Raw genomic sequence first — 57,671 nt, forward strand, 5'->3', positions numbered from 1 at the left:
TTTTCGAGCAAATTGTGTCACTTCAGCTCTATTTGGATTTAGCTTGCTCGACATGAGGGGAGCAGCAATACGCCTCGAAATGACAATGTTTTTTTATATTATAATGTCCTATCAGTCAAGGTGAATTCCAAGTGTATTGCCCTCTAGTTGACTTGAGGTTACATGCAGCTGTGTGGCTCCAAGATGTAAGCCTGCAGTATCTCGAACGCGCTGCTTGGTGCTCTGCCGTAGAGGAAAAATATTTGTATGGATTCGATGGCACGAAAGCCAGACATTGAGAAACTGAGCTCTGGAATACGCTGGCTTCAAGACTGCTGGTTAACACGCAATCGCCATCTGATCTTTTCTACAGAACTTCGAGTGTGTCCGGTATTTTGTGTAAATGCAGTCATTGTCATTTCAATCTATGAAAGGCAGCTTTAACCGCTCTCAAGCCCCGCAAGGGACTAGCCTTACATCCGCACCTGTCAGCACTTTATTTGATGGTGATGATGGACTTGTCCTAAGGCAACGCAGTAAATCGGTCAATCAAGCTAACATGGCACCGTTAATTGCCATTAAATCCCTTAGCAAGGGTGCGGTTTCTGTCGCCCTCACGGCGAGGTGCGACAACAAGGAGATAATGTGACCGACCACATATCGGAGGCCGCCTTACGGTATGGACTGGCTGGAGATGAGTTCTGGCCGGCCTTCCAGCCCCAGTTGAATCTGGTCAGCGGGCACGTTTGCGGCTTCGAGGTGCTGGCTCGCTGGGACTCCCCACAACATGGTCGTATTTCGCCGGCAGCCTTCATTCCGCTGGCCGAACGCAGCGGCATGCTGCATACCTTGCTGTTGAAACTGATGGGCGAGGCCTGCCGCGTGGCCGCAGCCTGGCCGGGTCAGTTCTCGCTGGCATTCAACCTGGCACCCAGCCAGTTCCTCTTGCCGACGTTGGTTACTGACCTGCTCGACACCGTGTATAGCAGCGGTTTTCCCTTGTCACGAGTGGTCATTGAAATTACCGAAAGCGAGCTGTTCCACGATAATGCATCGGTGCAGCAAGTGCTGGGTGACCTCAAACAACACGGCATGGCGCTGTCTCTGGATGATTTCGGCACCGGCTATTCCAGTCTGACCCGGCTGTATTCACTGCCGTTTGATGAACTGAAGATCGATGCCAGTTTTGTGGCGGCGTTAAGTAGCGATACGCAATCGCTGCGGATCGTGACTGCCGTGCTGGGGCTTGGCCAAAGCCTGGGGCTGACCGTTGTGGCCGAAGGTGTGGAAAGCACGGAACAGGCCACTGTACTGCGTAAGCTTGGGTGCAATGCTGGGCAGGGCTTTCTGTGGTCACCTGCAGTGCCCGCTGCGCAAGCCTTGCAGCTCCTGCAGCAATGGGGCGGAGAGGCAACCCAGACCACGATGGACCTGTCACCGTTCCAGCGCCTGCACCAGTTGGAGGCACTGTACCAGGACTCACCAGTCGGCTTGTGCTTCATTGATTGCCAGATGCGGATTGTCAGTGCCAACCAACTGCTGGCTCGCTATCTGGGGGTGGAACTGGACTTCCTACTGAGCAAACCAGCCAGCCAGATATTTGGCCATGAAATGACCCCTAATCTAATGGCGGTACTGGTGCGGGTGATGGCTGGAGAAGCCTGCAAGACCACAGAATACTGCCATCAACCCAGCGGTACTACCTTCCTGATTGCCCATCAACGGATTGCCGATGCCCAGCAACTACCGCTGGGCGTGTCGTTGGTGTTAGTCGACATTACTAGCCGTATAGAGGCAGAGAGCCAGCTGCGGCAACGCGAAACCCACTTCCGGACTGTGCTGGAACTGGGCCCCAATGTCACCTGGCGTGCCGGTCCAGACGGGCTGGTTGACTATATGGGTGAGTTCGTCGATTGCCCGGCAGATGCCAGTTATCAGGAACGTCATGCTTGCTGGCTGGCCCGCATGAATCCCGATGACCGCGTACGTGTTCGCAATACCTGGTTGAGGCATCTGCCCAGCAAGCAGCCGTTTCTTGTCGAATTCCGCATTTTATGGCCGGATGGCAGCTGGCGCTGGATGCGCAGCCGTGCTTTTCCCGCCACGAACGAGCAAGGTGAGGTGCTGGCCTGGTACGGCATCATTTCTGACTTCACCACCGAGCACGAGTTGGTGCTGCGTGTGGTGGATCTAGAGCAGAAACTTTGCGAACGTGAGTCTAGCTCCTCGCGTTAGCGGGGGGAATTGCCCTTGCTTCTCTAGATACTTTAACGACCGAAATCAATACTGAGGCGGATGTCGAGAGTCTGGCCGTAACTGACTGCGTTGGCCGAACTCCTGCCTGTTACCTTTGTTTTAACCAAAAACAGAAACCCCTGACGAGTACAAGATAGCAGTTGAATAGCTTGTCCAGCCAGCCTTCCACCTGGCTGGAGATCACCGACCAGCCTTGTTGCAGGATGCTGGTGGCAGTCTTTTTGATGGTTTTCCATAGTCCTTTTCTTGCCGTCTGGTAGGCCTTACCCGACACGCATTCTGGCTTGGCTTCCCGTGCTATCGCCCACTTTTTGATTAGGCAGCAGGGTGACGATCTGCTTGACCAGGCCGGTGAGGTCATAGCCTTTTTCTGCGGCGGTGGCGCAGATGTGGTCGAGGGCGATGTCGAAGGTCTGGGACCGCTGGATCTGCTTGCGGCTTAGATTGCTTTGCTGGGTACTACCCGGTGATGCCGTTCGTGGCCCCACTCCCGATAAGGAGCTACTTTGTCCACTTTGCTGATTACAAACAACACCAGGATGTCCCGATCTGCCAGGTAGGGACGGATGACGCTGTTGAACACCTGCTGATCGATGGTTGGTTTGTGTTTGAACGGCTATCTGCACTGCTTGTACCTGTGAGGCAGTTTTCACTGTTTCATCGACTACTCTGTCAACGCAGCCAGACAAGAAGACGTTCAGACCGACGGGGTTGTGATTCTGCTTGGCAGGTAATGTATTTGTGGGCATTGGAATAATTAAGCACCACAGTCAGTTGCATAACTGATTGCTTAACAATAATAAGCAATATTACGGATGACAATTCAGTATTTGCTTTATAAAGTCTGAGAACCTTTACCCACAATTACAATACCAATGCCCGCCAATACAATCTTACGACCTGTAAGGCTGCTTGATGTGCCAAAAATATTCCTGCTGATACAACAGGGTAGCGTTGCCGGGGCGTTCTCGGAAAGTTACTTGAATGCACGTGGGCATGTGGCATTGCTGAAGCAACTTTTGTGGCTCAGCATGTCAACCTGGTCGGCATCCCCTCCTGTGCGGCCAAATACTTCAAGTCTACTGGTTTACGCAAACATGAACAGTCTGCTTGGCTTTGCCTGGTTATCTCGCTATGCCGGTGAGGAACCTGAAATCAGTCTGAGCATGTTTGGACTTTCTCCGGAATACATGGGCAAGGGATGGGGCAAACTGTTTCTGGAAAAAATTGAGTCAGTCATTCCCAGGGGGCAATCTCTCAGAGCAGAATGCACACCGTATGCCCAGAATATGAAAACCATGCTCAAGCGCAATGGATTTCGCCGTCTACGGCAGAGTATTGTGCCTGCCGGATGCAGAGGGCTGGATGTGTATATCAAGAAACTATGATGATTTCTTCATGGTGTGCTGCACGCGGCTGACCAGCCGCCAGCAAGCCGATGATCAGTATGGGGCAGTAGGCTGCAACTGAAGTCCGGTCTTGCACTTTTACGCGATCTTTCCCAGCCCGGATGGCCAGGAGCAAGCCTGCGGCCAGAAAAAAGCCCTCCCGCTTGGGGAGGGCTTTTTGCATTTGGCGGGCTGCCGTGTTTGTCAGTGCTGGTGCCCGTGCTCGCCATGTACATGCTGGTGGGCAATTTCTTCGGCAGTTGCCTCACGCACATCCACTACTTTGAGTGCGAAACGCAAGGTTTTGCCGCATAGCGGATGGTTGCCGTCCAGCAGGACGGTCGGGCCCTTGATCTTGGTGACAAAGTAGTAACGCGGCTCGCCATCCGGGCCGGTGCGGCGGATCTGGCCACCTACCTTGATACCGGGCGGGAATTCAGCCTTGGGCATGGTGGTGACCAAGGCTTCATCGCGTTCGCCAAAGGTGTCTTCGGTTGCCAGTTCCAACGTGGTTTGAAAGCCGGTTTCCTGGCCTTCCAGTGCAGCTTCCAGCTTGGCAAACAGGTTGTCGTAATCGCCGTGCAGGTAGGAGACCGGGTGCTTGCCGTCGTCGTAAACCTGGCCCTGGCTATCAGTCACTTTCATCAGCAGGGTAACGGCAGCATTTTGGGTGATTTTCATGGTGGGGAAGAGCAAATAAATTGGAGCCGGAAGGTTGGCAGTTCGGCGGGAGAGTGTCAACTGGAGTGCGGATGTTGTGTGCGGTTCGGCCTGGCTGGTGGTGTTGGCCTGCGATATGGATGACTACCGCCAGTTTGTGGAGCCGCTGTGCATGATTCCCGGCATCTGCACCCTGCACTTGAATCGGGCTCGCAAAGAAGTAATCCTCCGTGCACGTATACCACTGTTGTGCTGAGCCCTGCCGGAATGGCTTTTGGTTTGTCGGGTATTGTCATTGCCTGTGCCATCCGGCCGAAGCGGTGCGGCGTACCGAGAAGCACGCGCTGACCATTTGCGTATCGCATACTTTTTTGGCGCTGTGGCTGTCGCCACGGCTGGTAGCATTCCGCCGCCTGTACCCGGGCGGTTGCATGTGACGGTGAGCGACCAGTTCATGGAACTGGACGACCTGATGAAGCCGGATGTCATCATTACCAAAAATCCGTCGCACGAGCCGGAATACGAAGTGGAACCCTTGTTTCATGATGTGGTGTACCCGGTCCGCAGCCCGGCGTGTTTCGAGCCGCACTTTCATGGCAAAAAAATCAAGCCGCTGGATTTGCTGTCCCATCCCTCGCTGCATCCGTCGCTGCAGGAGCGTACCCAGGTATGCGAGCACGTGGACTGGCGCGTGTGGCGCAACTGCTTACGGAAAGGCGACGATTCGGATTGCGTCAGCGAAGATAATGATCTGGAAAGCAATGATTACCGCCTGCAGGTAGGGCTGGGGCAGCTATTGCGGCCGGTATCGGAATCCATCGTGTTCAATGACCGGCATCATTACCTGATTACCCATCGCAATGCCCATCATCGCCAGGAATACCAGCAGTTGCCTGAATGGCTGCTGGCCGAGGTAGGCCAGATGATGAATGTGCTTAACGGCCAGCCGGCCTGATATCCAGACCGGGCCGGCATGAAAAAGGGTTACAGCCATGTGGTCTGTAACCCGTTTGTTTTGCTGGCTGTGTTTGTCCGGTACAAGCCGGCAGCAGCGGCTCAGCCGATATCCAGGCGGCGGATCACGGTTTCCAGCAGCTGCGACTTGTCTGCCCACTGCGGATGTAGCAGTTTTTCGGCCCTTTCGATGGCCTGGCAGGCCGGGCAATCGAGCTGGCGGTCTTCCGAGCCGTTTTCCGGGCAGTTGGCACGGCGGATATGCGGGGTTTCGCCGGTGGCGACACGCAGCAGGCCTTCCATGGCGGCCTTGATCGTCTTGTCCATATGGTTATCTCCTGATGGGGGATGTCTTGCAAAGAAAGATGGAGTGACAGCATGCAGAACCAGATGCCCGGTGGGGCATCACAACTCAAAGCGCCAGATATCCGCTTGAGGCCATGTGCAGCATGGCCGGTTCAGTAGCTGCTGATGGATTGATCTTAGGTGATTTTCCTGGCCATTCATTTCGCCTAGGTCAATAAATCACCACTTGCCACCTGCGATGTATGAAAAAAGCCCGCACCAGGCGGGCTTGTTGGCAAGGAAGGCTGCTGTCAGACGGTATCCGGTGCAGCCGCAGCCGCTTTGTCCTGGCTGACGTGTTCCGAGGCCAGTGCCATGTACATGGCCGGTACCACGAACAGGGTAAACAGCGTGCCAATGGACAGACCGGTAAAAATCACCAGCCCCATGGCATGTCGCCCGGCGGCACCGGCACCGGAGGCAATTACCAGCGGAATCACGCCAAATACCATGGCAGCCGTGGTCATCAGGATGGGACGCAAGCGAATTTCTGCCGCACCGACGATGGCGTCAAGCTTGCTGGCGCCTTTGCTGCGCAGGTCGTTAGCCACTTCAACAATCAGGATACCGTGCTTGCTGATCAGCCCCATCAGCGTCACCAGGCCCACCTCGGTGTAGATGTTGATGGAGGAGAAGCCGAGGAAGATGAAGATCATCGCGCCAAACAGTGCCAGCGGTACCGATACCAGGATGACCACCGGGTCGCGGAAGCTTTCAAACAGCGCGGCCAGCGTCAGGAACACGATGATGACGGCAAACAGCATGGTCAGCGCAAAGCCACCGGATTCCTGACTGAATTGTCGCGAAGGGCCGGCGTAATCCACGGTATAACCGCTGGGGGCAATTTCCTTCAGGGTGTCTTCCAGGTATTTGAGCACTTCGCCTTGTGCCTGGCCTGATACACCGGACAGGGTGGCCGAGTTTTGTTGCTGGAAGCGGGTAATCGATTCCGGCACTACTTCGGTTTTCAGCTTGGCGATGGTGGACAGGGCAATCACACCGGAGTTGGGCGTGCGTACCTGGTAGTCCAGCAGCTGCGCGGGGTTCTGTCTGTCCTTTTGCAGCAATTGCGGGATGACCTTGTAGGAGCGGCCGTCAATGGAGAAGTAGTTGACATAACCGCCACCCATGGCTGCACTCATGGCATTGGCGACATCCTGCTGCGTCATGCCCATGGCAGTGGTTTTGTCACGGTCGATCACCACGGTAGTTTGCGGTGCGTCGATTTTCAGGTCCAAGTCGGCAAAGTAGAACTTGCCGGAGCTGCGCGCCTTGTCCAGCAGCTGCTGGGCGACCTCGTTCAGGTTTTCAAACGGTTCGGTGGTCTTGATGACAAACTGCACCGGCAGGCCAGACGAACCAGGTAGGGGCGGGAATTGGAAGGCAGCTACCCGTGCGCCAGCAATCTTGTTCCAGCGCTCCTGCAGATCCTGCTGGATTTGCTTGGCACTACGGCTGCGGTCTTCCCACGGCTTGAGCAATATGCCGCCAATACCGGCATTGACGGTAGGCGTACCGGTAATCTGGAACATCTGCTCGTATTCCGGTGTAGCCTTGCTGATGGCAAACATCTGCTGGGCATAGGTCAGCATCTGGTCTGCGGTGGCGGTGGGCGAACCGACGATCTGCCCCAGCACGATGCCCTGATCTTCTTCCGGAGCCAGTTCGGACTGGGACATCTTGGTCATCAGCCCCAGCAGGGCCAGCATGATGACGGCCATCACCACCAGTACCTGCCAGGTTTCCAGCAGGCTGTGGAGCAGGCGGCGATAGCCGTTTTGCACCTTGTCGAAGGTGTGATCGATGGCTTTCACCAGCCGACCTTCATCCTGCTCGGGGCGGAAAAAGCGTGAGCACATCATCGGCGACAGGGTGAGCGCCACCACGCCGGACACCGTTACTGCTGATGCCAGGGTAAAGGCAAACTCGGTAAACAGCGCGCCGGTCAGCCCGCCCTGGAAACCGATGGGCACATACACGGCAACCAGCACCACGGTCATGGCCAGGATGGGGCTGCCAAGTTCGCGTGCCGCGATGATGGCTGCGTCATAAGGCGTCTTGCCTTCCTTCATGTGGCGGTCAACGTTTTCCACCACGATGATGGCGTCGTCCACTACCAGGCCGATGGCCAGCACCAGCGCCAGCAGGGTAAGCAGGTTGATGGAGTAACCCAGCACCAGCATCATGAAGAAGGTGCCGATCAGCGACAGCGGCATGGCAATTACCGGCACCAGTACGGCGCGGAAGCTGCCCAGGAACATGAAAATCACCACGGTGACGATGACCAGCGCTTCCAGCAGGGTCTTCACCACTTCATGAATCGAGGTGTTGATGAAGTCTGTGGAGTCGTAGACGATCTGCCCGGTCAGGCCGGACGGCAGCTGTTTCTGGATGCCGGGGAAGGTTTCGCGAACGGTCTTGGCCACATCCAGGATATTGGCCTCCGGTGCCACCTTGATGCCGATGAATACCGAGCGCTCGCCGCTGAAGGCGACGTTGAAGTCATAGTTTTCCGAGCCCAGGGTGACGTTGGCAATGTCTTCCAGCCGTACAATGGCGTCGCCGCTTTGTTTGACTGCCAGTTTCTTGAACTCTTCCACACTGTGCAGATCGGTGGCGGCTGTCAGCGGAATGCTGACCATCTGCCCCTTGCTCTTGCCCACTGCGGCCAGCACGTTATTGCTGGCCAGTGCATTGCTGACATCGGCGGCGGTAACGCCGTGGGCTGCCATCTTGTCGGCATCCAGCCAGGCGCGCAGGGCAAACTGGCGCGCACCCAGCAATTCGGCGGTCTGTACGCCGGGAATGGCGTCCAGCTTGGGTTTGACCACCCGGTTGAGGAAGTCTGTCACCGAGTTGTTGGCCAGGGTCTTGCTGTAAAAGCCAAGATACATGGCGTCAGTGGTCTGGCCGGTCTGCACGGTCAGTACCGGCTGCTGCGCCTGGGCGGGCAGCTGGTTTTTCACCGAGTTCACCTGGGTGTTGATTTCGGTCAGCGCCCGGTTGGCATCGTAGTTCAGCCTCAGGTTGGCCGTGATGGTGGACACCCCGCTATTGCTGGAGGATGACATGTAGTCAATGCCCTGAGCCTGGGCAATGGCACCTTCCAGCGGCTGGGTGATGAAACCGGCAATGGTCTTGGCATCCGCCCCGTAATAGGTGGTGGAAATGGTAACCACGGCATTCTGGGTCTGCGGGTACTGGTTGACCGGCAAGCCAAACAGCGAACGCAGGCCCAGCACCACCAGCAGCAGGCTGATAGTGGTAGCCAGCACCGGCCGCCGGATGAAGATATCGGTAAAGTTCATGGCGCGCCCTTACTGTTCCTGCGGAGTCGGATTGGGGTTGTTGGCCGGCTGTACGCTGTTGTTGATGGCAACTGCTGTTCCGTTCTTCAGCTTGACCTGACCCGAGCTGACAACCTGATCACCTTCCTTCACGCCGTGGACAATCGCCACCTGGTCACCGCGGGTGGCACCGGTCTGGACGAAGACCTGCTTGGCTACCAGGCTGCCCGCTGCTGCGGATGCATCCTTGCCGGCCGGCACCACCACAAACACGGTGGAGCCGTAAGCATTATAAGTAATGGCGGTTTGCGGCAGGGTGAGGTAGGGCTGTTGCTTGCCGGTATCCAGGCTGGCATTGGCAAACATGCCTGGCAGCAGTTTGCGGCCCGGGTTGGCAATCAGTGCCTGCACCTGCACGTTGCGGGTGCTGGTGTCTACCTTGGGATTGATGGCATTCACGCTGCCGACAAACTGCTTGTCGGCAGTTCCGTCGGTCTGAACCACCACTTTCTGGCCGGTACGAATAACCGCCAGCTGGCTTTGCGGCAAGTTGAAGTCGATATGGATGGGGTCGATCTGCTGCAGGGTGACAATCTTGTCGCCGGCATTCAGGTACTGGCCCGGGTTGACGCTGGTGATGCCCACCCGACCGGCAAACGGGGCGCGGATGGTTTTCTTGGCCACCAGCGCAGCCTGTTGCGCCACTTGTGCCTTCTTGCTTTTCAGGTCGGCGGCATCATTGTCCACCTGGGCTTGGGATACCCCTTGCACCGCCAGTTGGGCCTGATCGCGTTTCAGGGTGATGGCAGCCAGTTCTGCTGCCGCTTCCAGTGCATGCAGCTGGGCGATGTCGGAGTCGGCATTCAGCTGGATCAGCAGCTCACCGGACTTGACGTCCTGACCGGACTGGAAATGGACGCTGCGTACCTGGCCGGCCACTTCGCTGCTGATATCCACTCCATGCTGGGCGCTGAGGGTACCGACAGACTTGAGTTGCGGCTGCCATTGGCTGATGCGGGCCGTCACGGTGCTGACTACCTGCGGAGCAGGCTTGGGAGCGGCGGCCATCAGGCTGCGGATGTGCATGAAGAAGCCCAGCCCCAGTACCACCACCAGCAACACTATGCCTCCCAGCATGATGAACATTCGCTTGGTCATATTGCTTTCCTTTTTATCTCTAGATTGCGTGTTATTAGCGGGCCGTGCTCAGGGGCGGGCCTGGGCAGACTGATCGGCATTGCCGGGGGTGGTGCTGCGGTTCCACCAGCCACCTCCCAGCGCCAGGAACAGTGCGGCGGAATCGGCATGGCGGCTGGCGCTGGCGCTGATCAGATTGATGCGCGACTGCTGCCAGGTGCGCTGGGCATCCAGCAGGGCCAACTGGCTGACCGCACCCAGGCGAAAGCGTTTTTCCGTCAACTGCAGGGTTTCGCGTGCCTGGGCTTCGGCTTCGGTCTGCGCCTGCAGCGTGCTGGCATCGGCACTGACAGCCCGCAGGCTGTCAGCCACGTTCTGGAAGCCCTTGAGCACGGTTTCCCGGTACTGGGCCTGGGCTTGTTCGAATGCAGCCTCTGCGCCACGCTTCTTGGCGCGCAGGGCTCCACCGTCAAACAGCGACTGGCTGACACTGGTACCCAGACTCCACAGGCTTAATCCCGTGGTGGCCGGCCCGACAAACAGGCGCTCGCGGGTAAAGCTGCCGGTGAGGCTGATTTGCGGATACTGATTGGCTGTTGCCACACCGACAGCGGCACCAGCCTGTTGCAGCAGTGCCTCGCTGGCACGGATATCCGGTCGCTGGCGTACCAGTTCTGAGGGGAGGGAAACGGGCAGTTCTGCAGGCAGCTGCAGGCTGTCCAGCGTGAATTCCGGCAGGTCGCCATCTGATGGCAACTTGCCCACATAGACTGCCAACTGGTGTCGGGTGAGATCCAGCGCTTTTTCCAGTGGCGACAACTGGGCGCGAGTTTGTGCCACCAGGGTGGCTTGTGACAGCACGTTGCTGCGGGCTACCGCCCCCAGCTTGGCCTGCTGTTCCACGATGCGCAGCTGCTGCTCGCTGGCAGCCAGCATGGTCTGGGTAGCTTGTAGCTGGGCGCGTTGGGACGCTTCCTGAATGGCGGTGGTCACCACGTTGAAGATCAGGGTCTGGTAAGTGGCTTCCATCTGATAGCGCTGATAGTCGGTGGCAGCCATCAGTCCCAGCAGCTGCTGACGGTTGGCACCAAACAGATCCAGCGTGTAGGACACATTCAGTCCGGCACTCAGCACGTTGTAATCGCTAGGTGTGCTGCCGGATAGCAACTGTTGCTGGCGACTGCCCCCCAACTGGCCACTGACCGACGGGTATTGCAGCGAGCCGGATGCGGCGTTGTAGTTTTCCTCAGCCTGCTTCAGTGCTGCGCGCGCAGCTGTCAGGCTGGGGTTGTTCTGCAAGGCCTCGCGCACCATTTTGTCCAGTGCCGGAGAACGGAACAGCTGCCACCATTCGGCAGGCAATTGCTGGCCATAGGCCAGGTGTTGGGAAATGCCGCTATTGCCTATGCCTGTGGGGCTGGCGGCGGTGTGCTGCTCGGCCTGTTTGCTGTCGTAGCCGTGAACCTGGCTATCGACGATCTGCGGAGTGCGGGTGGGCGGTGTCAGCGTGCAGCCTGCCAGGCCAAGGCTCAACAGCAGGGGCAGCAGGGCCCGTTGTGCGGTCAGAACCCGGTGACGTTGTTGCCGGCCGGGGGAGTAAGTGGGATGCATCATGATGCTCCTGTTTCATTTCATGCCATGCCCGGATGAAGGGTCTCGGCATTGTCCTGCCTTATGGGCGAGTTGATTCTTAAGATTTTTCTGATTTTTGCACCGGATGTGACGCAAGGATCAGCCGGTCAAAGGCCAGCAAAAAGCGATGTCGTGCTTCTGCGTGGTCTTCCGGGGTGCAGCTGTTCAGGTTGCGCAGCGCTATGCCGGCAATGGTGCTGTGAAACAGCGCCAGTTCGTCAGGGCTGCAGGTGATGCCGTACTGCAGGAATGCTTCTTTCTTGTTGTTCAGCATGCGACGGTCAAAGTCGCTCAGCCAGTGCTTGAGCCTGGGGTCGGTTTCGGCTGCAACGGTGACTGCCACCATCAGTCGGGCAATGCGGCTGTCGCAGACGTTATTGCACATCTGCACGCGAAAGTTGCTGAGGCTGAGTTCCGCTGCCTGCCCGGTGCACCCCTGGGCATTGATGACCAATTGGCAGCCATGTTCCACCACAACGGTCAGCAGATCGTTGCGGGTGGGAAAGTAGTAGGTCAGATGGCTTTGCCGCAGACCGGCCTGCCGGGCTACCTTGCTTTGGCTGAATCCCATGATGCCGTCGCGCAGCAGTACTTCCAGTGCCGCCTCAATCAAGCGGCTGCGGCTATCTTTGTCGGCTGGGGCCGGGCTGGTGTCTTCGAATGGTAGGGTTGCTGACATGGTATTTGGTTGGTTTACCAAAACCAGTAAAAGCTAACAATGTTTAATCATGAAAGCCAGCATTCGCAGTCGAAATTCCTGCTATGACGGCTAAATATGGATGCTTGATGCAAATTTGATACAGAACAAGAGGGAAGGAGTGCAGCCGATTGCGTTGCCCTGGTGGATTGAGCTGGCGGAAGGCTATGGCATGGCGAATATGACAATAAATTTAATTTTGCAGGCAATTAAATTCAAATGACATTTTTATGGGGCGAAAAACCAAGGGCTACCCTATATCACGCCGCGTCAAACAGGTTTTGATCTGGATCATGTTTTGTCTGATTTGTTTTCCGGTCGCTGGCAGAAGCTGCTTTAGTAGCAGGCTTGGTCTGCTGACGTGAACGTAAATACAAAGTCGGCAACCGCAGACAAGCCGGCCCTGTCAGACCGGCGCAACGCTCAATAAAACACCAGGCCGCCAACAGGCCGGAAATTGCAAGGGAACAACAATTGGAAAGACGTATCCACCATGCCGGACTGGCAGGGAAAATCATGTCGGCAGAACATGCCGCCGCACAAATCCAGCCCGGCATGACCGTAGGCATGAGCGGGTTTACCGGCTCGGGCTATCCCAAGGCGGTGCCGCTGGCGCTGGCTGGCCGTATCGAAGCTGCCCAAGGCCGTGGCGAGAAATTTGCGCTACGCGTGTTGACCGGTGCCTCCACCGCGCCGGAGCTGGACGGCGCACTGGCCAAGGCGGGTGGCATTGATTTTCGCCTGCCATACCAGTCCGACCCGGAGCTGCGCGCGCGCATCAACCGCGGCGAGATCGACTATATGGACGTGCATCTGGGCCAGGTGGCGCAGTACACCTGGTTCGGCTTCCTCGGCAAAATCGACGTGGCCGTAGTGGAAGTGGCTGGCATCCTGCCTGATGGCCGGCTGATTCCGTCCACCTCCATCGGCAACAACAAAACCTGGCTGGACCTGGCCGACAAGGTGATTCTGGAAGTCAACAGCACCCAGCCTTTGGGGCTGGATGGCATGCATGACATCTATTACGGCACCGCACTGCCGCCCAATCGCCAGCCCATTCCGCTGACCCAGGCCGGCGACCGTATTGGCGAACCTTATCTGCGGGTGGACCCGGCCAAGGTGGTGGCGGTGGTGGAAACCCATGCGCCGGACCGGCTGGGACGCTTTAGCGCTCCGGACGAAACCAGCCAGCGCATTGCCAGCCATCTGGTGGAATTCCTCAAGCATGAAATCAAGGTGGGCCGCCTGCCGGAAAGCCTGCTGCCGCTGCAATCCGGCGTGGGCAATATTGCCAATGCGGTGCTGGGTGGCCTGCGTGATGGCGGTTTCACCAATCTGACAGCGTTTACCGAGGTGATTCAGGACGGCATGCTGGATTTGATCCGCACCGACACCATCTGCATGGCCTCAGCCACTGCGCTGTCGCTCAGCCCGGAAGGGGTGCAGGAGTTTGCCCGCAATATCGACCACTACCGCGAACGCATCGTGCTGCGACCGCAGGAAATCTCCAATCATGCCGAACTGGTGCGCCGCCTGGGCTGCATCGGTATCAACGGCATGGTGGAAGCGGACCTGTATGGCAACGTCAACTCTACCCATGTGGCCGGCACCTCCATCATCAACGGTATTGGCGGCTCCGGCGATTTTGCCCGCAATGGCTTCCTGTCCTGTTTTGTCACCCCCAGCACCGCCAAGAACGGGGCGATTTCCTGCATCGTACCCATGGTCAGCCATGTCGACCACACCGAGCACGATGTCTGCATCGTCGTCACCGAGCAGGGCCTGGCCGATTTGCGCGGACTGTCGCCCAAGCAGCGCGCGCGCAGCGTGATTGCCAATTGCGCTCACCCGGACTACCGCCCGCTGCTGCAGGATTACTTCGACCGTGCCTGCCGCGACAGCAAGGGCAAGCACACCCCGCATCTGCTGGGCGAGGCACTGTCCTGGCATGAGCGACTGGTGGAGCAGGGCAGCATGCGGCCCTGAGTTCAGGTGGTTTTGGCCGCTCATGGAATGACAAAAGCCCTTGCTGTGAAGCAAGGGCTTTTTGCAGGCAGACACGCAGCCTACAGCTCCACCACCTGCTTGCTGCGCAGTGCCTGGGTGATGGCCAGGCCGATGCGGGTGGCTTCGGTAGCATCGGCCAGGCTGAGCGCCAAAGGCTGGTCGTGCCGCACGGCATCGACAAAGTGCTGGGCTTCGCTGACAAAGGCCTCGGCAAAGCGCTGGTAGAAGTCCTGTACGCATTCATTGCGCACGCCATGGGCATCGCTGATGTCCACCCGGTTGGCGCGCGGATTGGCTCCTACGGTCAGTCGTCCGGCGGTGGCAAAGATTTCGGTCAGGGTTTCATGGCCATGCGCCTGGGTGCGCGAGGCATAGAAGCAAGCCAGTTTGCCATCGGCAAATTCCAGCATGGCCACGCCATTGTCCACGTCACCGCAATCGGCCAGCGCCGGGTGTAGCGCATTGGTGCCGGTGGCCCAGACACGCACCGGCTTGGGCGAGCCCAGCAGCCAGCGCGCCAGGTCGATGTCGTGAATGCTGCAATCCATGAAAATGCCGCCGCTGCTGGGGGCAAACTTGACGAAAAAGCCGTTTTCGTCGTTCAGGTCGCAGGTTTGCGAGCGCAATAGATAAGGCTGGCCCACAGCACCTTGCTGCAGCTTGTCCGCTGCATCCTGATAGCTGGCATCAAAGCGGCGTACAAAACCCACCATGGCCTTGAGCTGCGGGTACTCTGCAGCGGCGGCCTCCACCTTGCGGCAATCTTCCACATTCAAGGCCAGCGGTTTTTCGCAGAACACATGCTTGCCGGCGCGCAGGCAGGAGATGATCTGCTCGGCATGCAGCGCGGTGGGGGTAACCAGAAACACGGCCTCGACATCAGGCTCGGCCAGCATGGCATCCAGCGTGTGGTGGCGGTGGACGCCGGGCAGGTTTTCTGCGGCCCAGCCCAATTCTTCATCCACCGGTGAGCATGCAGCCACCAGTCGCGCGCCACGGATGCGGTCGCGCAGGTTCAGCGCATGACGACGGCCCAGCCGACCCAGGCCAACAATGCCGATATTGAGTTCAGACATGACTTCTCCCGGCCCGCCGACAGGGTGCGGCGGGCATGTGATAGAGGAAGGGAAGGCTTACAGGCTGATCAGACGGTTTTCCTGCCAGGAGCGGGTAGCGGCATCTGCCAGCTCCAGCGCCTTGACGCCGTCTTCCACCGTGGTGCGCGGGGTGGCACCGTGCTGCACCACATCGAAGAAGTGAGCCATTTCCAGTGCGTAGGCAGCGCGGTAGCGTTCCAGGAAAAAGTGTTCCGGCAGATCGGTGCTGACGTGCTGGCCACCATAGGCGGTGACTTCGGTAGGGCGGTGATTACCGGCCTGCAACATGCCCAGGCTGCCCAGCACTTCAAAGCGCTGGTCATAGCCGTAAGCGGCACGGCGGCTGGTGTTGATCTGGCACAGGCGGCCGGAGCGGGTGCGAATGGTGACGGCAGTGGTGTCGGCGTCCCCTGCCTCGCCAATGGCCGGGTCGGTCAGCACACTGGCCGTGGCCTGCACGCTGACAGCTTCGTCGGCCAGAATCCAGCGGCAGATGTCGAAGTCGTGAATCAGCATGTCCTTGAAAATGCCGCCGGAGCGCTTGATGTAGTCCACCGGCGGTGCGCCGGGGTCGCGGCTGGTGACCACCAATACTTCCGGCTGGCCGATTTCGCCGGCCTCGATGCGTGCTTTCACCGCGGCAAAAGTGGGGTCGTAACGGCGCTGGAAGCCGATCAGGCAGGCCACGCCTGCTTCTTTCACCGCAGCGGCGCACTGGCGAGCGCGTTCCAGGGTCAGGTCTACCGGCTTTTCACAGAAGATGGCCTTGCCGCGCGCGGCGGCACGCAGGATGAGGTCGGCATGGGTATCGGTACTGGAGGCAATCACCACTGCACCCACTTCCGGGTCGGCCAGCGCGCTGTCGATGTCGCTCACGCTGGCACCGTATTGCGCAGCCAGTTCCTGCGCCGAAGGCTGGTGGGTATCGACGACATACTTCAGGCGTGCACCGGGCTGGGCTGCCAGGTTGGCGGCGTGGATCTTGCCGATACGGCCGGCTCCGAACAGGGCTACTGCGGTCATTGCTGTCTCCTCATGCGTGTTGTTGGCCAACCGTGCTGCGGGCTGGTCTGCTTGCTGATGAGTATATGTTAGAAAAAAAATTCTGAAAATAATTTTTTGGAAATATATTTTCCAATGCATCAGATCTGGCCTGCCCCGCTTCCGCAGAAGCGCAGCATCAGATGCATCGCCGTATCAAGCTACGGCGTCTCTGCTTGACGCAGATGGAGGCTCGGATGACTCCAGCGCTCTGCCACGTGACTTTGCAGATAGTGCTGGCATGCGTGTGCGTATTCAGCCTGGCAAGCAGAAGTCAACTGGTGCTGGCAGTTATTTTGATAGGGACAATCATTATTTGCATAAAAGCTAACTGTGATAAATTCCATTGGAATTTTAATTGGAATTACAAATGGAATTTTATTGCCCTTATTGTAAATCTCAGTTCATTGATGATTTCGAACTGCTAGAACCCAATTACCTACATCGTATTTGTTGTGAACAATGCCAACAATTTTTTTGGATGATATTGGCCGAGTGTAGTTGTGGCGAGTCAGTGGTGTCGTCGATCAGGATGGAGAATGCTGATGGATCTGGTGAATAGCTTGAATAATAAATTGTTCGATTTTTCTGAAGTTGTCGATACGAATGGTTTGATAAGAAAAATGCGAACCGACTTAAATGTTTTTTCCGTTGATGGTTTCGTCTTTAAATTGGTGAGTAATTTTCCGGTGAAAATCCAGTTTTCGATTATTTGTCTGGTGGCCAGCATGTCGTATGTGAGGAGTACGAGTATCGCCGTTGGGATAGTATTGATCCATTTTGTGGTTGGTTGCTTCTTTGAATTTGCCAGTTCTTCATGAAATGATTCATCGTAAAGATGTTTTGACTAAATTGTACTGTGAAGCTTTGCTTATTTTGTTTGTGTTTCCGATTTTTAAGGAGGATTATCTGGTGCATCATGTGAGGGAGGGGCATGATGGGTCAAGTGATTATGGGAATGTTGGAATTAGTGTTTATGAATTTCTATTGTGTAGGCCGATCTGGGTTGTGCGTGATGTGTGGCATTTAAATCAGCTGGTGCTGTGTGATATACGTTTGATTCGATTTTTTATTACTTTACGATTATTGCTATCGTGCGCTTTGTGGATTTACATTGTTTGTGCAAATGGTAAAGTAGCATTCCTTTTGCTCATTGTTATCTTTCTTGTTCATCTTTCATATGGTGTTATTTCATATGTGCAGCATTATGGCTTGTCAGCAGTTGAGGGTGATTTTCAGTTCACTTCATACTCGTGGAGTCATGATTGTTTGATACAGGCGATTTTGTTGTATGGCAATTCGTTACACCACGATCATCATAGAAGTAAAAATAAAAATTTTACAGAGCTTTGTTTGTATTCGCGCAGTTTAATAACGCCTTATTCGTATTTGTATCTTTTTTTTATTGCTTTTTTCCCTCATTTTTTTGATCGAATCATGAGGGAGGAACTGAGTAAATATAATAAGTCTCCATCAGGTTTGGATGGTGGAAAGCACTACTTTTGTTGAGCATGCTTATTTGTCCAGCTTGGGTAGTTTGGATTCTTCGGTGCGCCATGAAAAAAGCCACAGTGGCGGTTAGCCACCGTGGCAAGTCCGAGGAAGTGTGCTGCAGAGAACGCAGGGAAAATCAGTAGAACTCAGGACGCTCCGGCATGCTGATGCCAACCACGGCACCGCTTTGCTGAGCCAGCACGCAGGCATCTGCTGCCACGGCGGCGGCATAGCCATCCCAGGCGGAGGGGCCGGTGAGAGAGCCGGCCTGCACGCCATCGATAAAGGCTTGCAGCTCGACGTCGTAAGCGGCGATGAAGCGCTGTTTCCAGTCGGTGAGGATGGCGCTGGAATAGCTGGCCGCACTGCGTAGCGGCACGCTGGACGGCTCCGGCAGGCTGGCAATGCCGGTTTCCCCGACAATCTGGCACTGGATGTCATAGCCATACTGGCAGTTGACGAAGATTTCCACGTCGATGCGTACGCCGCTGCGGGTTTCCAGCAGCACGATCTGCGGGTCGGCCAGATGCGGCAGGGCATAGCTGCTCTTGCGCGGAAACACCACCTGCGCTGATACATAGTCCTCATCCAGCAGCCAGCGCAGCACGTCCAGCTCGTGAATCAGCGTGTCAGTAATCGCCATTGGCGTGGTATAGCCTTCGCCTACTGATGGGTTGCGATGGGCGCAGTGCAGCATCAGCGGCGCGCCGATACGTCCGTCGTTCAGCACCTGTTTGAGCGCACGGTAACCGGCGTCGTATGGGCGCATGAAGCCCACTTGCACCAGCCGTTTGCCGTGGGCACGCTCAGCCTCGACGATGCGCATGCAGCCCTCGGCAGTGACGGCCAGCGGCTTTTCGCAGAACACCGGTTTGCCGGCGGCAATGGCGGCCAGTACAAATTCTTCATGACTGGGGCCCCAGGACGTGACCAGTACTGCCTCCACTGCCGGGTCGCGGATCAGCGCCAGTGCGCTGTCGTGCACGGTGGCGGCCAGCAGGTATTGATCAACCGTGGCCTTGGCCTGCAAGGGGTTGATGTCGTGGACGGCAAGCACCTGTGCGCCGGATAGGGTCTGGCTGATGCGGCGGATGTGGTCCTGTCCGATGGCTCCGGTGCCGATGACGCCAATGGCTAAACTCATGTTTGTCTCCTTGGTCTTGCTTGTTGTGTGATGTGCGGGTTTAGCTGGCCAGTTGCTGGCGGATGTAATCCATGCTGTTACGCAGCAGGGTTTCGCTGTCCGCTGCTTCCATGATCTCGTTGGCAAAGGGTTCGAACGACACCACGCCCTGATAGCCACGGGCCAGCAGCTCTTTCAGCTGCGGAATATTGCCCAGCCGGTCGGCGCTGCCCACCAGCACGCGGTGGCCGTCGCGCATTTCCGTGCTGGCCAGCGTGGTGGATTCCACGCCGGAGATGTGCACCAGCCCGGTCAGCTCCGGGAAGAAAATGTCTTCGCAGGCCAGATGGTGATGGAAGGTATCGTGTACCAGGCGGAAGTGGCGCTCACCAGCGGCGGCGTAAATGGCGGTGACGGCTGCTGATTTGCGGCGCAGTGCACATTCCTCGAAGCCCAGCGGCTCCACCAGCCCGCTGATGCCGTGGTCGTCCAGAATCGGCTTGAGCTGTTTGAGCGCATGGATCAGATCCTGCTGACGCTGGCTGGCCGTGCGCGCGTCATCGCGGCTGTTGAGCGGGCACATCACCAGTGCCTGCGCGCCACAGTCGCGGGCGTAGGCGGCCAATTGCACGGCGCGCTGTTGCAGGTCGGCATCAAACACATCAAACGGGTAGAGCGCATTGATGGTGCAGATGGTAACGCCGGCTTCGGCGGCGGCATCACGCAACTGGGTGGCCTGGGTGCCATTGCTGATTTCCACGCCGTTGAGGTCGTTGCGGATTTCGATGTCGGATACGCCCAGCCGTTGGCACATGGCCAGATAGTCGGGAAAGGACAGGCGTGGCGCGCTGATGCGGTTGATGGCAAAACGGATGCGGTGGCTCATGGTGGTCTTTCTGCGGGTGAGGGTGGGGGCTTACTTTTGTTGAAAGTACTGGTCCAGATAACGCTGCATTTCGCTCAGCATGAAGCGCGACGATTCGTCGGCGCGTTCCTCCCAGGCAAACACGCAGGAGGACAGCACACCGTCAAACCCGATGGCGGCCAGGGTGGCAAAAAACACATCCCAGTCAATTTCTCCCTGGCCGATATCCAGATGCTGATGCACCCGCACATTGGCACCCGGCGGGTTGACGATGTAGCGCAGGCCGGAGGACGCCTTGTGGTTGAAGGTGTCGGCCACGCGTACATGAGCCAGTACTGGTGCGGCGGCGCGCAGCATGGCGGCCATGTCGTCGCCGTAATAGAAGGTGTGCGGTGCGATATAGGACAGCTTCACATTGGGTGAGCCAATCACTTGCACGATATCCAGCGCTGGCTGGAAGGTTTCCACCCAGTCTTCCGGATGTGGCTCGATCGACAGCTGCAGGCCTTCGCGCTCGAAAATCGGCACCAGCTCGTCCATCGAACGCCAGAACGCGGCTTCGCATTGCTCTGGCGTATTGATGCCGGCACCTAGTCCCACCGAACGCTCCGGCGACGCACCGCGACCGAATTCGGAAATCAAGGTGTCGCATTCCAGCTCCACCGCGATTTCGATGGCACGTTTCCAGTATTTCATCGCCGCCTGGCGTTCATCCTCGAAAGGGCTGGACCAGCGATACATCGGTTGCAGCGTGGCCAGACCCACCCCGTATTCACGCATCGCCTGCTTGAAACCGGCCAGTCGTTCACCATTGGCACGTGGCATGGCCCACCATTGCAGCAGGTCGGCGCGCGGGGACAGTTCAAGGTGGCGGTAACCCAGCTCTGCCGTCTTGCGGCATAGCGCCGGCAGGCTGAGGTGGCGGTGCATGTATGGGTCCAGGGCAATCTTCATGTCGTCCTCCAGTTCTTGTTGTGTTGTCTGATCGTCATGTTGCAGTGCACCCAATGCCAAACGGCTAGAGCCTTGTGGTAAAAGGGCTGCGGCAGGGCATGCTGAGGCTGACTCTAGGGGAGGAAAGCAGGCTTTTCAGTTGCTGATTTGACGATAAATCGTCAATGTGGACCGATTGCCACGGTGATTGAAGCCAGAGGAAAGTCGCATGAGCCAGCCGCCACGCCGCAAGAAAACCGCCCGTTTCATCGAAATTGCCGCCGCCGCCGGCGTGAGCGTGGCTACGGTGGATAGGGTGTTGAACGAGCGGGGCAGTGTATCGGCCACCGCGCGCGCCAAGGTGGTGGCGGCAGCGCGCGAACTGGCGGTGCCGCGACTGCTGCCGGACACCCGCCATGGCCTGATTCATATCGACATCCTGCTGCCGGACAACCACTCCCCCTTCTTTCGCCGCCTGCGTCAGGCGCTGCAGCAGGCATTGCTGCTGCTGGACCGGCGTGTCGTGGTGCATCAGCACACCCTGGGCGAAAAGGATGAAGCCGGCATGCTGCGTGCCTTGCGGCCCCGGCCCTATCCACGTCAGGGGTTGATTGTGGCGGCACCGGATACTCCAGCCGTGCAGCAGGCCTTGCAAGCAGCCACCCAGCGTGGCGAGCAGGTAGCACTGGTGGTCAGCAATGTGGCTGGTCTGCCACAGGCACGCTATGTCGGCATCGACAACCACGCCGCTGGCCGCACCGCCGGATTGTTGCTGGGGCGACTGTGCCGCCAGCCGGGCCGGGTGCTGTTGTTGTCCAGCCGGCCGGATTACCGTGGTCATCTGGAACGGGCCGGTGGCTGTGCCGATGTATTGGCGCAGGGATTTCCCCATTTGCAGTGTGACCAGGTGGCCACCGCCACCCATGACGATGCCGACCGCTGCTATGCCGCCGTCAGCCATGCTTTCAAGCAGGGCCAGCCTATTGCCGGCATCTACAACAGCGGGGCGGGGTCACCCGGCATCGAAGCCGCACTGCGCCGCTATGCCATTCACGACAAGGTGTGCTGGGTAACGCACGAGCTGTCGGACGACCACCGGCAGTATCTGCAGCAGGGGCTGCTGGATGTGGTGATCGATCAGGACCCGGATGGCCAGGCCATCAAGGCCTTGCAGCATGTGCTGACGGCACTGGAGGTGCTGCCACAGGGCGGGGAAATCGGGGCGGCTGAATTCCGCCTCTATCTGACAGAGAACATGTCAGCCTCGCCCTATCTGTCCCCCTAGCAAGCATGGTTTAGTTTGCGGAAATTGTTTTTCAAAATAAAATTAAAATGAAAAATAATTTGCAAACAGACGCAAATCTTATATCGTAGTGGCAGGCTTTTCCTTACTCTCGATGACGACAGGCTGGCACCGCCCGGTCAGCTGCCGTCATCGCCCCCTGGAGAATGGATGTGAAAACCGTACGTCTCACCGTGGCCCAGGCGCTGGTGCGCTATCTGGCCGCGCAGTTTGTCACCACGCCGGAAGGCCGCCGGGAGCGCTTGTTTGGCGGCGTGTGGGCCATTTTCGGCCACGGCAATGTGGCAGGACTGGGCGAAGCCCTGCAGGCGGCACAGGAGGTGCTGCCCACCTTGCGCGCCCACAACGAACAGGGCATGGCACTGGCCGCCACCGCCTATGCCAAGGCGCATTTCCGCCGCCGCATGATGGCCATCAGCACCTCCATCGGCCCCGGTTGTACCAATCTGGTTACTGCCGCGGCGGTGGCGCATGTCAACCGCCTGCCCATGCTGTTGTTGCCGGGTGATGTATTCATCTCGCGCGCACCGGACCCGGTATTGCAGCAAGTGGAAGATTTTCAGGATGGCGGTGTGTCGGCCGTGGATTGCCTGCGGCCGGTATCGCGCTACTTCGACCGCATCGTGGTGCCATCCCAATTGCTGAGCGCCTTGCCGCGTGCCATTGCCACCCTCACCGACCCGGCCCAGTGCGGCCCGGTGACGCTGGCCCTGCCGCAAGACGTGCAGGCGCAGGCCTTTGACTGGCCAGAATCCTTCTTTGCCGAGCGTGACATCCATTTCCGTCAGCCGCCAGCTGAACCCACCGAGCTGGCGGCTCTGGCTGGTCTGCTGCGCCAGGCCAGGCGGCCGCTGATTGTCTGCGGGGGCGGCGTACTGTATAGCGCCGGCGGGGCGGATGCGCTACGGCAGTTTGTCGAAACACATGGTATTCCGGTTGGCGAGAGTCAGGCGGGCAAGGGCGCACTGAGCTGGGATCACCCCTTGCTGGCCGGTTCCATCGGTGTGACCGGTTCCCCCGCCGCCAACGAGCTGGCCGAGCAGGCGGATCTGGTGCTGGCAGTCGGCAGCCGGCTGCAGGATTTCACCACCGGCTCGCATGCGCTGTATGCCCAGGCCACGCTGCTGTCCATCAATGTGAATGGTTTTGATGCCATCAAGTGGGGTGGCCACAGCCTGCAATGTGATGCTGCAGTCGGGCTGGCGGCACTGAGTGCAGCGCTGGAGGGCTGGCAGGCCGATGCCGACTGGACCGCACACAGCCAGCGCCTGTGCAATGGCTGGCGGCGTCAGGTGGACGAGATTGTGCGCAGCCCGCGTGCCAGCCTGCCCACCTATGCCGAGGCCATCGGCGCGGTGCAGGCCTCGGCAGCGGATTCGGCCGAACGCGACATCGTGGTATGCGCCGCCGGTACGCTGCCGGCCGAGTTGCACAAGCTGTGGCGCACCAGTACGCCCGGTGGTTATCACATGGAGTACGGCTTTTCCTGCATGGGTTACGAGGTAGCCGGTGGCCTGGGGGTGAAGATGGCCCGGCCGGAGCGCGAAGTCATCGTCATGGTGGGCGATGGCAGCTATTTGATGCTGAACAATGAACTGGCCACCTCGGTGATGCTGGGTCACAAGATCATCGTGGTGCTGCTGGACAACGCCGGTTATGCCTGCATCAACCGCTTGCAGCAGGCCTGCGGCGGTGCGCCTTTCAACAATATGCTGGCCGACTGCCTGCATGGCGAACATGGTATCCCGCAGGTCGATTTTGCCCAGAATGCCCGTTCGCTGGGTGCCGAGGCCGAAACCGTCGGCTCGGTGGCCGAACTGCTGGCTGCCATGGTGCGCGCCCGGGCTTCCAGCCGCAGTTATCTGATCCAGCTGCGCATCGATGGCCCGCAATGCACGCCGGAAGGCGGCAGCTGGTGGGAAGTGGGCATTCCGGAAGTGTCCGAACGCGAAGCGGTACGCAGCGCCCGTGCCGACTATGAACAAGCCCGGCTGCGTCAGCGCCAGTAAGCCGCCAGCGTTCAACATATATAAAGACAAGGAGCGAGACAGTGCAGCAATTTGACGTACGTATCGGCATCAACCCCATTTCATGGAGCAATGACGACCTGCCGCAGCTGGGCGGGCATATTCCGCTGGAAACCTGTCTGCAGGAGGGCGCGGAAATCGGCTATGCCGGCTTCGAGCTGGGCAACAAGTTTCCCAAAGACCCGCAGGCCCTGCGCGACAAGATGGCCGAATACGGCGTGGCGGTGGTATCCGGCTGGCATTCCGGTCATCTGGCCGAGGGCTCGGTGGAAGATGAAATCGTGGCGGCCACTGCCCATGTGGACAAGCTGGTGTTCAATGGTTGCCAGGTGCTGGTGTATGGCGAGGTGGCCGGTTCGGTGCAGGGGCAGCAGCAAACGCCGCTTTCGCAACGGCCACGCTTTGCCAGCCAGCAGCAATGGCAGGATTACGCCGCGCGGCTGGATGCCTTTGCTGCCTGGCTGAAGGGTAGGGGCATTACGCTGGCGTATCACCATCACATGGGTGCCTATTGCGAAACCAGTGCCGACCTGGACTTGCTGATGTCAATCACCGGGCCGGATGTCGGCTTGCTGTTTGATACCGGCCACATCACTTTTGCCGGGGGCGACGCCTATGTCGAACTGCTCAAGCATGTAGACCGGGTGGTGCATGTGCATTGCAAGGATGTACGGCGGGCGGTGATGCAACAGGCCAAGGCAGAAAACTGGAGCTTTCTGGATGCCGTGCTCAAGGGCGTGTTTACCGTACCGGGTGATGGCATGATCGATTTCGCCCCCATTCTGGCCACGTTGCAACGGCATGGTTACCGGGGCTGGCTGGTGGTGGAGGCCGAGCAGGACCCGGCGCTGGCACCCAGCTATGAATACGCCAAGAAGGGCTACGACTATCTGGCCGCCTTGTGTGCCAGCCTGCGCCAGCCGGTTGTTGCCTGAAAACGCTTGTTGCCAGTGCAACTGGTCGCTGAGTCAGTAGCCATGCCATGTCGGCATGGCTTTTTCATTTTTCCGCCCTTGCTGTTGCATTTGTGTCCGGTTAAAACCCGTTAAATCAAGGGGATGGCCATGCTGTGCATGGCGCTGTGGCAGGACCCTGTCCAGCATGGGCAACTGGTTCATCTGGCAAAATATAGAAAAATATTTCTATGTGCAATGCAGCATGAAATTTTATTTGCAATATTGAACACGCTCACTTATCTTAGCTGCACGACAACACGATATGCGCATCGCATTGCACTGCAACATGAGCGGTCGGCGGCATGTCGGGATCGAACCCACACCATAAGGACAGGAGACGCATCAATGAAACGCATCACCAAGCTTGCTGGTTCCGCAGTGTTCTTTTCCCTCACCATGCTGGCCATGCCGGCATCCGCCGCCAAACTGGGCGTGACCATGTCCGCCTTTGACGACAACTTCCTCACCGTGCTGCGCAATAACATGAAAACCTACGCCGGCAGCCAGAAGGGTGTGGACATCCAGTTTGAAGATGCGCAGAACGACGTTGGCCGTCAGCTCAGCCAGGTACAAAACTTCATTGCCCAGAAAGTGGACGCCATCATCGTCAATGTGGTGGATACCGATGCCACGCCGAAAATCACCAAGCTGGCGCAAAGCGCCGGCATTCCGCTGGTGTACGTAAACCGCATGCCGGCTGACAAGACTCTGCCTGCCAAGGTGGCCTTTGTCGGCTCCAACGAGGCCGAATCCGGCACCGTGCAGATGAAAGAGGTGTGCCGCCTGATGAAGGGCAAGGGCAATATCGTGGTGATGATGGGCGACCTGGCCAACCAGGCTGCGCGCCAGCGTACCAAGGATGTGGAAGAAGTCATCGCCAAGGCCCCGTGTAACGGCATCAAGATTGTAGAAAAACAGACCGCCAAATGGTCGCGTACCGATGGCCGCGACCTGATGATGAACTGGCTGAGTGCCGGCCTGCAGTTTGACGCCGTGGTGTCGAATAACGACGAAATGGCACTGGGTGCCATCCAGGCGCTCAAGTCTGCCAAGCGTCTGGACAAAACCATCGTGGCTGGCGTGGATGCCACCCAGGATGCCCTCACCGCGATGAAAAACGGCGAGCTGAAAGTCACCGTGTTCCAGAATGCCGCCGGTCAGGGCAAGGGTGCGGTGGACACCGCTCTCAAGCTGTCGCGTGGCGAAAAGCTGCCGTCGATGATCTGGGTGCCGTTCGAGCTGGTCACCCCGGCCAACTTGAAGAACTACCAGTCGCGCAACTAATGCTGAAGCGGGCGGCCGCAGCAGCGCGTCGCCCGGTACTCAAGGAGGAGAGCAAGCCATGTTGAGCCTGGCCCCGGAAAAACCGAAGGCAGCCGCCCCGTCCCACCCGCCGGTGAACAGCGAAACGCTGCTGATTGAAGTGGAAGGTGTACGCAAGGCTTTTCCCGGTGTGGTGGCGCTGGATGATGTGTCCTTCCGCCTGCGTGCCGGTACCGTGCATGCGCTGATGGGCGAAAACGGCGCCGGCAAGTCCACGCTGATGAAAATCCTGGCCGGGGTGTATATCCCGGACCAGGGCGTCTATCGCCTGCACGGTCGCGACATCGCGCTGACTTCGCCGCTGGATGCCCTGGAAAACGGCATCGCCATGATTCATCAGGAACTCAACCTGATGCCCTTCATGAGCATTGCCGAGAATATCTGGATCCGCCGCGAGCCGCTGAACCGTTTCGGCCTGATCGACCACGCCAGAATGTACCAGATGACCCGCGAGCTGTTTGCCCAGCTGTCGATTGATCTGGACCCGGAAGCCAAGGTGGCCAGCCTGAGCATTTCCAGCCGCCAGATGGTGGAGATTGCCCGTGCGGTGTCGTACAACTCCGACGTGCTGATCATGGACGAACCCACCTCAGCACTGACCGAGCACGAAGTCGCCCACCTGTTCCGCATCGTGCGCATGCTGCGCGAGCAGGGCAAGGGCATCATCTACATCACCCACAAGATGAACGAGCTGTTCGAGATTGCCGACGAGGTGTCGGTATTCCGCGATGGCCATTTCATCGGCTGCAAGCGGGTGGAACAGCTCAGCCACGATGAAGTGATCCGCATGATGGTGGGGCGTGAAATCACCGAGATGTTCCCCAAAACCATCGTGCCGATTGGCGAGGTGGCGCTGGAAGTGGAACACCTCACCCTCGATGGCGTATTCCACGATGTGTCCTTTTCCGTGCGCCAGGGGGAAATCCTGGGTGTGGCGGGGCTGATCGGCTCCGGCCGCAGCAATGTGGCGGAAACCCTGTTTGGCGTCAGCCCGGCCAGCAGCGGCCAGATCCGCATCAATGGCCAGGCGGTGACGGTGGATTCGCCGCGTACGGCCATGCAGCACGGCATGGCCTTTCTCACCGAAGACCGCAAGGACACCGGCTGTTTTCTCAACCTGAGCATTCAGGAAAACATGCAGATCTCGGTGCTGGGCGGTGACAATCTCAAGGCCGGTTTCGTACGGCAGCAGGCGCTGGATGAAATGTGCGCGGCCATGTCCGGCACGCTGCGGGTGAAAACGCCGAATCTGGACGAACGCATCGAAAACCTGTCCGGTGGCAACCAGCAAAAAGTGCTGATTGGCCGCTGGCTGCTGACCAACCCGAAAATACTGATTCTGGATGAACCCACCCGCGGTATCGACGTGGGAGCCAAGGCAGAAATCCACAAACTGATCTGCAAGCTGGCCGGGCAGGGCGTGGCCGTCATCATGATTTCGTCGGAGCTGCCCGAGGTACTGGGCATGAGTGACCGCATCATGGTGATGCATGAGGGCCGGGTGACCGGCATTGTCGATCGCGCCGATGCCGACCAGGTCAGCATCATGACGCTGGCTGCCGGTTGAGCGTCAGACGCTTGAGCAGCCAAGCACAATAACAGCAGGAGAAGACAAAATGGCAATCAGCAATACGCAAGCACTGGGCAAATCCCCCAAGTCCGGCGCGTTCAGGTTCAAGCTTCCCGCCGAAGCGCGCATCTTCATGGTGCTGCTGGGCGTGGCCCTGGTATTTGAACTATTAGGCTGGCTGTTTGTTGGCCAAAGCTTCATCGCCAACAAGGAAAGACTGATCGTGATGGTGCTGCAGGTGTCGGTCATCGGCATCATCGCGGTGGGCGTCACCCAGATCATCATCATGGGCGGCATCGACCTCTCATCCGGCTCGGTGGTGGCACTTACCGCCATGGTGTCGGCCAGTCTGGCGCAAACTTCCGACTTTGCCCGCGCGGTATTCCCATCACTGACCGACCTGCCGGTAATCGCACCGCTGGCCGCCGGCTTGCTGGTGGGGCTGGTGTGCGGGCTGATCAACGGCGCGGTGATTGCCAAAACGGCGATCCCGCCCTTCATCGCCACACTGGGCATGATGGTGACCGCCCGTGGTTTGGCCAAGTGGTACACCCAGGGTGAACCCATCAGCATGTTGTCGGACCACTATGCCGCCATCGGTGCCGGCATCAATCCCATCATCATCTTCCTGCTGACGGCGCTGGCCTTCCACATCATCCTCAGCTACACCCGCTACGGCAAATATACGTACGCCATCGGTGCCAACCGCGCTGCCGCGCGGGTAGCCGGCATCAACGTCAACCGTCACTTGATCCTGGTGTACACCGTGGCAGGCCTGTTGTCCGGGCTGGCCGGGGTGGTGACGTCGGCGCGGGCGGTGTCCGGTCAGGCCGGCATGGGCATGATGTATGAGCTGGATGCCATTGCCGCAGCGGTGATTGGTGGCACCTCGCTCAATGGCGGCCTGGGCAAGATTACCGGCACCGTCATCGGCGCGCTGATTCTGGGCACCATGACGTCCGGTTTCACCTTCCTGCGTATCGACGCCTATTACCAGGAAATCGTCAAAGGCATCATCATCGTGGTGGCCGTGGTGGCGGACCAGTACCGCCAGCGCAATCGCCGCAGCTAGTAGCCCGGCATCGCGCAGCGGGTGTGGCAGCAGTTAAACTGTCGCAGGAGTCACACCCGGCTGTCTTGATGCGGCATGGCAATGCGGCAGGAATCTCTCAGCAGGGTGTTGATCGGGAAGGTGCGCCTTCCCGTTTTTTCATTGTTGCGGAAACGTGTTGTGCGCCCGAATCCAGTTGTGAGAGTGAATCAAGCTGTGCGTCCCGGTCTGGCAGAAGCCACGCTGGTGCTGGTTACCCTGATTGCCGGCTTTGGCTGGCTGTGTTCCAAGGAAGTGTTGCGCGGCATGCCGCCCCTGCTGTTTCTGGGAGTGCGCTTTGCCAGCGCCGGTGTGGTGCTGTCCTTGCTGGCAGGCTGGCGTGCCCAGCCATTGCCTTGGCGTTTGCCTGCCAGCAGTTGGTGGAGTGCGGTGATGCTGGCCTTGGCCATGGTGCTGTGGATGCTGGCCTTGCAGCAAAGCAATAACCTGGGCGTGGGGGCCTTCATCGGCAGCCTGGGCGTGGTGCTGGCACCAGTGCTGGCGCGGCTGATGTTTGGCACCGTGCTGCTGGCGCAAACCTTGTGGGCCATGCCGCTGGCAGCGTTGGGTGTGGCAGCCATGGCCTTGCATGGTGGCTGGCAGCTGGGTGCGGCCGACAGCCTGTTTCTGGCTTCGGCCGTGGCGATGTCGGTATTTCTCAATCTGAATGGCAGGGCTGGGGCGAAGGCACCGGCATTGAGCCTGACCGCCTTGCAGCTGCTGCTGGCCGGTGTGGCCGGTTTGGTCGGCAGTGTGCTGGTGGAGCACTGGCCATCCCGGCTGAGCGGTGAGCTGATGGCCTGGCTGCTGGTAAGCATCCTGCTGGCCACCTGTGGCCGCTTCTTCCTGCAAGGCTGGGCGCAGGCGCGGGTGCCGATGCAGCGTTCGGCCTTCATCCTGCTGCTGGAGCCGGTGTGGACCGCTATCCTGGCCTGGTGGTGGTTTGGCAGCAGCATGAGCGCCAGTCAGCTGACCGGCGCGGGACTGATCATGTCGTCCTTGCTGGTCAGTCGTCGTAAGCCCCGGCGTCGCGGGTCTCTTCAATCACCAGTTCCAGCCGGTAAGACAGGGCAATGAACAAGGCCTGACACAGGCTGATGGTGCTGGTGAGCGAGCGGAAGGAAAACGCGGTGCCCTCTTTTACCGTCAGCACCGCGTCGGCATTGCGTGCCAGCGGGCTTAACTGGCTGTCGGTAATCACCAGCTGTTTTGCCTTGTTTTGTCCGGCCACGCGCGCGCAGTAGCGGGTTTCCTTGCCATAGGGCTGGAAGCTGATGGCGATCATCAGGTCGTTTTCGCGGATGCTGCGGATCTGGTCGTGGTACATGCCACCCAGGCCGGAAACCAGATGCACCCGCTTGGCCGTGTGCTGCAAGGCATAGCTGATATAGCTGGCAATCGGAAACATGCGCCGCACCGCCACCACATAGATATTGTCCGCCTTCACCAGCAGTTCCACCGCCTTGTCGATGGCGGCCGGGTCCAGCGCCTGGGACAGGTCATCCAGCCCTTGCTGGCAGGCAGTGATGAAGTTCTGCGTCACCTGGGTATTGCTCAGTGGCGTGTCCTGCGTGGCAATCACGCTGCGGATGCGCTTCTGGTAATTGTTGACATTGCCCCCGGCCGGGGCAAAGGCATCGCGGAACACCGTCTGCATGTCGGAAAAGCCGCTGAAGCCAAAGCGCTGGGCAAAACGCACGATGGCGGAAGGTTGCACCTCGCAGGCTTGGGCAATGTCGGTAATGCGCTCCAGCACCAGGGTCTGGCGGTGTTCTTCTACGTATTTGGCAATCACTTTGAGCTGCTTGCTCAGGTCTTCGTATTCCTCGGCGATGCGTTGCATCAGCTGATCGGCGCTTATTTCCTTGGTCATGGCAGGAATGTTCGGCAATGTGGATGGCGTCATTTTAGAGTGAAACCGGCGCGCTACAAAAACATTTTTCGGAAAATAATTTCTATTAGAAAATAAATACGAAAAAAAAGTTGCATTCGCCAGGCCGCCGATTTATGCTGGACTTCACCGATATGGCTGACGGCGCACTTCCCCGGGCGGGTGGAGGCGGGCCGCAGCGGCGGACAGTCACTCAACGAGACAAAGAATGCACATCATGCAAAACACCACCCATTTTGCTGCCGACCGACCGCTGGACCTGATCTGCCTGGGCAGACTGGCCATCGACTTGTATGCCCGCCAACTGGGAGCCCGGCTGGAAGACGCCAGCAGCTTTGCCCGCTATCTGGGCGGCTCCTCCGCCAACATCGCTTTCGGTACTGCCAGGCTGGGCCTGAAGTCCGCCATGCTGTCCCGTGTGGGCGACGAACACATGGGCCGCTACCTGCTGGACACCCTGTCCGCCGAAGGCTGTGATGTCAGCCAGGTGAAGGTGGACCCGGAGCGGCTTACCGCGCTGGTGCTGTTGGGCATCAAGGACCGCGATACCTTCCCCCTGCTGTTTTACCGTGAAAACTGTGCCGACATGGCGCTGGAAGAAGCGGATATCAATGAAGACTTCATTGCCTCCAGCAAGGCGCTGCTGATTACCGGCACCCACTTTTCCACCGCCAAGGTGAATGCCGCCAGCCGCAAGGCGCTGGCGCTGGCACGAAAGCATGATGTGCGTACCGTGCTGGATATCGACTATCGCCCGGTGCTGTGGGGCATTACCGGCCGTGGCAATGGCGAGGAGCGCTATATCGCCAGCGATGGTGTGACCGCGCATTTGCAATCGGTACTGCCGCTGTTCGACTTGATTGTCGGCACCGAAGAAGAAATCAATATCGCCGGGGGCTCGGACGATTTGCTCACCAGCCTGGCTACCCTGCGCCAGCTGGCTCCGCAGGCCACCCTGGTGGTGAAGCGTGGCCCGCTGGGCTGCGCAGTCATTCCGGCGGCCATCCCGGCGCGCATTGAGGATGCGTTCTCGGTCAAGGGCGCGCAGGTGGAAGTGATGAATGTACTGGGCGCGGGCGATGCCTTTCTGTCCGGCTTCTTGTCCGGCTGGCTGCATGGCCGTGACTATGGCTGGTGCTGCACCCGCGCCAATGCCTGCGGTGCGCTGGTGGTGTCGCGCCATGGCTGCTCGCCAGCCATGCCCACCCCGGCCGAACTGGATTACTTCCTCGGTCTGGAACAGACACCGCTGCGACCGGGTGACGATGCCACGCTCAGCCGCCTGCACCGGGTCAGCATCAAGCGCAAGCAATGGGATGACCTGTGCGTGTTTGCCTTCGACCACCGCAACCAGTTTTTCGAGCTGGCGCGGCAAAGCGGGGCGGACGAGGCGCGCATTTCCGTGCTCAAGTGCCTGTTGGTGGATGCCGTGGCGCAAACCGAAAGCGCACTGCAACTGCAAGGCCATATCGGCATTCTGGTGGATGACCGCTACGGCGAGGACGCCATGTATGCCGCCACCGGTCGCGGCTGGTGGATAGGCCGTCCGGTGGAACTGCCCGGTTCCAACCCGCTGGAATTCGACCGTGGCCGCACCGCCACTGCACGGCTGGAAAGCTGGCCGCAGGAACACATCATCAAATGTCTGGTGCAGTACCACCCGGACGACACGCTGGAAAACCGGCTGGAGCAGGAAGCCCAGGTGCGCGCCATTTACGAGGCAGCGCAACTGAGTGGCCACGAGCTGCTGCTGGAAGTGATTCCGTCGAAAAAACTGCCGCAACAGCCGGATACCGTGCTGCGCGCACTCAAGCGCTTCTACAACCTGGGCATCTATCCGGAGTGGTGGAAGCTGGAATCCATGTCGGCCGCGCAATGGCAGGCGGTGGATGCGCTGCTGGCTGAGCGCGACCCTTACTGCCGTGGCGTGGTGCTGCTGGGCCTGCATGCGGCCGTCGATGTGCTGCGTCAGGGCTTTGCCGATGCGGCAGCCAGCCGCAGCTGCCGTGGTTTCATGGTGGGACGCACGCTGTTCCACGAACCGTCACAACGCTGGCTGGCCGGCGAACTGGACGACGCCGGGCTGATTGCTGCCGCCCGTGGCAATTTTGAAACCCTGATCGACATCTGGCGCAGCCGTCGCCAGCCGCGCTGAGCACCCGGGAGAACAATAATGAGCAAGCCATTCAAGGTAAAAATCGGCATCAACCCCATTTCCTGGTGCAATGACGACCTGCCCTCGCTGGGCGGTGAGGTGACGCTGGACACCATTTTGCGCGAAGGTGCGCGCATCGGTTATCAGGGTTTCGAGCTGGGCAACAAGTTTCCGCGCGACCCGCAAACGCTGGCGGCCGTACTGCAGCCTTACGGCGTAGAGTGCGTTTCCGGCTGGCATTCCGGTTATCTGGCGGAAAGCAGCGTGGAAGAGGAAATCCGCCGCGTGGAGCCGCATCTGCAACTGCTGGTGCAAAACGGCTGCAAGGTGATGGTGTATGGCGAGGTGGCCAGCGCCATCCAGGGCCAGCCCCAGCCCTTGTACAAGCGCCCGCGCTTTAGCAGCCCGCAGCAGTGGCTGGCCTATGGCGCGCGGCTGAACGAATTTGCCCGCCATCTGCAATCACGCGGCATTACCCTGGCCTACCACCACCATATGGGGGCCTATGTCGAAACCGCGCAGGATATCGACCAATTGATGGCGGTGACCGGCCCGGAAGTCGGTCTGCTGTTTGATACCGGTCACATCACCTTTGCCGGGGGCGATGCGCTGGCCGTGCTGAACAAGCATATTGCCCGCGTGGTGCATGTGCATTGCAAGGATGTGCGCCCGCAAGTGGTGAAACAGGCCTGGAACGGCAACTGGAGTTTCCTGCAGGCGGTGATCAACGGGGCGTTTACCGTGCCGGGCGATGGCTGCATCGACTTTGCCGCCATTTTGCATGTTCTGGCGGTTCACGGTTATCAGGGCTGGCTGGTGGTGGAGGCCGAGCAGGACCCGGTCGTCGCGCCCAGCTATGAATACGCCGACAAGGGCTATCGCACACTGTCATCGCTGGTGGCGGCCATCAATCGGCAGGAAAGGAATGTGGCATGAGCTTGTTGGTCAAGGCAGGCAAGGGACGCGAAATTGCCGACATCACCCCGCAAAGCGCAGGTTGGCAGCATGTGGGTTTCCGCGCCGTGCGACTGGATGTGGGCGAACAGGAAAGCTGGCAGGATGCCGGGCGCGAATGCTGTCTGGTGGTGCTGACCGGCAAGGTGGCCGTGCAGGCCGGGGCGCAGCACTGGGACAGTCTGGGCGAGCGCAGCAGCGTATTTGACGACCTGGCCCCGTGGGCGGTGTATGTCCCGGCCGGAGAGCCTCTTACCATCACCGCACTGACGCCGGCCGAAGTGGCCTTGTGCTCGGCACCCGGCCAGCCGGGGCGCGAAGTACGGTTGATTGCACCTGCCAGCATGCAGCGCAGCGTGCGCGGCAAGGGGGCCAACACCCGCTATGTGACTGACATCCTGCCGCAGACCGAGCCGGCCGACGGCCTCTTGGTGGTGGAGGTGATCACCCCGTCCGGCCATTCTTCCAGCTACCCGCCGCACAAGCACGATCTGGACAATCTGCCAGTGGAGAGCGCACTGGAAGAAACCTATTACCACCGCATCGACCCGCCGCAGGGCTTTGCCTTCCAGCGCGTGTATACCGACGACCGCAGCCTGGACATATCCCACGCGGTGGAAAACCACGATGTAATGATGGTGCCGCGTGGTTATCACCCGGTATGTGTGCCCTATGGCTACCAGTCCTATTACCTCAACGTGATGGCTGGGCCCAAGCGCCAGTGGTCCTTCCACAACGACCCGCAGCACGAATGGCTGTTGCAGCTGCCTGATTGAAACCGCGCAGCCCGGCCTGCCTCATGGGCCGGGCTGCACCTAACAAAGCTACCCCTCAAATCATTTTGATGCCGTCTATTGACCGGCAGGCCCCCGGCTGGCCCGGCGCAAGGAGAAACCATGTTGCAGATTCCGCATTTCATCAATGGCCAGCGTACTGCTGGTGCCGCACAACGCCATGCTGCCGTGTTCAACCCGGCACTGGGCCGGCCGCAGGCTGAAGTGATACTGGCCGAGCAGCAAGATGTCGCTGCCGCCGTAGCCGCCGCCCATGCCGCCTTTCCGGCCTGGGCGGCACTGTCCCCGCTCAAGCGCTCACGTGTCCTGTTCCGTTTCAAAAGCATTCTGGAGGAGCGCCAGCGCGAACTGGCGGCAGTGATTTCCAGCGAACACGGCAAGGTGGAATCCGACGCTCTGGGCGAAGTGCAGCGCGGGCTGGAGGTGGTGGAATTCGCCTGCGGCATTCCACAATTGCTCAAGGGCGAATATACCGAGCAGGTAGCCACCGGCGTGGATGCCTGGACCATGCGCCAGCCGCTGGGCGTGGTGGCCGGCATCACACCGTTCAACTTCCCGGCCATGGTGCCGATGTGGATGTTCCCGGTGGCGCTGGCCTGCGGTAATACCTTCATCCTCAAACCGTCCGAGCGCGACCCGTCCGCCCCCTTGCTGATTGCCGAATGGCTGAAGGAAGCCGGGCTGCCGGATGGCGTGTTCAATGTGCTGCAAGGCGACAAGCTGGCGGTGGACGGCCTGCTCACCCATCCGGATGTGGCTGCGGTCAGCTTTGTCGGCTCCACCCCGATTGCCCGCTACATTTATGAAACCGGTGCCGCACACGGCAAGCGGGTGCAGGCGCTGGGCGGGGCCAAGAACCACATGGTGGTACTACCGGATGCCGACCTGGACATGACCATCGAAGCGCTGATGGGTGCGGCCTATGGTTCGGCCGGTGAGCGCTGCATGGCCATTTCCGTTGCCGTGGCGGTGGGTGAGGTGGCAGACACGCTGGTGGCACGGCTGGCCGAGCGTACCCGTCAGCTGCGCATCAATGTCGGTACCGACCCCAAGGCCGAAATGGGCCCGCTGGTAACACGCCAGCATCTGGACAAGGTGAGCGGTTATATCGCCCAGGGCGTGGCTCAAGGCGCACAACTGGTGGTGGATGGTCGTGGCCTGGTGGTGCCGGGCTGCGAGGAAGGCTTCTTCATCGGCGGCACGCTGTTCGATCATGTCACGCCAGAGATGACCATTTATCAGGAAGAAATCTTCGGCCCGGTGCTGGCCGTGCTGCGGGTGGACAGTCTGGAGGCGGCAGTAAAACTGATCAACCAGCATGCCTATGGTAATGGTACGGCCATCTTTACCCGTAACGGCGGCGCGGCGCGCGAATTTGCCCATCGCATCCAGGTGGGCATGGTGGGCATCAATGTGCCGATTCCGGTGCCCATGGCCTTCCACAGCTTTGGCGGCTGGAAAGCCTCGCTGTTTGGCGACCATCACATGCACGGCCCGGAAGGCGTGCGTTTTTACACCCGCATGAAGGCCATTACCAGCCGCTGGCCGGCAGGGCAGGTGCAGAGCGCTGAGTTTGCCATGCCGACCCTGGGGTGAGCGGCAGCAGGAGGAGCCGCGCTCAACGCCTGGCTTCTCGTGCTCCGGACATGGTTTGCATCCTCTGATCGACCTTCAGGCAGCCGTGGCTGCCTTTTTTTCATCGGGGCAAACAAAAGGCCCGCCTTGTTCAAGGGCGGGCCGGTGTGCTGTCTGGTGCAATTACTGTCCGGCGGGAGCCAGCAGCGGGGTGTAGCCCAGACTGCGCAGCTTGGCCATGGCCTCGTCGGCTTCGGCCCGGTTCTTGAACGGGCCCAGCTGGACGCGAGTTTCGGTATGGGCTTCAATGCCCTTGGCTTTCAGCTCTTTCACCAGTTTTTCTGCATTGCTGGTACTGGAAAACAGGCCCAGCTGTAGTTTGTAGCCCAGTGAACTGCCTTCCGGCTTGGCTTTCACCGGCGGCACACTCTGCACCAGCGGTGTGCTCTCCGCGGTGGCTACTGTGGCGGCGGTGGGCTGTGGCGCTGCGGCTGCCGGGGCCGGCTTGCTGGCTACGCTATGTGGTGTGGCCACGGGGGCTGCTGCTGGGCTTGTTGTACCGGTGCCGGCGGCAGCTTTTGCCGCTGGCTTGCTGGCGGGTACGTGGGAAACTGGTGGTGATACCGGCTTGGCACTGGCAACTGCAGGTGTCTTGCTGACATCCGGGGTCTGCGGGGGGGCTGCAAGGGGTGCGGCAGGCGAAGGCGATGTACCGGCATCTGTCAGCGGTGCGCTGGCCTCCACCACCGGAGCGCTGGCCGGGGTAGCTTCCGGTACGGGAGCCTCTGCCGCTGGAGTAGAACTCGGGTTGACGATCTTGCCAGAGCTGCCTGCCGGTGTGCTGGCAGTCATTTCCACCTTGGGCTTTTTCATGCCATCCAGCACCGGTATGGCCGCCAGTGCCACGGCAACCAGGCCGCCGGCAATTGCCAGGCGCTTTTTCAGCTTGCTGTTGAGGTCTTTTTCATCCGGCCCGGTGCCGGGGTCCTGCCCTTGATTTTGTTCTGTCATGGCCTTGAATTTTTATGCAGCAGAGGCTTGAAAAGGCTGGTAAAATATCGGGTTCCTCAGAATTGCGTAACCCGAGTGGATAAACTAAAGCCTAGTTTAGCCACTTGTTCTGTTATTTGGGAGTATTTGGGAGATTTTTATGGCAATTGAACGTACCCTGTCCATCGTTAAGCCGGATGCCGTCGCCAAGAACGTGATTGGCAAGATCTACGACCGTTTCGAATCCGCCGGTCTGAAAGTGGTTGCTGCCAAGCTGAAGCAACTGTCCCGCGCTGAAGCCGAAGGCTTCTACGCGGTACACAAAGAACGTCCTTTCTTCAAGGACCTGGTTGACTTCATGGTTTCCGGCCCGGTGATGATCCAGGCTCTGGAAGGCGAAAACGCCGTCGCCAAGAACCGCGAACTGATGGGCGCCACCGACCCGAAAAAGGCTGACGCCGGCACCATCCGCGCCGACTTCGCCGAATCGATCGACGCTAACGCCGTACACGGCTCCGACAGCGCTGAAAACGCTGCCATCGAAGTGGCTTACTTCTTTGCCGCTTCCGAGATCTACTCCCGTTAATCTCGATTTGCCGTAATGGATGTATCTGGCGGCAGCCCTGTGGCTGCCGCTGTTTTACCGAGGACTGCATGAAAACCAACCTGCTCGACTTCAATCTGGACCAGCTGACCGAACACTTTGCCGCCATGGGTGAAAAACCCTTCCGTGCCAAACAGGTGATGCGCTGGATGCACCAGATGGGCGAAGACGATTTCGACGCGATGACCGACCTGGCCAAAAGCCTGCGTGCCAAACTGCACGAGCGTGCCGAGGTGCGCGTGCCGTCGCTGATGACCGGGCAGGCGTCCAGTGATGGTACCCGCAAGTGGCTGCTTGACGTCGGCACCGGCAACGGTGTGGAAACCGTGTTCATTCCGGAAGACGACCGCGGCACCTTGTGCGTGTCATCCCAGGTGGGTTGCGCGCTGGAGTGTACTTTCTGCTCCACCGGCCGCCAGGGTTTCAACCGCAATCTCAGCACTGCCGAAATCATCGGCCAGCTGTGGTGGGCCAACAAGGCCATGGGGATTACCCCGAAGAATGAACGTGTGGTGTCCAATGTCGTGATGATGGGCATGGGCGAGCCGCTGGCCAACTTCGACAATGTGGTCAGCGCCCTGCAAATCATGCTGGACGATCACGGCTACGGCCTGAGCCGCCGTCGCGTGACGCTGTCTACCTCCGGCCTGGTGCCGCAGATGGATCGTCTGCGCGAAGCCTGTCCGGTTGCGCTGGCTGTCAGCCTGCATGCACCGAATGATGCCATTCGCGATGAAATCGTCCCCATCAACAAGAAATACCCCCTGAAGGAATTGATGGCGGCCTGCCAGCGTTATCTGGAAAAGGCCCCGCGCGATTTCATCACCTTTGAGTATGTGATGCTGGACGGCATCAACGACCGGCCAGAGCACGCACGCCAGTTGCTGGAACTGGTGCGGGATGTTCCGTGCAAGTTCAACCTGATTCCGTTTAACCCTTTCCCGAATTCGGGGTACGATCGCTCCAGTAATAATGCAATCCGGATTTTTCGGGAAATGTTGCAGGAGCAGGGCTACGTGGTTACCGTAAGGAAAACCCGTGGCGACGATATCGATGCCGCATGTGGGCAACTGGCAGGGCAGGTGATGGACAAGACCCGCCGTCAGGTCAAATGGATGCAGATCGCTCAGGAGAACGACGAATGATCAAGTGGCGAGTGTGGATGGCAGTGAGCCTGTTGGCGTATTCCTGTGCCTCATTCGCCGCTCCGGCCAACCGGAAACTGGCGGAAATCCGCAGCCAGCTGGCCGTCGAATATGCTTCCCTCGGCAATCTGCCGATTGCGCTGGAATCGGCCAACGATGCCGTCAATGCGGATGGCAGCTTTGCCGGGGCTTACCTGACCCGTGCCTATATCTTCAATCTGATGCATCTGGATGCTGATGCGGAACAGAACTTTCTGAAGGCATTGCAGGTCGATCCTTCCAGTCCGGAAGCCAATAACAACTATGGCCAGTTCCTGTGCGAGCATGACCGCCCACGACAGGCCATGGATTATCTGGCCAAGGCAATCGGCAATCCGCTGTATCAGACACCACAAACGGCCTATCTGAACATGGGCCGTTGCAGTGTAAAACTGGGTGAAACGACCCAGGCCAATGACTATCTGCTGACGGCTTTGCGGCTTGTTCCCAATTATTTACCTGCGTTGCGTGAACTGGCAGCCTTGCATCTGGAGCTGGGCAATGCCAAGCTGGCGTCCTTTTATTTCTCTCGCCTGCAGCAGGCGGCAGGCAACGCGCCATTGGGGGCCGATGTATTGTGGCTGGGCGTGCAGATTGCCAGAAAAGGGGGGGACCGGGCGCATGAGGCGGAGTATTCCGCCATGTTGAAGAACCGATACCCGGACTCCAGAGAAACACAACTGTTGTTAAGCGGAAGCTGAAGATGGAACAGGACGCAAATGGCCAGCCTGCCGACCTGGGTGTCGGCTCTGCGTTGAAAGCAGAGCGCGAGCGTGCCGGCATGAGTCTGGGGGAAGTGGCAGACCGGCTGAAGCTGTCCATCCGGCAACTGGAAGCCATTGAACATGATGACTTCCAGCAATTGCCGGGTGCAACGTTTGTCCGTGGTTTTGTCCGGAATTACGCGCGCTTTCTCCGGGTTGATCCGGAACCGCTGATGGCCAGGCTGGAGCAGCATTTTCCGTCGGCAGTCAATGACGTGGTCAACCTCGTCAAGCATGAACACCAAGCCGAGCCTTCTGGCACGGCACAGACCCTGTCGCGTGTTTCGTCCCCGGCTGCTGCTGGCAGCAAGGCTGGCAAATGGCTGGGACTGCTGGCTTTAGCCGTGGTGGTCATCGCCGTGGCGGCCTGGTTCGCTGGCCGACCGGATAAACCGGTGGCTGCAACTAGCCCAACGCTGCAACCCATGCTGACTGAACAGGCAGCCTCGGCGGCAGTTGGCCAGAGCAGCACGGCAAGCGTGCCGCTTGCTGAGGTGGAAAAACCTGTGGTGGCTGCCGCGTCGGTGGTGAGCGCCAGTGTACCGGCTGCAGTTTCGCCTGTTGTCAGCAAGACAGCCGCCAGTGCGGCCGTACCGGCAGAGCAAGGCAGTGGCAGGCTTACCCTCAGCGCGCATCAGGCCGCCTGGATTTCCGTGGTGGATGCCAACGGTAAAAAGCTGCAGTTTGGTACCCTGGAAGCCGGTGCCAGCAAGGAATTGAGCGGAACACCGCCGTTCCAGCTGAAAATCGGCAATGCGGCGCAGGTGCAGTTGAGCTTTAACGGACAGGCCGTCGATCTGACGGACAAGATTCGCGGTACTACCGCCAAAATTGAACTCAAGTAAATGCGGATTGTTGCATGAATAGCGTGAATATCGCGCGACGCCCCACCCGTCAGGTACGTGTGGGGCATGTCATGGTTGGCTCGGATGCACCGGTTGTGGTGCAGTCCATGACCAATACCGACACGGCAGATGCCATCGCCACCGTAGAACAGGTTTACCAGTTGTCCCAGGCCGGCTCCGAGCTGGTACGCATTACGGTCAATTCGCCGGAAGCAGCTGCGCGCGTGGCGGAAATCCGCCAACGCCTGGACGATATGGGCTGTGATGTCCCGCTGGTGGGCGATTTCCATTTCAATGGCGAGCGCCTGCTCAAGGAATACCCCGACTGTGCCCGCGCCCTGGCCAAGTACCGTATCAATCCCGGCAATGTCGGCAAGGGGGCCAAGGGCGACGAAAAGTTTGCCTACATGATCCGTACCGCGGCCGAGCTGAACAAGCCGGTGCGCATCGGTGTCAACTGGGGCAGCCTGGATCAGGCCTTGCTGGCCCGCATGCTGGATGCCAACAACAGCAAGCCGCAACCGCTGCCGCTAGAACTGGTGATGCGCGAAGCGCTGATCGTGTCGGCGCTGGAATCGGCTGACAAGGCGATGGAACTGGGCCTGCCGGCGGACAACATCCTGCTGTCGTGCAAGGTCAGCAATGTGCAGGACCTGATCACCGTTTATCGTGATCTGGGCAGCCGCTGCGATTTTCCGCTGCATCTGGGCCTGACTGAAGCCGGCATGGGCAGCAAGGGCATCGTGGCCTCCTCGGCGGCGCTGGCCATCCTGTTGCAGGAAGGCATTGGCGACACCATCCGTATTTCGCTGACCCCGCAGCCGGGTGAAGCGCGTACCCGCGAAGTGGTGGTGGCACAGGAACTGTTGCAAACCATGGGGCTGCGCAGCTTCACCCCGCTGGTTACCGCCTGCCCCGGTTGTGGCCGTACCACCAGCACCTTCTTCCAGGAGCTGGCCGACCAGATCCAGAGCTATCTGCGCGAGCAGATGCCCATCTGGCGCTTGCAGTATCCGGGAGTGGAAGACATGAAGGTGGCGGTGATGGGCTGTGTGGTGAATGGCCCTGGCGAGAGCAAGCTGGCTGATATCGGCATTTCCCTGCCCGGTACGGGTGAAGTTCCGGTAGCTCCGGTTTATGTGGATGGCCAGAAGGATGTCACCCTGAAGGGCGACAATATCGCGGCGGAATTCAAGGCGCTGGTGGACAACTATGTTCACAGCCGGTTTGGCGAAGGCGGTAGCAAACGTCGCGAAGCGGCGGCCAGCCGGACCATTCCGATTGTCGCGCAACGCTGAGGCCACAAGCGGCCGCGTGGCGGCAAGATCAACCGAATAGCAAGAAAAAATATCACATGGCGCAAAAATTGCAGGCAATCAAGGGCATGAATGATGTACTGCCCGCCGAGTCGTACCAATGGGAATACTTTGAAGGCGTACTGCGCAAGCTGCTGGCCGACTATGGCTATCAGAACATCCGCACCCCGATTGTGGAAACCACACCCCTGTTTGTGCGGGCTATTGGCGAAGTGACCGATGTGGTCGAAAAGGAAATGTACACCTTTGTCGACAGCCTCAATGGCGACAGCCTGACCCTGCGTCCAGAGGGCACGGCTGGCACGCTGCGCGCGGTGGTGGAACACACCCTGCTGTACAACACCACGCAGAAGCTGTGGTACATGGGCCCGATGTTCCGCCACGAAAAGCCGCAAAAAGGCCGCTATCGCCAGTTCCACCAGATGGGTATCGAAGCCCTGGGATTTGCCGGCCCGGACATCGATGCCGAAATCATCGCCATGACCGCCGACCTGTGGCAGCGCCTGGGTCTGAGCCAGTACGTACGTCTGGAAATCAACTCGCTGGGCAACACTGAAGAACGTGCCGCCCATCGCCAGGCACTGATTGCCTATCTGGAAGGCTTTGTCGACATTCTGGATGAAGACGGCAAGCGCCGCCTGTACACCAATCCGCTGCGCGTGCTGGATACCAAAAATCCGGCTTTGCAGGAAATGGCTGACAATGCGCCGCGCCTGTCCGATTATCTGGGCGAGGCCTCTCGCGTTCATTACGAAGGCTGGAAGGCCATGATTGGCGCACTGGGCATCGACTTTGTCGAAAACCCGCGCCTGGTACGTGGCCTCGATTACTACAACCAGTCGGTGTTCGAGTGGGTCACCACCGAACTGGGCGCGCAAGGCACGGTATGTGCCGGTGGCCGTTACGATGGCCTGATTGAACAACTGGGTGGCAAGCCTGCACCGGGCATCGGTTTTGGCATGGGCCTGGAGCGCGTATTGCTGCTGTTGCAGGACAAGGGCCTGCTGCCAGCGGCACGCAGCGTGGACGTTTATATCGTGCAGCAGGGCGAAGGCGCAGCCATGTATGCGATGAAACTGGCGCAGCAGTTGCGCCATGCCGGCCTGTCCGTCATCCAGCACCTGGGTGAAGGCAGCTTCAAGTCGCAAATGAAAAAGGCCGATGGCAGCGGTGCCGAATTTGCCGTCATCATCGGAGAAAACGAAATGGCGGCAGGTCAGGCCGTGGTCAAGCCCATGCGTGCCGAAGCGGCACAGCAAACCGTGGCGTTGGACCAGGTAGCCGCGACCATTGCCGCGATCAAGGCTTGATATAAGGGGGGTGCGCAATGGCGTATGACTTGCAGGAACAGGAACAGATCGACTCCATGAAGGCCTTCTGGCAGCAGTGGGGCAAACTGATTGGTGGTGCGGTGCTGGCCATCAGCGTGGCCTATCTTGGCTACAAGGGTTATGGCTACTATCAGGCAGCGCAGGCCAGCAAGGCTGCCGTGGTGTTTGCCGATGTGGAGCAGGCTGCCCAGTCGCAGGATGTAGCCAAGCTGAAGTCGGCAGCAGCATTGCTGCAGTCCGACTATGCCGGCACGGCTTATGCCGCGGATGCCGCCTTGCTGGCTGCCAAGCTTGCGTTTGAAAAGAACGATCTGGCCACAGCCCAGACCCAGCTTGGCTGGGTGGTGCAGAATGTGAAGGATGAGTCCATGGTTGCCGTGGCGCACCTGCGTCTGGCTACCATCCAGTTGGATCAGAAGCATTACGATGCCGCCATTGCAGAACTTGGTCAGGCCCACCCTAGCGCATTTGATGCACTGTTCCTTGATTTGAAGGGCGATGTGCAGGCTAGTAAGGGTGACAAGGCTGCTGCGCGTGATGCATACAAGGCCGCCCTGGCCAAGCTGGTGGGGGAATCGCCGAACCGCCAGTTCATTCAGACCAAACTCGACGCACTGGGAGGTTAATTGATGCGCCGCCAATTGCTGGTTACTGCTGTTCTTTCCTCGTTCCTGCTGGCCGGCTGCGCCAGCTGGTTTGAAAGTTCTTCCGCTGCAAAACCCACACCGCTGGCGGCCATCAAGCCCATCCAGGCCCTGAATGTGAAGTGGAGCCTGTCGCAGGCTGCATCCGGCAATGCCTTTTCCCCGGTGTATACCAACGGTAATGTGGTCTCTGCAGATGCTTCCGGTCGCATCCGCACTGTGGATGCCCTGTCCGGCCGCGTCAGCACCGAAGTTTCCCTCAAGCGTGAACTGTCCACTGGCGTAGCTGCTGCCGGCGACACCGTGATTGTTGGAACCCAGGACGGCAAACTGCTTGCCGTTGAGCGTAGCAGTGGCAAGACGCTGTGGGAGCAAACCCTCACCAGCGTGGCGCTGGAAGCCCCGCAAGTGGCCGCCGGCATGGTGGTGGTGCGCAGCAATGATGGCCGTCTGACGGGCTTTAGCCTGGCCGATGGCAAGCAGCAATGGTCGGTAGCACGCACGCAGCCGCAGTTGCTGGTGCGCAATACCGGCTCGATGCAGGCTGTGGGTAATGAGGCTGTCATGGTTGGTCTGCCTGGCGGCAAACTCGACATCATCAGCCCGGCCAACGGCAATACCCTGTGGGAAGGCGTGGTTGCCAACCCGCGCGGTGCTACCGAGCTTGAGCGTATTACCGACATTACCAGCCGCCCGGTTTACGATGGCGGCCAGGTTTGCAGCGTGGCCTACCAGGGCCGTGTAGCCTGCTTCGACGCCAAAACCGGCAGCCTGATGTGGGCAAGAGAGCTGTCATCCAGCCGTGGTGTGGCACTGGATGCCGGCAAGCTGTATGTCACTGCAGAGGATGGTTCGGTGTGGGCGTATGATCGCACCACCGGTCGCAATCTGTGGAAAACCGACGCACTGAAATTCCGTAATGTATCTGGCCCCGCCATGCTCGGGCGTTTTGTTCTGGTGATCGATGGCGAAGGCTATGGCCACCTGCTGTCCAACGAGAACGGCAGTCTGGTGGGCCGTGTGAAACTAGGCAGCGAAGGTACCATCGCCCAGCCCGTCTCCCTGGGCTCTTCTGCCCTGGTGCAGGGGCAGAATGGTCGCCTGTCGCTGCTGTCGATTGAGTAAAAGCTGTAACCATGAAACCAACCGTAGCGCTGGTCGGCCGCCCCAATGTGGGCAAGTCGACCCTTTTCAACCGGCTCACCCGCAGCCGTGACGCCCTGGTCGCCGACCAGCCCGGCCTGACCCGCGATCGCCACTACGGCCATGGTCGTGTGGGGGAAAAACCGTATCTGGTGGTGGACACCGGTGGTTTTGAACCCGTGGTCGATGAAGGCATCCTGTTCGAGATGGCCAAGCAGACCCTCCAGGCCGTGGATGAAGCCGATGCCGTGGTGTTTCTGGTGGATGGTCGCACCGGCATCACCCCGCAGGACAAGATTATTGCCAACCGCCTGCGCCAGATCGACCGACCGGTCTTTCTGGTGGTCAACAAGGCCGAAGGCATCAGTCATGCCATTGCCGGTGCCGAATTCCACGAACTGGCACTGGGCCAGCCGCTGGTGATTTCCGCTGCTCACGGCGATGGTGTGCGCGAGCTGATGGAGATGGTGCTGGAGGATTTCCCGGAGGAGGTGGAAGAAGAAGACCGCTATCATCCGAAATTTGCCGTCATTGGCCGCCCCAATGTGGGAAAGTCCACGCTGGTGAATGCCATTCTGGGTGAAGAGCGCGTCATTGCCTTCGACCAGGCCGGCACTACCCGTGACAGTATCTATATTGATTTCGAGCGCGAAGGCCATACATACACCATTATCGATACTGCCGGTGTGCGGCGTCGCGGCAAGGTGAACGAGGCCATCGAAAAGTTTTCCGTCATCAAGACCATGAAGGCGATTGAAGACGCCAACGTCGCGGTATTGGTGCTGGATGCGCAGCTGGATATTTCCGAGCAGGATGCCACCATTGCCGGTTTCGCCCTTGAGGCAGGCCGGGCGCTGGTGGTGGCGGTCAACAAGTGGGACAACCTGGATTTCGAACAAAAGGAAACCATCAAGCGGGATATCGCCCGCAAGATCAGCTTCCTTGACTTTGCCAAGTTCCACTACATCTCGGCCATCGAAGGCCGTGGTGTGGCTGATCTGTTCAAATCCATCGATGAAGCCTATCAGGCAGCCATGGTGAAGCTGGCCACGCCGAAGCTGACGCGGGTACTGAATGTTGCAGTAGAACGTCAGGCTCCGCCGCGTTCAGGCCTGATGCGCCCCAAGATGCGTTATGCTCACCAAGGTGGCATGAATCCGCCTATCATCGTGATTCATGGCAATGCACTGGATGCGATTCCGGCAAGTTATACGCGTTATCTGGAACATACCTTCCGCAAGGTGTTCAAACTGCAGGGCACTCCGCTGCGTGTGCAGTACAAGACCTCGGAAAACCCCTTCGATACCGAGGTATCCAAGGAAAAATCCAGAGCCAAACCCAAACCGATGTCAAAGTTGCGTGGGCGCGAGAAGGAAGTGCGCTGGGGCAAGAGTGGTAAAAAATAGTAGGCTGGGTTTTTTTCTGCTAAAAATAAGCATGCCAGCCGGGTTTAAAAGATTACTTAATACAACAATCAACGATTCGGAGAAAACGAATGAGCTCTAAAGGGCAAATGTTACAAGACCCGTTCCTGAATATTCTGCGCAAGGAACATGTGCCGGTTTCCATTTATCTGGTTAACGGCATCAAGCTGCAGGGTCAGGTCGAGTCTTTTGACCAATACGTCGTGCTGTTGAAAAACACGGTGACCCAGATGGTATACAAGCACGCCATCTCCACCGTGGTACCGGCCCGTCCGGTAAACATCCCGCACGAACATCCGGGTCAGAAGCAGGATCAGCAAGACGCCTGATCAGGCCGAGCGCTGTATCCTCCACGGGCCGCCAGGCTGTGTCATCCTGACACGGTTTGTCGGCCTTTTTTCATGCCAGGTCCGGCTGCAAGTGTGCTGTTCCGCTGCAGCAGAACCTTCTTCTACGGTTTTGAATACTGTGTTTGATCGTCCCGATATTGGAGACCAGGCTGTGCTGGTCTGTCTGGATTTTGGTGATCCGGATCATCAGGAAAACGTTGCCGAATGTGCCGAGCTGGTTCGCTCCGCCAATGTAACTGTCACCGGCATCATCCAGGGCAAGCGTCAGCGGCCCGATGCCGCGCTGTTTGCCGGCAAGGGCAAGGTGGAAGAGGTTGGCGTGATGGTGCGGGCAACCGGTGCCAATGTGGTGATCTTCAACCATCAGCTGTCGCCGGCGCAGGAACGCAACCTGGAACGCGCGCTGCAGTGCCGGGTGATAGACCGCACCAGCCTGATTCTGGATATTTTTGCCCAGCGTGCCCGCAGCCATGAAGGCAAGCTGCAGGTGGAACTGGCGCAGCTGTCGCATATTGCCACCCGGCTGGTGCGTGGCTGGACCCACCTGGAGCGGCAAAAGGGTGGTATCGGCCTGCGTGGCCCGGGGGAAAGTCAGTTGGAGACCGACCGCCGCCTGCTGGGAAACCGGGTCAAGGCGCTGAAGGAAAGGCTGGCGCAGGTACAAAAGCAGCGCAATACCCAGCGGCGTGGCCGGCTGCGCACCGGCATTGCCTCGGTTTCCATTGTCGGCTATACCAATGCGGGCAAGTCCACCCTGTTCAATGCGCTGACCAAGGCACGCGCCTATGCCGCCGACCAGTTGTTTGCCACGCTGGACACCACCAGCCGCAAGCTGTTTCTCAATACCGAAACATCCATCATCGTTTCGGATACGGTTGGTTTCATCCGGGATTTGCCGCATACCCTGGTTGCTGCTTTCCGCGCCACACTGGAAGAAACCATTCAGGCCGATTTGCTGCTGCACGTGGTGGACTCGTCCAATCCACTGCGCGATGTGCAAATCGAAGAGGTCAACAAGGTACTGGCAGAAATCGGCGCAGAATCCGTGCCGCAGTTGATTGTGTGGAACAAGACCGATTTGCGTCAGTTGCCTGCAGCCATCGAGCGTGATGAACTGGATGAAATCCAGGCCGTTCGGTTGTCCGCCCTCACCGGAGAAGGGTTGGAACTCTTGCGTGAAGCTCTTGCCGAACGTCTGCAGTCACCTGATAACCAACACGAAGAACAAGACGAATATGTCGCAGAATGATCCAAACCGGGGGCGTCAGGGCAGTGACGGCCCACCGGACCTAGACGAAATTTTCCGCCAGTTGAACCAGCGTCTGGCGCGATTGCTTGGCGCGCGTCCTCCTGCTGGCGGCCAGCCATCACCGGAACCCAAGGCCGCCTTCAAGGGCGGTGCCATGGTGGTGGTTGGCGTGCTGGCCGCACTGTGGCTGGGTAGCGGCTTTTATGTGGTGGATGCCAAAGAGCAGGGCGTCGTGTTGCGCATGGGCAGTTTCAGCCGGGTAACCGACCCGGGCCTGCAGTGGCATGCTCCTTATCCTTTTGAGAAGGTGGAAATCGTCAACCTCACCGAGCTGCGCAGTGTCGAAGTGGGCTATCGCAGCAATGCCAAGAACAAGGTGCCGGAAGAATCTCTGATGCTGACGGCAGACCAGAACATCATTGATGTGCAATTGTCGGTGCAGTACGACGTTAAAGACCCCAAGGCTTTCCTGTTCAATAATGCTGCGGCAGACCGCAATGCCAACGATATCGTCAAGCAGGCAACGGAAACTGCAATTCGTGAAGTGGTCGGGCGCAACAAGGTGGATTTCGTGCTCAATGAGGGCCGGGCGCAGATTGCAGCTGAAGCACAAAAGGTGATTCAGGACATTCTGGATCGCTATGGCCTGGGCGTACGCATTGCCAAGGTCAACATCAACGCGGTGCAGCCGCCAGAGCAGGTATTGGCTGCTTTTGACGATGCGGTCAAGGCAGGTCAGGACAAGGACAAGCTGCGCAACGAAGGCCTGGCCTACGCCAACGATGTGGTGCCCAAGGCCAAGGGGATGGCTGCCCGACTGGAGCAGGAGGCTGAAGCCTATCAGCAGAAAGTCGTGTCGCAGGCTGAAGGTGATGCCTCGCGTTTCAAGCAAGTGTTGTCGGAATACAACAAGGCTCCCAAGGTCATGCGTGACCGCCTTTATCTGGACATGATGCAGCAAGTGATGAGCTCCACCAGCAAGGTGATTGTCGATCAGAAGGGCGGCAACAGCCTGCTTTATCTGCCACTGGACAAACTGACTCAGGCTGCCACTTCCGCTGCGTCAAATGGCGCTTCCGTTGCAGCTTCAGCACCCAGCGCCGCACCGGCAACCGTCCCGTCGGCTCCGGCTGTCCGCAACAACAAGAGTGGCCGTGACTTCGGTCGCAGTCGTGACATTCTCGGCGGGGAGCGCTGACATGCAGAAACTCATGCCAACCTTGCTTGCTGTGCTTGCCATCCTGTTCATCGCCAGCTTGTCGCTGTTTACTGTCGATCAACGCCAGTACGCCATGGTGTTTCAGTTTGGTGAGGTAGAACGTGTCATCAAGCAGCCAGGTATCCAGTTCAAGATTCCCTTGCTGCAGAATGTGCGCTATTTCGATAGTCGTGTACTGACGATCGATGCCGAGGCCCCTGAGCTGTTCAACACCCGCGAGAAGAAGAACGTGCTGGTGGATAGCTATGTAAAATGGCGCATTGTCGATGTTGAACAGTTCTACAAGAGCGTCGGTTCGGAAGCTGCTGCAGTGGCCCGCTTGAAGCAAACCATCAACGATGGCCTGCGTGCCGAGTTCGGCCAGAAGACAGTTGCTGATGTGATTTCGGGCAAGCGCGACGAGGTAATGGAGACGGTTCGCAAGCGCGCTGACGCAGATGCGCGTAAAATAGGCGTGGAAATTCTCGATGTACGCTTAAAACGTGTCGATTTTCCGGATAAAATAAGCAGCTCTGTCTATGACCGCATGCAGTCCGAGCGTCGTACCGTCGCCAGCCAGCTGCGCAGCGAAGGTGCCGCCGACGCCGAACGCATCCGCGCCGAAGCAGAAAAGCAGCGCGACGTGATTCTGGCTGAAGCCTACAACCAGGCGCAACAGCGCAAGGGCGAGGGCGATGCCAAGGCAGCGGCGATTTATGCCGAAGCGTATGGCCGCAGTCCGGAGTTCTACGCCTTCTGGCGCAGCATGGATGCGTACAAGGAGTCGTTCAAGAACAAGAGCGATGTCATGGTGCTGGATCCGAACAGCGAGTTCTTCAAGTACTTCAAGAACCCGCAGGCTGCCAGCAAGGGCAAGTAAGCGTTGTCTTGATTCTACAATCAGTTTTCATGACTGGCCGGACACCCCGGCCAGTTTGCCGTAAACAGGGCGGGGTGATGAATCCCGCCTTTTATTTGTCGAAAACGGAATATGCGTAACTGGCTGTTACCCGAATACATTGCGGACATTCTGCCCGCTACTGCCCGCCAGGTGGAGTCTGCCAAGGCGGCGATGCTGGAACAATTCCGCTGTGCAGGCTATGAACTGGTCCTGCCTCCGCTGATCGAATATGTCGATTCGCTGATCGCCGAAGGTGATACCGCGCTGGATCTGAAAACCTTCAAGCTGGACGACCAGCTGTCTGGTCATCAGCTTGGGCTGCGGGCCGACATCACGCCGCAGGTGGCGCGCATCGACGCCCATCTGCTGGGTCATCGCACCGGTGTTACCCGGCTGTGCTATGCCGGTAGTGTGGTGCATACCCGTCCCAACGGTTTGATGAGCTCGCGCCAGCCGATGCAGGTGGGTGCCGAACTGTACGGCTATGCCGGCATTGAGGCCGACATCGAGATCATCGAGCTGATGCTTGCCACGCTGGATCAGGTCAAGGTGCCGCAGCTGCGTCTGGACGTTGGCCATACCGCCATCTTCCGTGGTCTGGCCAATGCCGCCGGGCTGTCGCCGCAGGCCACGCGCGAACTGTTCGCCGTGCTGCAGAACAAGGATGCCGCTAGCATCGCCGAACAAGTTGCCGGTCTGGCCGAACCTTATCGCTCTGCCTTCCTGGCCCTACCCGAACTGTATGGCCCGGCTGCGGTACTGGAAAAGGCGCGCACTCGTCTGCCGTCCTTGCCGGAAGTGGAACTGGCACTGATGCAGCTGACTGCCATTGCCCGTGCCTTTGAAGGCCGTGTTGCCATCAGCTTCGATCTGTCCGAGCTGCGTGGCACGCACTACCATACCGGTTTGATTTTTGCTGCCTATGCTCCGGGCTGGGCGGTAGAGCTGGCCCGTGGTGGCCGCTACGACAATGTTGGCCGCCGTTTTGGCCGCGCTCGTCCTGCAACAGGTTTCAGTCTGGATCTGCGTGATTTGATCCAGATTCTGCCGGAACGCGGCAGTGCCATGGGCATCCGCGTTTCCAATCGCCACTTGCCGGCCGCACAAGCGGAAGTCGAACGTCTGCGTGCCGGTGGTGAAGTGGTGATCATTGATTACCTGGGGGAATCAGCCGAAGCCATCGGCTGCAACCGTGAACTGATTCCGGCCGCTGATGGCTGGCAGATCGTCCCGTTTAACTGATTTTTAGTTTGACTGAAGAAGAGGTTTTTCCAATGTCCAAGAATGTTGTCGTGATCGGTACCCAATGGGGTGATGAAGGCAAGGGCAAGATCGTTGACTGGCTGACCGACCACGCACGTGCTGTGGTACGTTTCCAGGGTGGTCACAATGCGGGCCATACCCTGGTGGTGAATGGCAAGAAAACCGTGTTGCGCCTGATTCCGTCCGGCATTCTGCGCGAAGGCGTGGAATGTTTTATCGGTAATGGCGTGGTGCTGTCGCCTGAAGCGCTGCTGAAGGAAATCGACGAGCTGGAAGCCGCTGGCGTGAATGCCTCGGCCCGCCTGAAGATTGCCGAAGGCTGCCCGCTGATCCTGCCTTACCACGTGGCGCTGGATCAGGCGCGCGAAGCCTCCCTTGGCGCTGGCAAGATTGGTACCACTGGCCGTGGCATTGGCCCTTGCTATGAAGACAAGGTAGCCCGTCGTGCGCTGAAGGTGATCGACCTGTTCAATCCGGAACGCTTTGCCAGCAAGCTGAAGGAAAACGTTGATTACTACAACTTCCTGCTGACCAATCTGCTCAAGGCCGAACCGGTTAGCTACGAAGACATCCTGGCCAATACCATGAAGCTGGCCGAGCGCATCAAGCCGATGGTGGCCGACGTATCCCGCACCTTGTACGACATGGACAAGGCTGGTATCCCCATCCTGTTCGAAGGTGCGCAAGGCACGCTGCTGGACATCGACCACGGTACCTACCCCTTTGTCACCTCTTCCAACTGCGTGGCTGGTGCCGCAGCACCGGGCGCTGGCGTACCGCCGCAGATGCTGAACTATGTACTGGGTATCGTAAAGGGCTACTGCACCCGCGTGGGTTCCGGTCCCTTCCCGAGCGAGCAGGAAAACGAAATCGGTACCTTCCTGGCCAAGCGCGGTAACGAGTTCGGTTCCGTTACTGGCCGTCCGCGTCGCTGTGGCTGGTTTGATGCCGCTGCGTTGAAGCGCTCCATCCAGATCAACGGTGTGTCCGGCCTGTGCGTGATGAAGCTGGACGTGATGGATGGCCTGGAAGAAATCCAGCTGTGCACCGGCTACATGCTCGATGGCAAGAAGATTGATATTCTGCCCTTCGGTTCCGATGCGGTTACCAAGTGCGAACCGGTCTACGAAACCATGCCGGGCTGGACGGACTCCACGGTTGGTGCCAAGCGCTGGGAAGACCTGCCGGCTAACGCCCAGGCTTACCTGAAGCGTATCGAAGAAGTATGCGGTGCGCCGATCGATATCGTTTCCACCGGCCCTGACCGTGAAGAAACCATCGTGCTGCGCCACCCCTACGGACTGTAATTGCGGTTCACTCCAGAAAACCCACCCATGGCGGTGGGTTTTTTTTATGCGCGAATACAGGCAAGATAGCGCTAACATCGACTGTGCAGTCTCTTGTCACCCAGCCATACGCCAGTATGGGTTCCTCCCGGAAAAGACATGTCCACACCTCTGAACGCTGTGCTGCTCGGCTATGGTTATGCCGGCAAAACCTTCCATGCTCCGTTGATTGACGCCTGCCAGGATTTACACTTGTATGGCATCGTCAGCAGCAAGCCCGAACAGCTGGCCACTGACTGGCCCCAGGCGCGTTGCTGGCCAACGCTGGAGCAGGCCTTGCAAGATACAGCGGTCGACCTGATTGTCATTGCCACACCCAATGATTTGCACTTCGAACAGGCACAGGCTGCCCTGCTGGCTGGCAAGCATGTGGTGGTCGATAAGCCCTTCACCGTCACGCTAAGCGAGGCAAGACAGCTGGATGTGCTGGCAAAGCAGCAGGGGGTATTGCTGTCGGTTTTCCATAATCGTCGTTGGGACGCTGATTTTCTGACCTTGCGCCAGTTGCTGGACAGTGGTCGCCTGGGGCGGATCAGCCAGTTTGCCTCGCATTTTGACCGCTACCGCCCTGAAGTACGGCAACGCTGGCGCGAGCAGGGTGGTGCCGGAAGCGGTTTGTGGTACGACCTGGGCCCTCATCTACTAGATCAGGCCTTGCAGTTGTTTGGGCAACCTCTCGGCGTTAGTGCATATCTGGCCACGCAGCGCCAGGGTGCCAAAGCCACGGATTACTTCCACGTGCAGCTGCGTTATCCGTCTACCCATGTGGTACTGCATGGTTCATGCCTGGTTAGTGGTGGCATCCCGCGCTTTGCCGTGCATGGCGATCTGGCTAGCTATGTCAAATATGGGCTGGATACACAGGAATCTGATCTGAAGCAGGGTAAGGCTGTGGGCGGGGAGGGCTGGGGGTATGATCCCCTGCCAGGGCAGTTGATCGTGGCTGAAGGTGATGTGAGCCGTGGCACGCAATGGGCCAATCAGGTTGGCGACTATCGTTGTTACTATCAGCGCGTTGCAGCAGCCATACGCGGGCAGGACAGCAATCCGGTGACTGCCGCTGAGGCCGCCACTGTAATGGAATGGCTGGAGCGCGCCGTGCGTAGCGCCGCGTTGGGACGTGAAGTAACGGCGGAGGAGGTGTTGTGAGTATCGAGCAGGATTTGCAGATCATTGCGCAGCAGGAGGCCCTGTTGCAATTCAAGCAATTCGATGCGGAAACGGCGTGGCAACTGGGTTGCCGCCTGCGCGAAGAGGCAACACGGCGCGGTGCCGCACTGGCGATTATGCTTACTCTAAACCAGACCCGCCGCTTTCAGTGCCTGATGCCGGGAGCCACGGCCAATAACGAGGATTGGGCACGGCGCAAGCATAATGTGGTGCAGAAGTTTGAACGTAGCACATTGGCCATCGGTCTGGATTGCCAGCGCCAGCAAACCAGCCTGCAGGAGAAGAACGGACTTCCCTTGGCAGATTACGCTACCCATGGCGGCGGATTTCCGCTGCTGCTGCAGGGCGGTGTGTGCGTCGGCTCGATTGTGGTGTCAGGCTTGCCACAACGCGAGGACCACCAACTGGTGGTGGATGTGCTGGCTGCCATGCTGGGTCAGACGGATGTGCCTCGCCTGGATGTGTAAGCGCTCCAGCCCTATTGCCCGTTCCGGGCCGGGTGGGCATCGGCATCCGTCAGCGTGCCCAGAAAAGCCAGCAAGTCGCTGATTTCTTGTGCGTTAAGCGCTGGCGGCGCTCCCTTTTTTCCGCCAAAGGGGGCTTCGCGGTTGATATTGCCATGATAAACCGTCGGCAAGTCGTCAAACATTACCGGCTGGCCATTGCTGGCGACTGGGTACCATTTTTCCGGCTGGGTATCGCGGCTGGCATAAAACTCCAGCACCTGGCGCAAGTCATGGAGCACGCCGTTGTGGAAAAACACCTTGCGTGTGGCCACATTGCGCAAAGACGGGGTGCGAAATAGCCCGCAGTATTCTGCTTTCTGCATATCCTGGCGCACTGGTCCACATAGACCCATATCGTGGAATGCCGTATTCCGATTTATTTCCAGTTGTCGATTGCGTGGAACACCCAGCGCAATCAGGCCAAAGTCGCTGAATGCCGGAAAGGCACCATCGGCCTGGCGCTCACTCAAATGACAGGCTGCACAGTTGCCCTTGTCCGGATTGTTGAATACTTGCAAGCCGCGCAACTCCTGATGGCTCAACTCAGCCTTGCCCCGCAGCCAGTCATCATATTTGCTGCTATATGGGTAAAAATCTGCCGGGTTTTGCTGGAAAACCTCCAGTGCCAGCACCAGTTTGTCGAAGGCTTGTGCCGGGCGCTGGAAGATATCCTTGCCGAAAACCGCGATGAAGGCGTTGGCACTTGCACTGGCTTGTAGCTGCCTTACCACCTGATCCGTACTGGTATTGGCCATCTCATTACCTGCCAGCAATGGAATGGACGCCTGTTCGTGCACGCTGGCAGCCCGGCCATCCCAGGTAAAGCCCCCGGTCGGCCCTGCATCCTCGCTGTCATTGCCATCGTTGTCGCGGAAGTGCTCGCTAAAAGGCGGTACGGTCTGCAAATAGCGCAATGACGGTACTGCGCGACTGCCCATCTGTTTGCCATCAATACCGCCAAACTGAACTGACCGGCTATCCGGAGGGCCATAAGCATGTTCCGGGCTGTGGCAGCTGGCACACGATTGCTTGCCACTTGCCGATAGTGCAGGCTCAAAGAATAGCTGGTGTCCAAGCGCACTTAGCTGTTGGCCCTCTTGTGGCGAGCTGACCGCATAAATGCCTGGACGCATACTGGCCTGTTGCTGTATTCCGGCCTGCTTGCACGCGCCAAGACAGCAGACAAGCATAAAACCAAGCAAGAGAGATAGATGGAGTCGGTTGGGGCGGTGATACATGGCGATTGATCATCGATGGCAGTCTTGCAACATAACGCAGTTTCATCACGGGGTGATGACAGGGGCACCCTTACTCCGGTCAGTGGCTTGTGCCTTGCCTACCGAAATATTCTGGGTTGTTAATCCATCATCATCGTGCAACAAGGTGAAGGCACAATCGACAGTATCAGCATAAGGAAAACGACATGAAGCACCGCACCCCGCTGTTGGCCCCGCTTGCACTGACACTTGCCCTGGCTGGCTGTAACAGCATGCCGGCAAGCACACCGGCGACAGCCGGCTCTCTTGATGCCATTCAAAATGTAGTGGTCATTTTCGCCGAAAACCGTGCTTTCGATAATCTGTATGGTCTGTTCCCCGGAGCCAATGGCATTCCCGGGGTAAATCCATCTTCCCGTGGCAGCTATGTGCCGCAGAAGGATTTCGATGGTTCCGTCCTGCCGGTACTGCCGCCGACATGGGGCGGGCTGACGGCTGCCGGACAGGCCGTCACCTTGCCGCAGTCGCAAACCATGGGTTGGCCAAACCGTCCTTTCCCGCTGGATGATCCCAAGGGTGTGCAAGGCAGTGCCACCGTAGTGTCGCAGGAGGTGACAACACGAGATCTGGTACATCGCTTCTATAACAACCAGATGCAGATCAATGGTGGTGCCAACGACAAGTTTGCCGCTTATTCCGATGCTGGCGGGCTGAGCATGGGCTATTACGATGGCAGCAAGATGGCGTTGTGGCAGCTGGCGCGTCAGTACACGCTGGCTGACAACTTCTTCATGGGTGCCTTTGGTGGTTCCTTCCTCAATCACCAGTACCTGATTTGTGCCTGTGCCCCGCAATATCCGCATGCCGATGCCGCAGACTCTCCCGCCCGCGACTCCATTTCCGCCATTGATACCGATGCGCAGGGACGTTTCTTGCGCCTGACCCCTGCTGCCGGTGCCAAGGCATCTGTTCTGGATGGCAAGGCAACTTACAAAAACGACGGTAACCTGACACCAAAAGACAAGCAGGGCATGTTCTATGCGGTCAATACCATGCAACCGCTATATCAGCCCAGCGGCAATGCGCCAGCGGCCAATGGTGCCAGCCAGTATGCCGATACGGCCAAGGCCACGACGTTGCCGGCGCAAACCGGGCCCACCATTGGCGACAGGCTCAGCGCCAGGGGAGTCAGCTGGGCATGGTATGCCGGTGGCTGGAATGCGGCACTGGCTGCGCGCAGCAATATTTACAACGGCAGTACGCCAAACTTCCAGCCACATCATCAGCCTTTCAACTATTACGCAGATTTCGATCCGCAGACCCGGCAGGCAAACCGTCATGCGCATCTGAAGGATTTTGACGCAGAATTCTTGCAGGCTGCGCAAGCAGGCACACTACCGACAGTGTCATTCTATAAACCACAAGGCAACGTCAACCAGCATGCCGGTTACGCCAGTGTCGCCGATGGCGACGCCCACATTGCGCAAGTGATTGCCCGTCTGCAGCAGAGCCCGCAGTGGAAGAACATGCTGATTGTGGTGACCTATGATGAAAACGGCGGTATCTACGACCACGCACCCGTTCCGCAAGGCGACCGCTGGGGCCCGGGTAGCCGTATTCCCGCCATCATCATTTCGCCATATGCGCGCAAGGGCTTTGTCGATCATACACAGTATGATACCGGCTCCATCCT

At 58.8% G+C, this 57,671-nt stretch carries 52 protein-coding genes (1 of these 52 only partly in view); 35 read left to right on the forward strand and 17 right to left on the reverse strand.

The features are described 5' to 3' along the window. Window positions 1–624: 624 nt before the first annotated feature. Entirely contained in the window at window positions 625–2,214 is a 1,590-nt protein-coding gene (locus QVF59_RS02260) for an EAL domain-containing protein (protein WP_287877128.1), read from the forward strand. 32 nt (window positions 2,215–2,246) lie between these two features. On the opposite strand, the gene QVF59_RS02265 is transcribed toward QVF59_RS02260, so the two are convergent. Together QVF59_RS02265 and QVF59_RS02270 are read right to left on the reverse strand one after the other, a co-directional pair. Next, entirely contained in the window at window positions 2,247–2,471 is a 225-nt protein-coding gene (locus QVF59_RS02265) for a hypothetical protein (protein WP_287877130.1), read from the reverse strand. A 27-nt stretch (window positions 2,472–2,498) separates the two neighbouring features. After that, window positions 2,499–2,984, reverse strand: a complete 486-nt coding sequence (locus QVF59_RS02270) for a hypothetical protein (protein WP_287877131.1) — start codon at window positions 2,982–2,984, stop codon at window positions 2,499–2,501. Window positions 2,985–3,266: 282 nt separating this feature from the next. Here QVF59_RS02270 and QVF59_RS02275 point away from each other — a divergent pair, with 282 nt between their 5' ends. Then, window positions 3,267–3,623, forward strand: coding sequence for a GNAT family N-acetyltransferase (locus tag QVF59_RS02275; protein WP_353851326.1), 357 nt, complete (start codon window positions 3,267–3,269; stop codon window positions 3,621–3,623). On the opposite strand, the gene QVF59_RS02280 is transcribed toward QVF59_RS02275, so the two are convergent. Both QVF59_RS02280 and QVF59_RS02285 read right to left on the reverse strand, forming a co-directional pair. Further along, a complete protein-coding gene (locus tag QVF59_RS02280) occupies window positions 3,610–3,807 on the reverse strand; it encodes a hypothetical protein (RefSeq protein ID WP_287877133.1) in 198 nt (65 codons plus the stop codon). The two genes, QVF59_RS02275 and QVF59_RS02280, sit on opposite strands and share 14 nt — an antisense overlap. Window positions 3,808–3,827: 20 nt before the next feature. After that, entirely contained in the window at window positions 3,828–4,304 is a 477-nt protein-coding gene (locus QVF59_RS02285) for an FKBP-type peptidyl-prolyl cis-trans isomerase (protein ID WP_287877135.1), read from the reverse strand. Window positions 4,305–4,722: 418 nt separating this feature from the next. Between QVF59_RS02285 and QVF59_RS02290 the strand changes: the two genes are divergently transcribed. Beyond that, window positions 4,723–5,238 (forward strand): type 2 periplasmic-binding domain-containing protein, encoded by a 516-nt coding sequence (locus QVF59_RS02290; protein WP_287877137.1) that lies wholly within the window; start codon window positions 4,723–4,725, stop codon window positions 5,236–5,238. Between the two features lie 101 nt (window positions 5,239–5,339). Here QVF59_RS02290 and QVF59_RS02295 read toward each other — a convergent pair whose 3' ends face one another. From QVF59_RS02295 to QVF59_RS02315, 5 genes are all read right to left on the reverse strand, one after another. Continuing rightward, the gene (locus QVF59_RS02295) at window positions 5,340–5,564 is read right to left on the reverse strand and encodes a hypothetical protein (RefSeq protein WP_287877139.1); all 225 of its coding nucleotides are present in this window, start codon (window positions 5,562–5,564) and stop codon (window positions 5,340–5,342) included. Between the two features lie 269 nt (window positions 5,565–5,833). Further along, entirely contained in the window at window positions 5,834–8,890 is a 3,057-nt protein-coding gene (locus QVF59_RS02300; RefSeq protein ID WP_287877140.1) for an efflux RND transporter permease subunit, read from the reverse strand. A gap of 9 nt (window positions 8,891–8,899) precedes the next feature. Next, window positions 8,900–10,027 carry an efflux RND transporter periplasmic adaptor subunit gene (locus QVF59_RS02305; RefSeq protein ID WP_159878784.1) on the reverse strand — a complete coding sequence of 376 codons (1,128 nt, stop codon included), beginning with the start codon at window positions 10,025–10,027 and terminating at the stop codon, window positions 8,900–8,902. A gap of 48 nt (window positions 10,028–10,075) precedes the next feature. Next, window positions 10,076–11,620, reverse strand: a complete 1,545-nt coding sequence (locus QVF59_RS02310) for an efflux transporter outer membrane subunit (RefSeq protein ID WP_287877142.1) — start codon at window positions 11,618–11,620, stop codon at window positions 10,076–10,078. A gap of 76 nt (window positions 11,621–11,696) precedes the next feature. After that, window positions 11,697–12,317, reverse strand: coding sequence for a TetR/AcrR family transcriptional regulator (locus tag QVF59_RS02315; protein WP_287877144.1), 621 nt, complete (start codon window positions 12,315–12,317; stop codon window positions 11,697–11,699). A gap of 492 nt (window positions 12,318–12,809) precedes the next feature. Here QVF59_RS02315 and scpC point away from each other — a divergent pair, with 492 nt between their 5' ends. After that, window positions 12,810–14,321 (forward strand): succinyl-CoA:acetate CoA-transferase ScpC, encoded by a 1,512-nt coding sequence (gene scpC, locus QVF59_RS02320; protein WP_502866791.1) that lies wholly within the window; start codon window positions 12,810–12,812, stop codon window positions 14,319–14,321. Window positions 14,322–14,401: 80 nt separating this feature from the next. Here the strand turns inward: scpC and QVF59_RS02325 are convergent, their stop codons facing one another. Then, a complete protein-coding gene (locus tag QVF59_RS02325) occupies window positions 14,402–15,418 on the reverse strand; it encodes a Gfo/Idh/MocA family oxidoreductase (protein ID WP_287877146.1) in 1,017 nt (338 codons plus the stop codon). 57 nt (window positions 15,419–15,475) lie between these two features. Next, complete coding sequence (iolG, locus tag QVF59_RS02330) at window positions 15,476–16,462, reverse strand: inositol 2-dehydrogenase (protein WP_287877148.1); 987 nt, start codon at window positions 16,460–16,462, stop codon at window positions 15,476–15,478. A gap of 563 nt (window positions 16,463–17,025) precedes the next feature. Here iolG (QVF59_RS02330) and QVF59_RS02335 point away from each other — a divergent pair. Further along, entirely contained in the window at window positions 17,026–17,301 is a 276-nt protein-coding gene (locus QVF59_RS02335) for a hypothetical protein (protein WP_287877150.1), read from the forward strand. Between the two features lies 1 nt (window position 17,302). Then, window positions 17,303–17,989, forward strand: coding sequence for a fatty acid desaturase (locus QVF59_RS02340; protein WP_287877152.1), 687 nt, complete (start codon window positions 17,303–17,305; stop codon window positions 17,987–17,989). A gap of 121 nt (window positions 17,990–18,110) precedes the next feature. Here the strand turns inward: QVF59_RS02340 and iolG (QVF59_RS02345) are convergent, their stop codons facing one another. The 3 genes from iolG (QVF59_RS02345) to QVF59_RS02355 are packed head-to-tail and all read right to left on the reverse strand — an operon-like array spanning window position 18,111 to window position 20,916. Next, window positions 18,111–19,118: a bifunctional inositol 2-dehydrogenase/D-chiro-inositol 1-dehydrogenase gene (gene iolG, locus QVF59_RS02345; protein WP_287877154.1), complete on the reverse strand. Its 1,008-nt coding sequence runs from the start codon at window positions 19,116–19,118 to the stop codon at window positions 18,111–18,113. Between the two features lie 40 nt (window positions 19,119–19,158). Next, entirely contained in the window at window positions 19,159–19,983 is an 825-nt protein-coding gene (locus QVF59_RS02350; RefSeq protein WP_287877156.1) for a TIM barrel protein, read from the reverse strand. Between the two features lie 30 nt (window positions 19,984–20,013). Beyond that, window positions 20,014–20,916, reverse strand: a complete 903-nt coding sequence (locus QVF59_RS02355) for a sugar phosphate isomerase/epimerase family protein (protein WP_287877158.1) — start codon at window positions 20,914–20,916, stop codon at window positions 20,014–20,016. Window positions 20,917–21,124: 208 nt separating this feature from the next. Here QVF59_RS02355 and QVF59_RS02360 point away from each other — a divergent pair, with 208 nt between their 5' ends. From QVF59_RS02360 to QVF59_RS02390, 7 genes are all read left to right on the forward strand, one after another. Continuing rightward, entirely contained in the window at window positions 21,125–22,180 is a 1,056-nt protein-coding gene (locus tag QVF59_RS02360) for a LacI family DNA-binding transcriptional regulator (protein WP_287877160.1), read from the forward strand. Window positions 22,181–22,350: 170 nt separating this feature from the next. Continuing rightward, the gene (gene iolD, locus QVF59_RS02365; RefSeq protein WP_287877161.1) at window positions 22,351–24,207 is read left to right on the forward strand and encodes a 3D-(3,5/4)-trihydroxycyclohexane-1,2-dione acylhydrolase (decyclizing); all 1,857 of its coding nucleotides are present in this window, start codon (window positions 22,351–22,353) and stop codon (window positions 24,205–24,207) included. Window positions 24,208–24,248: 41 nt separating this feature from the next. Further along, window positions 24,249–25,160 (forward strand): myo-inosose-2 dehydratase, encoded by a 912-nt coding sequence (iolE, locus tag QVF59_RS02370; protein WP_287877162.1) that lies wholly within the window; start codon window positions 24,249–24,251, stop codon window positions 25,158–25,160. 366 nt (window positions 25,161–25,526) lie between these two features. Then, window positions 25,527–26,465 (forward strand): sugar ABC transporter substrate-binding protein, encoded by a 939-nt coding sequence (locus QVF59_RS02375; RefSeq protein WP_059285638.1) that lies wholly within the window; start codon window positions 25,527–25,529, stop codon window positions 26,463–26,465. A gap of 58 nt (window positions 26,466–26,523) precedes the next feature. Next, entirely contained in the window at window positions 26,524–28,071 is a 1,548-nt protein-coding gene (locus QVF59_RS02380; RefSeq protein ID WP_287877165.1) for a sugar ABC transporter ATP-binding protein, read from the forward strand. A 49-nt stretch (window positions 28,072–28,120) separates the two neighbouring features. After that, a complete protein-coding gene (locus QVF59_RS02385) occupies window positions 28,121–29,146 on the forward strand; it encodes an ABC transporter permease (protein WP_089084898.1) in 1,026 nt (341 codons plus the stop codon). Between the two features lie 183 nt (window positions 29,147–29,329). Then, a complete protein-coding gene (locus tag QVF59_RS02390; protein ID WP_287877167.1) occupies window positions 29,330–30,241 on the forward strand; it encodes a DMT family transporter in 912 nt (303 codons plus the stop codon). On the opposite strand, the gene QVF59_RS02395 is transcribed toward QVF59_RS02390, so the two are convergent. Further along, on the reverse strand, window positions 30,171–31,037 hold the full coding sequence (locus QVF59_RS02395; protein WP_287877169.1) for a MurR/RpiR family transcriptional regulator: 867 nt from the start codon (window positions 31,035–31,037) through the stop codon (window positions 30,171–30,173). The genes QVF59_RS02390 and QVF59_RS02395 overlap by 71 nt on opposite strands. A 235-nt stretch (window positions 31,038–31,272) precedes the next feature. Here QVF59_RS02395 and QVF59_RS02400 point away from each other — a divergent pair, with 235 nt between their 5' ends. The 4 genes from QVF59_RS02400 to QVF59_RS02415 all read left to right on the forward strand — a co-directional run bounded on the left by QVF59_RS02400 (window position 31,273) and on the right by QVF59_RS02415 (window position 36,554). Next, entirely contained in the window at window positions 31,273–33,210 is a 1,938-nt protein-coding gene (locus QVF59_RS02400) for a bifunctional 5-dehydro-2-deoxygluconokinase/5-dehydro-2-deoxyphosphogluconate aldolase (protein ID WP_287877170.1), read from the forward strand. An 18-nt stretch (window positions 33,211–33,228) separates the two neighbouring features. Further along, a complete protein-coding gene (iolE, locus tag QVF59_RS02405) occupies window positions 33,229–34,146 on the forward strand; it encodes a myo-inosose-2 dehydratase (RefSeq protein ID WP_287877171.1) in 918 nt (305 codons plus the stop codon). Next, window positions 34,143–34,940, forward strand: coding sequence for a 5-deoxy-glucuronate isomerase (iolB, locus tag QVF59_RS02410; RefSeq protein WP_287877173.1), 798 nt, complete (start codon window positions 34,143–34,145; stop codon window positions 34,938–34,940). The genes iolE (QVF59_RS02405) and iolB overlap by 4 nt, the downstream gene beginning before the upstream one ends. A 120-nt stretch (window positions 34,941–35,060) precedes the next feature. Beyond that, window positions 35,061–36,554 carry a CoA-acylating methylmalonate-semialdehyde dehydrogenase gene (locus QVF59_RS02415; protein WP_287877175.1) on the forward strand — a complete coding sequence of 498 codons (1,494 nt, stop codon included), beginning with the start codon at window positions 35,061–35,063 and terminating at the stop codon, window positions 36,552–36,554. Window positions 36,555–36,716: 162 nt separating this feature from the next. On the opposite strand, the gene QVF59_RS02420 is transcribed toward QVF59_RS02415, so the two are convergent. Beyond that, the gene (locus QVF59_RS02420) at window positions 36,717–37,544 is read right to left on the reverse strand and encodes an SPOR domain-containing protein (RefSeq protein ID WP_159878742.1); all 828 of its coding nucleotides are present in this window, start codon (window positions 37,542–37,544) and stop codon (window positions 36,717–36,719) included. Window positions 37,545–37,683: 139 nt separating this feature from the next. Between QVF59_RS02420 and ndk the strand changes: the two genes are divergently transcribed. From ndk to QVF59_RS02505, 17 genes are all read left to right on the forward strand, one after another. Continuing rightward, on the forward strand, window positions 37,684–38,109 hold the full coding sequence (gene ndk / locus QVF59_RS02425; RefSeq protein WP_159878740.1) for a nucleoside-diphosphate kinase: 426 nt from the start codon (window positions 37,684–37,686) through the stop codon (window positions 38,107–38,109). Between the two features lie 68 nt (window positions 38,110–38,177). Then, entirely contained in the window at window positions 38,178–39,272 is a 1,095-nt protein-coding gene (gene rlmN, locus QVF59_RS02430; RefSeq protein WP_287877177.1) for a dual-specificity RNA methyltransferase RlmN, read from the forward strand. Continuing rightward, the gene (pilW, locus tag QVF59_RS02435) at window positions 39,269–40,012 is read left to right on the forward strand and encodes a type IV pilus biogenesis/stability protein PilW (protein WP_240902504.1); all 744 of its coding nucleotides are present in this window, start codon (window positions 39,269–39,271) and stop codon (window positions 40,010–40,012) included. The genes rlmN and pilW overlap by 4 nt, the downstream gene beginning before the upstream one ends. Window positions 40,013–40,014: 2 nt before the next feature. Continuing rightward, entirely contained in the window at window positions 40,015–40,920 is a 906-nt protein-coding gene (locus QVF59_RS02440; protein WP_159878734.1) for a helix-turn-helix domain-containing protein, read from the forward strand. A 14-nt stretch (window positions 40,921–40,934) separates the two neighbouring features. Further along, window positions 40,935–42,218: a flavodoxin-dependent (E)-4-hydroxy-3-methylbut-2-enyl-diphosphate synthase gene (gene ispG, locus QVF59_RS02445; RefSeq protein WP_287877180.1), complete on the forward strand. Its 1,284-nt coding sequence runs from the start codon at window positions 40,935–40,937 to the stop codon at window positions 42,216–42,218. A 56-nt stretch (window positions 42,219–42,274) separates the two neighbouring features. Then, window positions 42,275–43,546 carry a histidine--tRNA ligase gene (gene hisS, locus QVF59_RS02450; protein WP_287877181.1) on the forward strand — a complete coding sequence of 424 codons (1,272 nt, stop codon included), beginning with the start codon at window positions 42,275–42,277 and terminating at the stop codon, window positions 43,544–43,546. Window positions 43,547–43,563: 17 nt separating this feature from the next. Then, the gene (locus tag QVF59_RS02455) at window positions 43,564–44,193 is read left to right on the forward strand and encodes a YfgM family protein (protein ID WP_159878728.1); all 630 of its coding nucleotides are present in this window, start codon (window positions 43,564–43,566) and stop codon (window positions 44,191–44,193) included. Between the two features lie 3 nt (window positions 44,194–44,196). Continuing rightward, complete coding sequence (gene bamB, locus QVF59_RS02460) at window positions 44,197–45,336, forward strand: outer membrane protein assembly factor BamB (protein WP_159878726.1); 1,140 nt, start codon at window positions 44,197–44,199, stop codon at window positions 45,334–45,336. 11 nt (window positions 45,337–45,347) lie between these two features. Further along, window positions 45,348–46,760: a ribosome biogenesis GTPase Der gene (gene der, locus QVF59_RS02465; RefSeq protein ID WP_159878724.1), complete on the forward strand. Its 1,413-nt coding sequence runs from the start codon at window positions 45,348–45,350 to the stop codon at window positions 46,758–46,760. 89 nt (window positions 46,761–46,849) lie between these two features. Then, entirely contained in the window at window positions 46,850–47,107 is a 258-nt protein-coding gene (gene hfq, locus QVF59_RS02470; protein ID WP_045844760.1) for an RNA chaperone Hfq, read from the forward strand. A 139-nt stretch (window positions 47,108–47,246) separates the two neighbouring features. After that, window positions 47,247–48,377 (forward strand): GTPase HflX, encoded by a 1,131-nt coding sequence (hflX, locus tag QVF59_RS02475; protein ID WP_287877183.1) that lies wholly within the window; start codon window positions 47,247–47,249, stop codon window positions 48,375–48,377. Then, window positions 48,364–49,575 carry an FtsH protease activity modulator HflK gene (gene hflK / locus QVF59_RS02480; protein WP_159878718.1) on the forward strand — a complete coding sequence of 404 codons (1,212 nt, stop codon included), beginning with the start codon at window positions 48,364–48,366 and terminating at the stop codon, window positions 49,573–49,575. Before hflX ends, hflK begins: the two co-directional genes overlap by 14 nt. Window position 49,576: 1 nt before the next feature. Next, a complete protein-coding gene (gene hflC / locus QVF59_RS02485) occupies window positions 49,577–50,455 on the forward strand; it encodes a protease modulator HflC (RefSeq protein ID WP_159878716.1) in 879 nt (292 codons plus the stop codon). Window positions 50,456–50,566: 111 nt separating this feature from the next. Then, window positions 50,567–51,718 carry an ATP phosphoribosyltransferase regulatory subunit gene (locus tag QVF59_RS02490; RefSeq protein ID WP_287877185.1) on the forward strand — a complete coding sequence of 384 codons (1,152 nt, stop codon included), beginning with the start codon at window positions 50,567–50,569 and terminating at the stop codon, window positions 51,716–51,718. A gap of 32 nt (window positions 51,719–51,750) precedes the next feature. Beyond that, the gene (locus tag QVF59_RS02495) at window positions 51,751–53,046 is read left to right on the forward strand and encodes an adenylosuccinate synthase (RefSeq protein WP_159878712.1); all 1,296 of its coding nucleotides are present in this window, start codon (window positions 51,751–51,753) and stop codon (window positions 53,044–53,046) included. Window positions 53,047–53,184: 138 nt separating this feature from the next. After that, window positions 53,185–54,234, forward strand: coding sequence for an oxidoreductase (locus QVF59_RS02500; RefSeq protein WP_287877187.1), 1,050 nt, complete (start codon window positions 53,185–53,187; stop codon window positions 54,232–54,234). Next, complete coding sequence (locus QVF59_RS02505) at window positions 54,231–54,722, forward strand: heme-degrading domain-containing protein (protein ID WP_287877188.1); 492 nt, start codon at window positions 54,231–54,233, stop codon at window positions 54,720–54,722. Before QVF59_RS02500 ends, QVF59_RS02505 begins: the two co-directional genes overlap by 4 nt. Before the next feature lie 11 nt (window positions 54,723–54,733). Here QVF59_RS02505 and QVF59_RS02510 read toward each other — a convergent pair whose 3' ends face one another. Next, window positions 54,734–55,999 (reverse strand): cytochrome-c peroxidase, encoded by a 1,266-nt coding sequence (locus QVF59_RS02510; RefSeq protein ID WP_353851325.1) that lies wholly within the window; start codon window positions 55,997–55,999, stop codon window positions 54,734–54,736. A gap of 185 nt (window positions 56,000–56,184) precedes the next feature. On the opposite strand from QVF59_RS02510, the gene acpA reads away from it, so the two are divergent. Further along, window positions 56,185–57,671, forward strand: partial view of an acid phosphatase gene (acpA, locus tag QVF59_RS02515; RefSeq protein ID WP_287877191.1) — the 5' portion only. Its footprint extends 130 nt past the window's final position; 1,487 of the gene's 1,617 nt are visible here — the first part of the coding sequence; its start codon is at window positions 56,185–56,187; its stop codon lies beyond the right edge, outside the window.

Origin of the sequence: Aquitalea sp. (assembly GCF_030150775.1) — a bacterium.
GTDB classification, from domain to species: domain Bacteria; phylum Pseudomonadota; class Gammaproteobacteria; order Burkholderiales; family Chromobacteriaceae; genus Aquitalea; species Aquitalea denitrificans.

Coding starts and splice junctions, on each gene's coding strand:
- QVF59_RS02265 (WP_287877130.1), bottom strand. CDS start 2,471: ATGGAAAACCATCAAAAAGACTGCCACCAGCATCCTGCAACAAGGCTG.
- QVF59_RS02270 (WP_287877131.1), bottom strand. CDS start 2,984: ATGCCCACAAATACATTACCTGCCAAGCAGAATCACAACCCCGTCGGT.
- QVF59_RS02275 (WP_353851326.1), top strand. CDS start 3,267: ATGTCAACCTGGTCGGCATCCCCTCCTGTGCGGCCAAATACTTCAAGT.
- QVF59_RS02280 (WP_287877133.1), bottom strand. CDS start 3,807: ATGCAAAAAGCCCTCCCCAAGCGGGAGGGCTTTTTTCTGGCCGCAGGC.
- QVF59_RS02285 (WP_287877135.1), bottom strand. CDS start 4,304: ATGAAAATCACCCAAAATGCTGCCGTTACCCTGCTGATGAAAGTGACT.
- QVF59_RS02295 (WP_287877139.1), bottom strand. CDS start 5,564: ATGGACAAGACGATCAAGGCCGCCATGGAAGGCCTGCTGCGTGTCGCC.
- QVF59_RS02300 (WP_287877140.1), bottom strand. CDS start 8,890: ATGAACTTTACCGATATCTTCATCCGGCGGCCGGTGCTGGCTACCACT.
- QVF59_RS02305 (WP_159878784.1), bottom strand. CDS start 10,027: ATGACCAAGCGAATGTTCATCATGCTGGGAGGCATAGTGTTGCTGGTG.
- QVF59_RS02310 (WP_287877142.1), bottom strand. CDS start 11,620: ATGATGCATCCCACTTACTCCCCCGGCCGGCAACAACGTCACCGGGTT.
- QVF59_RS02315 (WP_287877144.1), bottom strand. CDS start 12,317: ATGTCAGCAACCCTACCATTCGAAGACACCAGCCCGGCCCCAGCCGAC.
- QVF59_RS02325 (WP_287877146.1), bottom strand. CDS start 15,418: ATGTCTGAACTCAATATCGGCATTGTTGGCCTGGGTCGGCTGGGCCGT.
- iolG (WP_287877148.1), bottom strand. CDS start 16,462: ATGACCGCAGTAGCCCTGTTCGGAGCCGGCCGTATCGGCAAGATCCAC.
- QVF59_RS02335 (WP_287877150.1), top strand. CDS start 17,026: ATGGATCTGGTGAATAGCTTGAATAATAAATTGTTCGATTTTTCTGAA.
- QVF59_RS02340 (WP_287877152.1), top strand. CDS start 17,303: ATGATTCATCGTAAAGATGTTTTGACTAAATTGTACTGTGAAGCTTTG.
- iolG (WP_287877154.1), bottom strand. CDS start 19,118: ATGAGTTTAGCCATTGGCGTCATCGGCACCGGAGCCATCGGACAGGAC.
- QVF59_RS02350 (WP_287877156.1), bottom strand. CDS start 19,983: ATGAGCCACCGCATCCGTTTTGCCATCAACCGCATCAGCGCGCCACGC.
- QVF59_RS02355 (WP_287877158.1), bottom strand. CDS start 20,916: ATGAAGATTGCCCTGGACCCATACATGCACCGCCACCTCAGCCTGCCG.
- QVF59_RS02360 (WP_287877160.1), top strand. CDS start 21,125: ATGAGCCAGCCGCCACGCCGCAAGAAAACCGCCCGTTTCATCGAAATT.
- QVF59_RS02375 (WP_059285638.1), top strand. CDS start 25,527: ATGAAACGCATCACCAAGCTTGCTGGTTCCGCAGTGTTCTTTTCCCTC.
- QVF59_RS02380 (WP_287877165.1), top strand. CDS start 26,524: ATGTTGAGCCTGGCCCCGGAAAAACCGAAGGCAGCCGCCCCGTCCCAC.
- QVF59_RS02385 (WP_089084898.1), top strand. CDS start 28,121: ATGGCAATCAGCAATACGCAAGCACTGGGCAAATCCCCCAAGTCCGGC.
- QVF59_RS02395 (WP_287877169.1), bottom strand. CDS start 31,037: ATGACCAAGGAAATAAGCGCCGATCAGCTGATGCAACGCATCGCCGAG.
- QVF59_RS02400 (WP_287877170.1), top strand. CDS start 31,273: ATGCAAAACACCACCCATTTTGCTGCCGACCGACCGCTGGACCTGATC.
- iolE (WP_287877171.1), top strand. CDS start 33,229: ATGAGCAAGCCATTCAAGGTAAAAATCGGCATCAACCCCATTTCCTGG.
- iolB (WP_287877173.1), top strand. CDS start 34,143: ATGAGCTTGTTGGTCAAGGCAGGCAAGGGACGCGAAATTGCCGACATC.
- QVF59_RS02415 (WP_287877175.1), top strand. CDS start 35,061: ATGTTGCAGATTCCGCATTTCATCAATGGCCAGCGTACTGCTGGTGCC.
- QVF59_RS02420 (WP_159878742.1), bottom strand. CDS start 37,544: ATGACAGAACAAAATCAAGGGCAGGACCCCGGCACCGGGCCGGATGAA.
- ndk (WP_159878740.1), top strand. CDS start 37,684: ATGGCAATTGAACGTACCCTGTCCATCGTTAAGCCGGATGCCGTCGCC.
- rlmN (WP_287877177.1), top strand. CDS start 38,178: ATGAAAACCAACCTGCTCGACTTCAATCTGGACCAGCTGACCGAACAC.
- pilW (WP_240902504.1), top strand. CDS start 39,269: ATGATCAAGTGGCGAGTGTGGATGGCAGTGAGCCTGTTGGCGTATTCC.
- QVF59_RS02440 (WP_159878734.1), top strand. CDS start 40,015: ATGGAACAGGACGCAAATGGCCAGCCTGCCGACCTGGGTGTCGGCTCT.
- ispG (WP_287877180.1), top strand. CDS start 40,935: ATGAATAGCGTGAATATCGCGCGACGCCCCACCCGTCAGGTACGTGTG.
- hisS (WP_287877181.1), top strand. CDS start 42,275: ATGGCGCAAAAATTGCAGGCAATCAAGGGCATGAATGATGTACTGCCC.
- QVF59_RS02455 (WP_159878728.1), top strand. CDS start 43,564: ATGGCGTATGACTTGCAGGAACAGGAACAGATCGACTCCATGAAGGCC.
- bamB (WP_159878726.1), top strand. CDS start 44,197: ATGCGCCGCCAATTGCTGGTTACTGCTGTTCTTTCCTCGTTCCTGCTG.
- der (WP_159878724.1), top strand. CDS start 45,348: ATGAAACCAACCGTAGCGCTGGTCGGCCGCCCCAATGTGGGCAAGTCG.
- hfq (WP_045844760.1), top strand. CDS start 46,850: ATGAGCTCTAAAGGGCAAATGTTACAAGACCCGTTCCTGAATATTCTG.
- hflK (WP_159878718.1), top strand. CDS start 48,364: ATGTCGCAGAATGATCCAAACCGGGGGCGTCAGGGCAGTGACGGCCCA.
- hflC (WP_159878716.1), top strand. CDS start 49,577: ATGCAGAAACTCATGCCAACCTTGCTTGCTGTGCTTGCCATCCTGTTC.
- QVF59_RS02490 (WP_287877185.1), top strand. CDS start 50,567: ATGCGTAACTGGCTGTTACCCGAATACATTGCGGACATTCTGCCCGCT.
- QVF59_RS02495 (WP_159878712.1), top strand. CDS start 51,751: ATGTCCAAGAATGTTGTCGTGATCGGTACCCAATGGGGTGATGAAGGC.
- QVF59_RS02500 (WP_287877187.1), top strand. CDS start 53,185: ATGTCCACACCTCTGAACGCTGTGCTGCTCGGCTATGGTTATGCCGGC.
- QVF59_RS02510 (WP_353851325.1), bottom strand. CDS start 55,999: ATGTATCACCGCCCCAACCGACTCCATCTATCTCTCTTGCTTGGTTTT.